General features: G+C 66.6%; 52 protein-coding genes (2 of these 52 only partly in view). 26 read left to right on the top strand and 26 right to left on the bottom strand.

Annotated features, from left to right (window positions below):
* The 4 genes from ACV17W_RS14855 to ACV17W_RS14840 all read left to right on the top strand — a co-directional run.
* On the top strand, positions 1–603 hold the 3' portion of the coding sequence (locus tag ACV17W_RS14855; protein WP_462593097.1) for a Bug family tripartite tricarboxylate transporter substrate binding protein. Its footprint begins 360 nt before the window's first position; the window shows 603 of its 963 coding nt (coding positions 361–963); its start codon lies beyond the left edge, outside the window; the stop codon is at positions 601–603.
* 147 nt (positions 604–750) lie between these two features.
* Positions 751–1,515: an HpcH/HpaI aldolase family protein gene (locus ACV17W_RS14850; RefSeq protein ID WP_462593096.1), complete on the top strand. Its 765-nt coding sequence runs from the start codon at positions 751–753 to the stop codon at positions 1,513–1,515.
* A 16-nt stretch (positions 1,516–1,531) separates the two neighbouring features.
* Entirely contained in the window at positions 1,532–2,425 is an 894-nt protein-coding gene (locus ACV17W_RS14845) for a LysR family transcriptional regulator (protein ID WP_462593095.1), read from the top strand.
* Positions 2,426–2,515: 90 nt separating this feature from the next.
* Positions 2,516–4,003, top strand: coding sequence for a M81 family metallopeptidase (locus ACV17W_RS14840; protein WP_462593094.1), 1,488 nt, complete (start codon positions 2,516–2,518; stop codon positions 4,001–4,003).
* Here ACV17W_RS14840 and ACV17W_RS14835 read toward each other — a convergent pair.
* Complete coding sequence (locus ACV17W_RS14835; protein WP_462593093.1) at positions 4,000–4,470, bottom strand: tRNA (cytidine(34)-2'-O)-methyltransferase; 471 nt, start codon at positions 4,468–4,470, stop codon at positions 4,000–4,002. The two genes, ACV17W_RS14840 and ACV17W_RS14835, sit on opposite strands and share 4 nt — an antisense overlap.
* 214 nt (positions 4,471–4,684) lie before the next feature.
* Between ACV17W_RS14835 and ACV17W_RS14830 the strand changes: the two genes are divergently transcribed.
* Positions 4,685–6,163: an aldehyde dehydrogenase gene (locus ACV17W_RS14830; protein ID WP_462593092.1), complete on the top strand. Its 1,479-nt coding sequence runs from the start codon at positions 4,685–4,687 to the stop codon at positions 6,161–6,163.
* Between the two features lie 7 nt (positions 6,164–6,170).
* Here the strand turns inward: ACV17W_RS14830 and ACV17W_RS14825 are convergent, their stop codons facing one another.
* Positions 6,171–6,938: a ComF family protein gene (locus tag ACV17W_RS14825; protein WP_462593091.1), complete on the bottom strand. Its 768-nt coding sequence runs from the start codon at positions 6,936–6,938 to the stop codon at positions 6,171–6,173.
* Between the two features lie 75 nt (positions 6,939–7,013).
* Here ACV17W_RS14825 and ACV17W_RS14820 point away from each other — a divergent pair, with 75 nt between their 5' ends.
* Complete coding sequence (locus ACV17W_RS14820; protein ID WP_462593090.1) at positions 7,014–7,946, top strand: methyltransferase domain-containing protein; 933 nt, start codon at positions 7,014–7,016, stop codon at positions 7,944–7,946.
* Positions 7,947–7,957: 11 nt separating this feature from the next.
* On the opposite strand, the gene ACV17W_RS14815 is transcribed toward ACV17W_RS14820, so the two are convergent.
* The gene (locus ACV17W_RS14815) at positions 7,958–9,202 is read right to left on the bottom strand and encodes a YbdK family carboxylate-amine ligase (RefSeq protein ID WP_462593089.1); all 1,245 of its coding nucleotides are present in this window, start codon (positions 9,200–9,202) and stop codon (positions 7,958–7,960) included.
* A gap of 401 nt (positions 9,203–9,603) precedes the next feature.
* The gene (locus tag ACV17W_RS14810) at positions 9,604–10,581 is read right to left on the bottom strand and encodes a LysR substrate-binding domain-containing protein (protein ID WP_462593088.1); all 978 of its coding nucleotides are present in this window, start codon (positions 10,579–10,581) and stop codon (positions 9,604–9,606) included.
* Between the two features lie 127 nt (positions 10,582–10,708).
* Here ACV17W_RS14810 and ACV17W_RS14805 point away from each other — a divergent pair, with 127 nt between their 5' ends.
* Both ACV17W_RS14805 and ACV17W_RS14800 read left to right on the top strand, forming a co-directional pair.
* Positions 10,709–11,707: a Bug family tripartite tricarboxylate transporter substrate binding protein gene (locus tag ACV17W_RS14805; RefSeq protein WP_462593087.1), complete on the top strand. Its 999-nt coding sequence runs from the start codon at positions 10,709–10,711 to the stop codon at positions 11,705–11,707.
* A gap of 9 nt (positions 11,708–11,716) precedes the next feature.
* Entirely contained in the window at positions 11,717–12,838 is a 1,122-nt protein-coding gene (locus ACV17W_RS14800) for a mandelate racemase/muconate lactonizing enzyme family protein (RefSeq protein ID WP_462593086.1), read from the top strand.
* Positions 12,839–12,860: 22 nt separating this feature from the next.
* Here ACV17W_RS14800 and ACV17W_RS14795 read toward each other — a convergent pair whose 3' ends face one another.
* The 6 genes from ACV17W_RS14795 to rsmB are packed head-to-tail and all read right to left on the bottom strand — an operon-like array spanning position 12,861 to position 20,789.
* The gene (locus ACV17W_RS14795) at positions 12,861–14,330 is read right to left on the bottom strand and encodes a TrkH family potassium uptake protein (RefSeq protein WP_462593085.1); all 1,470 of its coding nucleotides are present in this window, start codon (positions 14,328–14,330) and stop codon (positions 12,861–12,863) included.
* Positions 14,331–14,385: 55 nt separating this feature from the next.
* Positions 14,386–15,765: a Trk system potassium transporter TrkA gene (trkA, locus tag ACV17W_RS14790; RefSeq protein ID WP_462593084.1), complete on the bottom strand. Its 1,380-nt coding sequence runs from the start codon at positions 15,763–15,765 to the stop codon at positions 14,386–14,388.
* Positions 15,762–16,454 carry a response regulator gene (locus ACV17W_RS14785; protein WP_462593083.1) on the bottom strand — a complete coding sequence of 231 codons (693 nt, stop codon included), beginning with the start codon at positions 16,452–16,454 and terminating at the stop codon, positions 15,762–15,764. The genes trkA and ACV17W_RS14785 overlap by 4 nt, the downstream gene beginning before the upstream one ends.
* Positions 16,455–16,465: 11 nt before the next feature.
* Positions 16,466–18,784, bottom strand: a complete 2,319-nt coding sequence (locus ACV17W_RS14780; protein ID WP_462593082.1) for a sensor histidine kinase — start codon at positions 18,782–18,784, stop codon at positions 16,466–16,468.
* Positions 18,781–19,359 carry a DUF4390 domain-containing protein gene (locus tag ACV17W_RS14775; protein WP_462593081.1) on the bottom strand — a complete coding sequence of 193 codons (579 nt, stop codon included), beginning with the start codon at positions 19,357–19,359 and terminating at the stop codon, positions 18,781–18,783. The genes ACV17W_RS14780 and ACV17W_RS14775 overlap by 4 nt, the downstream gene beginning before the upstream one ends.
* Before the next feature lie 53 nt (positions 19,360–19,412).
* Positions 19,413–20,789, bottom strand: coding sequence for a 16S rRNA (cytosine(967)-C(5))-methyltransferase RsmB (gene rsmB, locus ACV17W_RS14770; RefSeq protein WP_462593080.1), 1,377 nt, complete (start codon positions 20,787–20,789; stop codon positions 19,413–19,415).
* Positions 20,790–20,905: 116 nt separating this feature from the next.
* On the opposite strand from rsmB, the gene ACV17W_RS14765 reads away from it, so the two are divergent.
* From ACV17W_RS14765 to ACV17W_RS14745, 5 genes are all read left to right on the top strand, one after another.
* Positions 20,906–21,529 (top strand): LysE family translocator, encoded by a 624-nt coding sequence (locus ACV17W_RS14765; protein ID WP_462593079.1) that lies wholly within the window; start codon positions 20,906–20,908, stop codon positions 21,527–21,529.
* A 570-nt stretch (positions 21,530–22,099) separates the two neighbouring features.
* The gene (rimO, locus tag ACV17W_RS14760) at positions 22,100–23,446 is read left to right on the top strand and encodes a 30S ribosomal protein S12 methylthiotransferase RimO (protein WP_462596564.1); all 1,347 of its coding nucleotides are present in this window, start codon (positions 22,100–22,102) and stop codon (positions 23,444–23,446) included.
* Positions 23,447–23,813: 367 nt separating this feature from the next.
* Positions 23,814–24,401 (top strand): LOG family protein, encoded by a 588-nt coding sequence (locus ACV17W_RS14755; protein WP_462596563.1) that lies wholly within the window; start codon positions 23,814–23,816, stop codon positions 24,399–24,401.
* Between the two features lie 27 nt (positions 24,402–24,428).
* Entirely contained in the window at positions 24,429–25,019 is a 591-nt protein-coding gene (locus tag ACV17W_RS14750; RefSeq protein ID WP_462593078.1) for a hypothetical protein, read from the top strand.
* Complete coding sequence (locus ACV17W_RS14745) at positions 25,016–25,645, top strand: HAD-IA family hydrolase (protein WP_462593077.1); 630 nt, start codon at positions 25,016–25,018, stop codon at positions 25,643–25,645. The genes ACV17W_RS14750 and ACV17W_RS14745 overlap by 4 nt, the downstream gene beginning before the upstream one ends.
* A 70-nt stretch (positions 25,646–25,715) precedes the next feature.
* On the opposite strand, the gene fmt is transcribed toward ACV17W_RS14745, so the two are convergent.
* Together fmt and def are read right to left on the bottom strand one after the other, a co-directional pair.
* Positions 25,716–26,660 (bottom strand): methionyl-tRNA formyltransferase, encoded by a 945-nt coding sequence (fmt, locus tag ACV17W_RS14740; RefSeq protein ID WP_462593076.1) that lies wholly within the window; start codon positions 26,658–26,660, stop codon positions 25,716–25,718.
* Positions 26,661–26,664: 4 nt separating this feature from the next.
* Complete coding sequence (gene def / locus ACV17W_RS14735; protein WP_462593075.1) at positions 26,665–27,177, bottom strand: peptide deformylase; 513 nt, start codon at positions 27,175–27,177, stop codon at positions 26,665–26,667.
* A 195-nt stretch (positions 27,178–27,372) separates the two neighbouring features.
* Here def and dprA point away from each other — a divergent pair, with 195 nt between their 5' ends.
* From dprA to ACV17W_RS14720, 3 genes are all read left to right on the top strand, one after another.
* On the top strand, positions 27,373–28,494 hold the full coding sequence (dprA, locus tag ACV17W_RS14730; protein ID WP_462593074.1) for a DNA-processing protein DprA: 1,122 nt from the start codon (positions 27,373–27,375) through the stop codon (positions 28,492–28,494).
* A gap of 73 nt (positions 28,495–28,567) precedes the next feature.
* Positions 28,568–29,476 (top strand): hydroxymethylglutaryl-CoA lyase, encoded by a 909-nt coding sequence (locus ACV17W_RS14725; protein WP_462593073.1) that lies wholly within the window; start codon positions 28,568–28,570, stop codon positions 29,474–29,476.
* Positions 29,477–29,690: 214 nt separating this feature from the next.
* Positions 29,691–30,167, top strand: coding sequence for a hypothetical protein (locus ACV17W_RS14720; protein ID WP_462596562.1), 477 nt, complete (start codon positions 29,691–29,693; stop codon positions 30,165–30,167).
* A gap of 61 nt (positions 30,168–30,228) precedes the next feature.
* On the opposite strand, the gene ACV17W_RS14715 is transcribed toward ACV17W_RS14720, so the two are convergent.
* The gene (locus ACV17W_RS14715) at positions 30,229–31,470 is read right to left on the bottom strand and encodes an aminotransferase-like domain-containing protein (RefSeq protein ID WP_462593072.1); all 1,242 of its coding nucleotides are present in this window, start codon (positions 31,468–31,470) and stop codon (positions 30,229–30,231) included.
* A 203-nt stretch (positions 31,471–31,673) separates the two neighbouring features.
* On the opposite strand from ACV17W_RS14715, the gene ACV17W_RS14710 reads away from it, so the two are divergent.
* Positions 31,674–32,393 (top strand): YggS family pyridoxal phosphate-dependent enzyme, encoded by a 720-nt coding sequence (locus ACV17W_RS14710; RefSeq protein WP_462593071.1) that lies wholly within the window; start codon positions 31,674–31,676, stop codon positions 32,391–32,393.
* 241 nt (positions 32,394–32,634) lie between these two features.
* Here ACV17W_RS14710 and ACV17W_RS14705 read toward each other — a convergent pair whose 3' ends face one another.
* Together ACV17W_RS14705 and ACV17W_RS14700 are read right to left on the bottom strand one after the other, a co-directional pair.
* The gene (locus ACV17W_RS14705; protein WP_462593070.1) at positions 32,635–33,120 is read right to left on the bottom strand and encodes a copper chaperone PCu(A)C; all 486 of its coding nucleotides are present in this window, start codon (positions 33,118–33,120) and stop codon (positions 32,635–32,637) included.
* A 43-nt stretch (positions 33,121–33,163) separates the two neighbouring features.
* Positions 33,164–34,063, bottom strand: coding sequence for a LysR family transcriptional regulator ArgP (locus tag ACV17W_RS14700; RefSeq protein ID WP_462593069.1), 900 nt, complete (start codon positions 34,061–34,063; stop codon positions 33,164–33,166).
* Positions 34,064–34,183: 120 nt separating this feature from the next.
* On the opposite strand from ACV17W_RS14700, the gene ACV17W_RS14695 reads away from it, so the two are divergent.
* Complete coding sequence (locus ACV17W_RS14695) at positions 34,184–34,819, top strand: LysE/ArgO family amino acid transporter (protein WP_462593068.1); 636 nt, start codon at positions 34,184–34,186, stop codon at positions 34,817–34,819.
* Positions 34,820–34,840: 21 nt separating this feature from the next.
* On the opposite strand, the gene ACV17W_RS14690 is transcribed toward ACV17W_RS14695, so the two are convergent.
* The 7 genes from ACV17W_RS14690 to ACV17W_RS14660 form a co-directional block, all read right to left on the bottom strand.
* A complete protein-coding gene (locus ACV17W_RS14690; RefSeq protein ID WP_462593067.1) occupies positions 34,841–36,106 on the bottom strand; it encodes a phenylacetate--CoA ligase family protein in 1,266 nt (421 codons plus the stop codon).
* Between the two features lie 46 nt (positions 36,107–36,152).
* Positions 36,153–36,983 (bottom strand): ABC transporter ATP-binding protein, encoded by an 831-nt coding sequence (locus ACV17W_RS14685; protein ID WP_462593066.1) that lies wholly within the window; start codon positions 36,981–36,983, stop codon positions 36,153–36,155.
* A gap of 55 nt (positions 36,984–37,038) precedes the next feature.
* A complete protein-coding gene (locus ACV17W_RS14680; protein WP_462593065.1) occupies positions 37,039–38,376 on the bottom strand; it encodes an ABC transporter substrate-binding protein in 1,338 nt (445 codons plus the stop codon).
* Positions 38,377–38,475: 99 nt separating this feature from the next.
* The gene (locus ACV17W_RS14675) at positions 38,476–39,540 is read right to left on the bottom strand and encodes a branched-chain amino acid ABC transporter permease (protein ID WP_462593064.1); all 1,065 of its coding nucleotides are present in this window, start codon (positions 39,538–39,540) and stop codon (positions 38,476–38,478) included.
* Positions 39,541–39,552: 12 nt separating this feature from the next.
* On the bottom strand, positions 39,553–40,482 hold the full coding sequence (locus ACV17W_RS14670) for a branched-chain amino acid ABC transporter permease (RefSeq protein ID WP_462593063.1): 930 nt from the start codon (positions 40,480–40,482) through the stop codon (positions 39,553–39,555).
* Positions 40,483–40,496: 14 nt separating this feature from the next.
* Positions 40,497–41,294 carry an ABC transporter ATP-binding protein gene (locus tag ACV17W_RS14665; protein ID WP_462593062.1) on the bottom strand — a complete coding sequence of 266 codons (798 nt, stop codon included), beginning with the start codon at positions 41,292–41,294 and terminating at the stop codon, positions 40,497–40,499.
* Between the two features lie 3 nt (positions 41,295–41,297).
* Positions 41,298–43,247, bottom strand: coding sequence for an AMP-dependent synthetase/ligase (locus ACV17W_RS14660; RefSeq protein WP_462596561.1), 1,950 nt, complete (start codon positions 43,245–43,247; stop codon positions 41,298–41,300).
* Between the two features lie 201 nt (positions 43,248–43,448).
* Between ACV17W_RS14660 and ACV17W_RS14655 the strand changes: the two genes are divergently transcribed.
* The 4 genes from ACV17W_RS14655 to ACV17W_RS14640 all read left to right on the top strand — a co-directional run bounded on the left by ACV17W_RS14655 (position 43,449) and on the right by ACV17W_RS14640 (position 46,622).
* Positions 43,449–44,138 carry a Crp/Fnr family transcriptional regulator gene (locus tag ACV17W_RS14655; RefSeq protein WP_462593061.1) on the top strand — a complete coding sequence of 230 codons (690 nt, stop codon included), beginning with the start codon at positions 43,449–43,451 and terminating at the stop codon, positions 44,136–44,138.
* Between the two features lie 80 nt (positions 44,139–44,218).
* Positions 44,219–45,688: a polyphosphate:AMP phosphotransferase gene (gene pap, locus ACV17W_RS14650; RefSeq protein WP_462593060.1), complete on the top strand. Its 1,470-nt coding sequence runs from the start codon at positions 44,219–44,221 to the stop codon at positions 45,686–45,688.
* Between the two features lie 11 nt (positions 45,689–45,699).
* Positions 45,700–46,161: a GNAT family N-acetyltransferase gene (locus tag ACV17W_RS14645; protein WP_462593059.1), complete on the top strand. Its 462-nt coding sequence runs from the start codon at positions 45,700–45,702 to the stop codon at positions 46,159–46,161.
* Positions 46,158–46,622 (top strand): HIT family protein, encoded by a 465-nt coding sequence (locus tag ACV17W_RS14640; protein WP_462593058.1) that lies wholly within the window; start codon positions 46,158–46,160, stop codon positions 46,620–46,622. The genes ACV17W_RS14645 and ACV17W_RS14640 overlap by 4 nt, the downstream gene beginning before the upstream one ends.
* A 115-nt stretch (positions 46,623–46,737) precedes the next feature.
* Here the strand turns inward: ACV17W_RS14640 and ACV17W_RS14635 are convergent, their stop codons facing one another.
* Positions 46,738–47,958, bottom strand: coding sequence for an NnrS family protein (locus ACV17W_RS14635; RefSeq protein ID WP_462593057.1), 1,221 nt, complete (start codon positions 47,956–47,958; stop codon positions 46,738–46,740).
* A gap of 252 nt (positions 47,959–48,210) precedes the next feature.
* Here ACV17W_RS14635 and ACV17W_RS14630 point away from each other — a divergent pair, with 252 nt between their 5' ends.
* A complete protein-coding gene (locus ACV17W_RS14630) occupies positions 48,211–49,227 on the top strand; it encodes an amino acid ABC transporter substrate-binding protein (protein ID WP_462593056.1) in 1,017 nt (338 codons plus the stop codon).
* A 167-nt stretch (positions 49,228–49,394) separates the two neighbouring features.
* Here ACV17W_RS14630 and ACV17W_RS14625 read toward each other — a convergent pair whose 3' ends face one another.
* Positions 49,395–49,943 carry a hypothetical protein gene (locus ACV17W_RS14625; protein WP_462593055.1) on the bottom strand — a complete coding sequence of 183 codons (549 nt, stop codon included), beginning with the start codon at positions 49,941–49,943 and terminating at the stop codon, positions 49,395–49,397.
* A gap of 179 nt (positions 49,944–50,122) precedes the next feature.
* Between ACV17W_RS14625 and ACV17W_RS14620 the strand changes: the two genes are divergently transcribed.
* The 3 genes from ACV17W_RS14620 (at position 50,123) to ACV17W_RS14610 (ending at position 54,232) form a co-directional block, all read left to right on the top strand.
* Complete coding sequence (locus ACV17W_RS14620; protein WP_462593054.1) at positions 50,123–50,884, top strand: uracil-DNA glycosylase; 762 nt, start codon at positions 50,123–50,125, stop codon at positions 50,882–50,884.
* 262 nt (positions 50,885–51,146) lie between these two features.
* Positions 51,147–52,997, top strand: a complete 1,851-nt coding sequence (locus ACV17W_RS14615) for a DEAD/DEAH box helicase (protein ID WP_462593053.1) — start codon at positions 51,147–51,149, stop codon at positions 52,995–52,997.
* A 38-nt stretch (positions 52,998–53,035) separates the two neighbouring features.
* The gene (locus tag ACV17W_RS14610; RefSeq protein WP_462593052.1) at positions 53,036–54,232 is read left to right on the top strand and encodes a class I SAM-dependent methyltransferase; all 1,197 of its coding nucleotides are present in this window, start codon (positions 53,036–53,038) and stop codon (positions 54,230–54,232) included.
* 21 nt (positions 54,233–54,253) lie between these two features.
* On the opposite strand, the gene ACV17W_RS14605 is transcribed toward ACV17W_RS14610, so the two are convergent.
* Together ACV17W_RS14605 and ACV17W_RS14600 are read right to left on the bottom strand one after the other, a co-directional pair.
* Complete coding sequence (locus tag ACV17W_RS14605) at positions 54,254–55,366, bottom strand: CCA tRNA nucleotidyltransferase (RefSeq protein ID WP_462593051.1); 1,113 nt, start codon at positions 55,364–55,366, stop codon at positions 54,254–54,256.
* Positions 55,363–56,187: the 3' end of a lytic transglycosylase domain-containing protein gene (locus tag ACV17W_RS14600; protein WP_462593050.1), read on the bottom strand. Its footprint extends 1,263 nt past the window's final position; 825 of the gene's 2,088 nt are visible here — the last part of the coding sequence; its start codon lies off the right edge, out of view — the gene reads right to left on this strand; it ends in the stop codon at positions 55,363–55,365. The genes ACV17W_RS14605 and ACV17W_RS14600 overlap by 4 nt, the downstream gene beginning before the upstream one ends.

Genomic DNA, 56,187 nt, shown 5'->3' with positions numbered 1-56,187 from the left:
GACTGGTTCATCGCGGTGAGAAGTGCCCTGCCGGTCAAGACATTCGCCGAGCTGGTCGAGTGGTCGCAAACGAACGACCTGAAAGTCGGAAGCGCCACGCCGGGCGTCGTACTCGGCTTGGCAATGCTGAACAATGTGCTGGTCAACAGCGGCAGCAAGCCTTTGAAGTACCGCATCATCCCCTACCGAACCGATCCGGCCGTGCTGGTCGATATGCTGGCGAATCAGATCGACCTGACTTTTGTATCGCCCTCTCCGCTCATCCCCTATCTGAAGGACGGCACCGTGCGCGCGCTGGCCACCAGCGGGAAGGTCCGGTCCGAGCTCATGGGCGACGTCCCGACGCTTTCTGAGATGGGCGCCGACTACACCATGATGTGGGATATCGGACTCTGGGCCCCCAAGGGCACGCCACAGGAGATCGTTGACAGACTCAACGCCGAAGTCCGGCAGATTTCAGTGACGCCGCAGTTCCAGGCGCGCTTGAAATCGCTGGGCGTCAAGGCAGAAAGCGGCACGCCGCAAGACCTGCTCGCGAACTACGAGAAGGCGCTGAAGTTCTGGAAGAAAGGCGCCGAGCTCGCCGACTTCGAACCCATTTGAAGGCTGTGCGCATTCGATGGGCTGCCCCGCGCGTCGGGTCGGCCGTCTCGCCATGTACTTCGGGCCGGCTCGCCGGCCTGCCTTTCCATCAAGGTTCCGACCAGGGGCAGAGCGATGCAAGACCAGGCACCCGTAAGCACTCCATTCATGCACCTTGCCGAGCGTCTGGCCAACGCCGGACAGGCAATCACTGCATGGGTCACCCAGGCCCCCGAGTTGGGACCCCTCCTGGCCAGGCTGCCGTTTGCCGCGGTGGCCTACGACCTGCAACATTCGCGTCTGGATATGGCCGATGTCATGCGCGCCATACCCGAGGTTGCCGCAGCGGGCAAGCCGGTGATCGTGCGCGTGCCCGTCGACTGTCTTGCATGGTCGTCGCGGCTGCTGGACGCTGGCGCGTCATGCATCATTGCGCCCATGATCGCCGACGCGCAGCAGGCGCGGCAGTTCGTCGGATACTGCAAGTACCCCCCGACGGGGGAACGAAGCTGGGGGCCTTTTCAGTCCGTGGCGCTGAGCGGGTTGACACGGCAGCAGTATCTCGAGGCAGCCAACCGCTACAGCCTGGCCATCGCCATGATAGAAACCCAGGATGCGCTGGATCGCATCGATGAAATCCTCGCGGTCGAAGGCCTGGACGGCGTCTTTCTTGGGCCCACAGACCTGGGCATCAGTCTTTCCGGTGGCCAGAGGGTGGATGACCTGTCCGCAGTGCAGGAAGCGATGCAGCGCGTTGTGGCAGCATGCCGGAAAGCAGGCAAAATCGCCGGCGTGTATTGTCTGACTGATTCCTTCGCACGCACGGCGTCCGAATGCGGTTTTACGCTGCTGGCGCTGGGAAGCGACAAGGATTTCATGATAAAGGGGGGGCTGGATGCGCTGAGGGGTGCGCAGGGCGATCCGGCCGGCTAGAGAGTCGAGGCAAAAATTGCGAGATACACATCTTCGGGATTTTCTTGCTGTGGTGCAGGCGGGCAGTGTCCGCGCGGGTGCAGCCGCCAGAGGCGTCACACCGGCGGCCATCAGCCGCAACCTGGTGGCGCTTGAACGAGACTGCAAATCGACCCTGCTCATCCGCGGTGCGCGAGGCATACAGCTAACCGATGCCGGCAGGCTGCTGCTGCGCCGGGCCCGGGTGGTCGTCTCTGAGTTGCGCAGGGCCGAAGAAGAGCTCGCCGCACTGACCCAGGCGCACACGCCGCGGGTGGAACTGGCCATTTCCAATGTGGCCGAGGCCATGCTGCTTCCTGCGGCGTTGCAACGCTACCTGCCCCGCTATCCGTCCGCCCAGGTCCAGATCATCGGCGCGCCCTTTATGGAAGCACTGTCGATGCTGCGCGAAGGGCAATGCGATTTTGCCGTCGGCACGGCAGAGCCCGATGACCTGCCGGACGACCTGTCGCTCGAACGATTGTTCAGCGTGGACCTCATCGTCATTTGCCGCAAGGGCCACCCGATGGCCAACGCCACCGATCTGCGCGACCTGGCAGAGTTCGGCTGGCTCGGCGCCGGAAGCGAGGCAGAACGCATTCTGGCAACCGCATTCGAAGAGGTGGGCGTGACGCCGTTTCCCTGCCGGATCAGACGCGGGTCGATCCTGGGCATGGTGTCACTGCTCATCAGCTCCGACTACCTCTCGGTGGCGACCCCGCAAACCGTCAAGGTGTTCCACGACGCCGGGCTCATCGACGTGATCCCGATCCCGCTGGCATTTCCACCCATCATCCAGTATCTGGCCTCGGTGTCCCACCGGCCGCTTACGGCTGCCGCGGAATCGCTGGCCACCGAGATCCGGCGCGTGGCGTGGAGCTACAGGCGCTGAACCGTCGGCGGCATATCTCCGGTAATATCGTTGTGCCTGTGCCGCCCGGCGGCCATCATGGCCGCGGGCACGCCTGCCGTGGAGCCGCCCATGAAGGTCCTGATCGCCCGCCTGAATCACGAAACCAACACGTTTTCGCCGGTACCCACGCCACTGTCCGCGTTCGGTGAGAACGGGCCGGACTACGATGGCGATGCCTACCGGGCCAATCAGGGCCAGCGCACGGCGATGGGCGCGTTCATCGACCTGGCCGAAGCGCGCGGCGCCGAACTGGCGACGCCGGTATCGGCGTGGGCCTACCCCAGCGGCCCGGTGTCGGCCGACGCATACGACGCCATGTGCGCGCGCATCATCGCTGCAGCGCCCGGATGCGACGCCATCCTGCTGGACCTGCATGGCGCCATGGTGGCCGAGCATTGCGATGACGGCGAAGGCGATCTGTTGCGGCGCCTGCGCGCCGCCGCTCCCGGCGTGCCCATCGGCGTAGCGCTCGATCTGCACGGCAACGTCACGCAGGCCATGATCGATAACGCCGACGTCATCGTGGGCTTCAAGACCTACCCCCACGTCGACATGTACGAAACCGGCGAACATGCGGGCCGCCTGCTTTTCGGCATGCTGGACGGCACGAGCCGGCCGGCCATGGCGTGGCGCCAGTTGCCATTGATGACGCACACACTGCGTTCGGCCACCGACCAGGGCGCCATGCAGGCGGCCGTCGAAGCGGCGCGCGAACTCGAAACACGCGGACTGCTGGCCGTGTCGGTACTGGCGGGGTTCAGCCTGGCCGATATCGAGCGCCCCTGCATCAGCGTCATCGCCGTGGCCGACGGCGACCTCGCCGCGGCCGAAGACGCCGCGTCCCGCGTGGCCGACCAGATCTGGCGCGAGCGCGACGGATTCGTTTATCGCAGCGAACCGCTCGATGCCTCGCTGGGCCGGGCGCGCAGGCTGGCGACCGGGCAAACCCGCCCCGTACTGCTGCTCGACCATGGCGACAACTGCAATTCCGGAGGCACCTGCGATACGACTGCGGTACTTGAGGCCGCGCTGGCGCAAGGGCTGGAAGGCATCGTGGCCGGCCCGCTGTGCGACCCCGAGGCGGTGGCGCAATTGACCGAAGCCGGCGAAGGGGCGCGCGTTACGGTGCAGGTGGGCAACAAACGCTCGCTGGCGCATCTGGGCATCCGGGCGCAACCACTGGCGCTGCAGGGTGTCGTACGCACGCTGACCAACGGCCAGTATCGGATCAGCGGCCCCACCTACACCGGCATGCTGTGCCATATGGGGCGCACGGCGGTGCTCGATACAGGCGCGCTGCGCCTGGTGCTGTGCGAGCGTCCGCACGAACCCTGGGATCTTGGCGTGTTCGAAAGCGTGGGAATCGATCCGCGCGATGCCCGATACCTGGTGCTGAAGTCGCGCATGTACTGCCGGCCGGTGTTCGTACCCATTTCGGCGGGGCTGGTCGAATGCGACAGCCCAGGCCCCACCACCTCGGACTACTCCCTCTTTCCCTATCGCAAGCGCGCCCGCCCGCTTTATCCGCAGGAACCCGCCGAATACACCGGCCGCTAGGCAGCGCCCTCGTATCCTTGCTGGCGCCATGCCTCGAACACGGTCACGGCCACCGCGTTCGAAAGGTTGAGGCTGCGTTGACCCGCCCGCATCGGTAGGCGCAGACATTGTTCGGGCGTGAACAGGGCCATGTGCTGGTCCGACAACCCGGCGGTTTCGCGGCCGAACACGAACACATCGCCGGGGCTGAACGCAGTGTCGGCCACGCTGCGTCGGGCCCGGGTGGTCAGGGCAAAGACGCGATCGGGCGCAGCGCCGGTGGCAGCCAGGGCCAGCGGCAGGGTGTCATGCACCTGTACGGGCTGCCATTCGTGATAGTCGAGCCCGGCGCGCCGCAGGCGCGCGTCGTCGAGCTCGAACCCCAGCGGACGCACCAGGTGCAGCTGGGCGCCGGTATTGGCACACAGACGGATGGCATTGCCCGTGTTGGGCGGAATTTCGGGACAGACCAGTACGACGTGAAACATGGGGTGCATCCTGCGCGCGGCCGGGCCGCGGTAAGTTGACCGCTATTGTGCCAGGGTGGCGGCCGGGCTTGCGCCGGCGCTAAGCGGCACTTTCACAAAAATGAAGCGCATTCGCCGGACACGACGTACTCACGGGGGCGCGCTTGCGCCACAATGAACGGTTCCATACAGCGCGGCCGCCGGGCCGGCCATCAAAAACATCACGGAGACAAACATGAAACGCTACCAGCTCTATATCGATGGCCAGTACGTCGACCCCGCCTCCGGCGAATGGTTCGAATCCGACAACCCCTGCGACGGCAAGGCCTGGGCCAGCATACCCAAGGGCAACGCCGACGATGTCGACCGCGCGGTACAGGCCGCCCATCGCGCTGGCCGTACAGGCCCGTGGGCCAGCTACACGCCGAGCCAGCGCGGGCAGTTGCTGCACCGCCTGGGCGACCTCATCGCCCGCGAGGCCGAGGCGCTGGCGCGTATCGAAGTGCGCGACAACGGCAAGCTGTATGCCGAAATGGCCGGCCAGCTCAAGTACGTACCGCAATGGTTCTATTACTACGGCGGCCTGGCCGACAAGATCGAAGGCACGGTGCCGCCCATCGACAAGCCCGGGCACTTTGGCTATACCCGTCGCGAGCCGCTGGGTGTGGTTGCTGCCATTACGCCGTGGAACTCGCCCCTGCTGCTGACGGCCTGGAAAATCGCCCCGGCGCTGGCCGCCGGCTGCACGGTGGTGCTCAAGCCTTCTGAATTCACGTCGGCGTCCACGCTGGAATTCGTCAAACTGTTCGAGGAAGCCGGCTTTCCGCCCGGTGTGGTCAATGCGGTTACCGGATTCGGCGCCGAAGTGGGCACGCCGCTGGTCACGCATCCGCAGGTCAGCAAGATTACATTCACGGGCTCTGATGCCACCGGGCGCCTCATCAATGAGCAGGCGGCTCGCCACTTCAAGCACGTCAGCCTCGAACTGGGCGGCAAGTCGCCCAACATCGTTTTCGACGACGCCAACCTGGACGATGCCGTGAACGGCGCGGTGTCCGGCATTTTCGCCGCCACGGGTCAGACCTGCATTGCGGGTTCGCGGCTGCTGCTTCAAGACACCATCTATGATGCCTTTGTCGAAAAGCTGCTGGCGCTGGCGCGCACCGCCCGCATGGGCGATCCGATGCAATCCGATACCCAGGTCGGCCCGATCACCACGCCGCCGCAATATCGCAAGGTGCTCGAGTACATCGACATCGCCCGCAACGAAGGCGCACGCCTGCTGCTGGGCGGCGAAGCGGTGCGCGAAGGCCCCTGGAAAGACGGCCGTTTCATCATGCCCACGATATTCGGCGACGTCGACAACCAGATGCGCATTGCCCAGGAAGAAGTCTTCGGCCCCGTGCTTTCCATCATTCGCTTCAAAGACGAAGAAGAAGCCGTACGCCTGGGCAACGATGTGCGTTTCGGCCTGGGCGCCGGCGTCTGGACGCGCGACATCGGCCGTGCCCTACGCATGGCCGAGCGCATCCAGTCGGGCACGGTGTGGGTGAACACGTATCGCCTGGTGAGCTACCTGATGCCATTCGGCGGCTATAAAGATTCGGGCCTGGGCCGCGAAAGCGGCATCGACGCCATGCGCGAATACCAACAGGTCAAGAGCGTGGTCATCAACGCGGGATCACCCGTCGGAAATCCGTTTGTGATGCGCTGAACGGCGTTCAGCGAACGCCGCCCACACGGCGCAGCGGCGTGCGGGCGGCCACGAGCACGAGCACTTCGGTGGCGCCGGCCTGCAGCAACGCGCGGCTGGCGGCATCCACGGTGCTGCCGGTGGTCATCACATCGTCGACCAGGCCTATGGCGTGGCCAGCCACCGGACGCGTGCAGTCGAAGAGCCCCGCCGCCCCCTGCCGGCGCGCCTGGAGGCTCCCGGCGGCTTGCCGCGGGCCTTCGCGCACGCGCCGCAACAGCCCGCGGCGCAGGGGCCTATGCAGAAGCAGGGCAAGCGCGGCGGCCAGTTCGGCAGCCGGATTGAAGCCGCGACGCCGCAATGAGGCCCGGCTCGACGGGATGGGAACCAGCACCAGGCTCTCGGGCAGGCCGGGCGCCTGGACTGCGACCTGCTCGGCAAGCAGGCGCGCCAATGCCGCCGCCAGCCCAAAGCGCCGTTCTGCCTTGTAGCGGCTGATCAAGGTATCGAACGGCGGCTCGTAATCGAAAGCCGCCACGACGCCCGCATAGGCCGGAGCGGCTGCGACGCAGGCCGGGCACGATGACGCCGAGGCGCTCAGGCGCAGGGCGCAGCGCGGACAGCGCGCCGGCGCCTCGCGCATGGTGAGCGAAATATCGACGCTGCAGCCCGCACACAGCAGCCCGCCCGCAGCGCGCGCTTCGCACAGCGGGCAATCGGAGGGCAGGCGCGATACCAGGCGGCGCACCAGCGTCATCGGCAGCAACAGGCCCGGATGAGCAATAATGGAAGGCATGACGGTCGGCGCAGAGACGATCGGCCGATATCACATCACGTTTCTCCAGTGCCGCCCCCCGGCTGCGCGCTCCTCATGTCACAGCCTGCCTCCGCATCCCCGCCTGCCCTGCCCCTGGTGCCCGCCCACGTCGTGCAGCAGTTCTCGCGCCGTGGCGACCTGTCCGAAGCACAGTTCCTGTACGGCGAAGTTGCGCGCCGCATGCTCGGCCGGTTGCAGTACATACGGTTGCAACCCGCCGCGCTGCTGGACGCCGGCTGCGGGGCCGGCGACAACCTGCCGCTGCTGCGCGAACGCTACCCCGACGCGAGCTACCTGGGCCTGGACGCCAGCGACGCAGTGCTTGCCCACGCACGCCAGCGCCATGAGATCGCCGGCGTGGCGCGGCTGCTGGGCAGGCTCAGGGGCAAGTCGGCCCAGGGCCCCCGCTTTGTGTGCGCGGACCTGGCTCACACCCATCTGGACGCTGAGTCGCTCGACATGGTGTGGTCGAACCTGGCGCTGCATTGGCACCCGACGCCGCATACGGTGCTGGCCGAATGGCGCCGCGTGCTCAAGGTGGGCGGCCTCGCCATGTTTTCGTGCCTGGGGCCGGGCACCCTGCGCGAACTGCGCCAGGCGCTGTCCGACGCGGGGCTGCGCACCGCGACCCCCTCGTTCGTGGATATGCACGACTTTGGCGATCTGCTGGTGGAAAACGGTTTTGCCGACCCGGTCATGGACCAGGAAACCCTGACACTGACCTATCGCTCGGCGCAGCGCCTGCTGCAGGACGTGCGCGCCCTCGGGGGCAACCCGGCCCGCCACCGGCGCGGCGGGCTGGTCGGACGCAGCTGGCGCGATCGCCTGTGCGCGGCGCTCGAGGCGCAGCGCAATGCGCAGGGGGTGATTCCGCTGACGATCGAGGTCGCCTACGGCCATGCCTGGCGTGCCGCGGCACGCCGCAGCGCGCCAGGCGAAACCCGGCTGTCGGTCAGCGCCATCAAGGGACGCCGCACCGACCTCTAGACCCCCTGCCCTCAGTGCAGGCGTTCGGGGTGCCAGCCAGGGTTCCGGCCGGCCTCGGGAGCCGCCAGCGCCTGTACTTCATGCACGGGCTCGGAATTGGCCCGGATGCGCCGGCGCGGGATTTCGGTGGCAGCCGTCGGCTCGCGCTCGCCGCGCCAGGCGCGCGTCATGGTTTCCACCACCAGCGGCAGGTCGCGTACGCGATGGAACTGGCCGCGCAGCCAGCGGGCGTCGTTGCCATTGCGTATGGATTCATCGCGCAGCGCGCTCAGCACGTCGCTGGTTCCCAATTCTTCGGCAATCGGCATCAGCCGCTGGAACAGGCTGCGCATGTGGTCGATCAGGCGCAGCCGCTCGCCGGCGGGCGTGACATAACTGCCTTGCAGACCGAAGCGGCACGCCTGGAAATGGTTGCTGCGATAGGCCAGCCAGGCGGCCGCAGGCGGCTCGGGCTCGCGGGTGACCAGCACCGCCAGCGCCTGGGCGAACGCCGCCAGCTGGCAGGCCCGCTCCACGGAGAGCGGGGTATCGCAGACACGGATTTCCACGGTCCCGAATTCGGGCTTGGGACGGATATCCCAGTACAGGTCTTTGATGCTTTCGGCCAGACCAGTGGCGCGCAACTGCGCAATATGGGCTTCGAAGCGATACCAGTCGGTGATGTCGGCGGGCAAATGGCCAGCCAGGGGGAAGCTGCTGACCGCGTTCAGGCGGCAGCACGAAAACAGCGTGTCCACCCCTTCGTAATAGGGCGACGAGGCCGACAGAGCGATGAAGTGCGGCACGTACGGCGACAGGCCGCGCACCAGTCGGATCGCGGCATCACCGGACGCCACACCCAGGTGGATATGCTGGCCGAACACGGTGAACTGCCGCGCCAGGTAGCCGTACATTTCGGCCAGGTACTGGAAACGCGGCGTATCTGAAATCGAGCAGTCCTGCCAGCGCATGAAGGGGTGGGCCCCGCCGCCCGCCACCGAGACGCCGACCGCGTCGGCAGCCAGGCACAGGGCATCGCGCATTTCGCGCATTTCGGCCAGCAGGCCGATGGGGTGTTCGTGCACCGAAGAATTCAGTTCGATCATGGACCGGGTGATCTCGGGTTTGACCCGGTCGGCGATCGGATGGTTGGCCATCTGGGCGAGCAGTTCGTCGGCCGCGGGGGCCAGGTCGAAGCTGCGCTGGTTGATCAGTTGCAGCTCGAGTTCGATGCCAAGCGTGTTGGGGGCGGACGAAATGAACGGAATCTGTTCCATCTCCGACTCCTTAAGATAGTTGGTGGGAGCGCGCCGTTCGGCCTTGAAGCCCGGCAGCTTCCCGGGGGGCACTAGACGGCGTCTTATGAGCGCATGATAGCCGCAACTTTATGTCGGGAAGCGTCGAAATCGTGACAATTGTGCGCAACTTAACGCTGCGGTACGTTTTCATCTGTGACGACCTTGTGAGTAAGCACTTACAGTCCAATATTGGCGCGGCCTGCAGCGGACAACCCCGCGCTCAGGGGCGAAAAAGCTGGTGTCTCGACCGGGGATGGGATAACCCTAATCCGGGAAATCCCGGGCATTTTGCGGCCCCGGGTTTAACGGCGCGTGACCGTTAGCAAACCGCATGCCTGGCCGGGGGCCGCCTCCAACCGGCGCACTGGCGCCGGCACGGGCTAGTCGGACTGGGGACCGCGCAAGGCCCGGAGCAGCCGCAACGCCGGTTCGAATCCGGCCGCGGCCTTCAAGGTGAAAAACGAAAGCTGGGCGCGGCCGGCGGCCAGGTCGCGCCCGCGCAGGACGCGCAGGTCGAGGCTGTCGCGATACTGCGCCACCAGGCGGTCGGGGCCGATGCCGAGCATGTCGCCGGCCGCGACGATGTGCACCCCGGTATGGATGGAAGTACACACCAGGCGGGGGCGCGGCGCGACCAGCCCGTGGTTGAGGAACAGACGCTGGTAGGCCGCATAAGTGCGCGACCCGGGCTGCGGCACCACCCACGCGGCGTCAGCCAGGTCGGCGATGCGCACCTGCCGGCGTACGGCCAGGGCGTGGCGCGCCGATGCGAACACCTGCATTCGGCCGGGCCAGAGAGGCGTTATCCGGAAGAGTTCCAGATTGACGGTGGCGGCGATGGTCTCGTCCAGCCAACTGACGACGCAGTCCAGTTCACCGCCGGCCAGCGCCTTGAGCAGCGTCAGCGCCTCGGCTTCTTCGATCTGCATGTATGGCAGCGCGTGGGATTCCTGCATTTTCACGAGCGCGGCAGGCATGGCGCTGAAACCCACCAGTGGGACGCAGCCCACGCGCAAGGTCGGCACCTGGGCCGGATGCCGCGCGGTACCTATGGCGGCTTGCACCGCCGCAAGCGCGATGACCAGCCGTTCGCGCGCCTGGCGCCCCGTCTGGGTCAGGCGCGCGCCACGGGCGTCGCGCTCGACCAGGCGCGCCTCGAAAACGTCTTCGAGTTCACGCAGCAGCAGCGTCACCGCCGGCTGGCTCAGACCCAACTCGCGAGCCGCGGCGCCCAGCGAACCTTCGCGATTGATGATGTCGAGCAGGCGCAGGTGACGCAGCCTCAGCCGGTCGAGCCGATAGGCGGCCGATGGCGACGGGGCAGTTGCGGGGGGCGGCTTCGAGCTCAGGCTGCTCATATGAATATTGTATGAGCTAATGAAAATTACATAATTGAAGCTGAATGCTGCCCTGCCGATAATCCGTGCCTGATGGAAGCCCGGCCAGACGAGACATCACAGCGGCGCACCCGCACCAGGAGACAACATGAGCAAACCCTACGCCCCCACCCGGCGGCAGTTCGTGCAAGGCACGCTGCTGGCCACCGCCGCGCTCGCCGCAGGCCGCGCGTCTGCGCAGCCCGCCTACCCCAGCCAACCCATCAGGCTTGTCGTGCCGTTCTCGCCTGGCGGGGCCGTGGACATTTATTCCCGCATCGTCGGGCCGGAGCTGAGCCAGGCATTGGGCCAGACCGTCATCGTCGAGAACCGGCCGGGCGCCAGCGGCAATATCGGCGCCGAGATGGTCAAGCGCGCGCCGGCCGACGGGCACACGCTGCTCGTGGGCAATATCGCGATCCTGGGCATCAATCCGGTCGTGTACAAGAACAATCCGATCGACCCGCTCGCCGACCTCACGCCGATCACCAAGACGGTCAACGTGAACTACGTGCTGGTCATCAATCCCAAGGTGCCCGCCCGCACCGCGCAGGAACTGATCGCCTACGCCAGGGCGAACCCGGGCAAGCTGACGTATGGGTCGTCGGGCACGGGCAGCATGCAGCAGATGGCGGCCGAGCTGTTCCAGACCCGCACCGGCACCAAATTGCTGCATGTGCCCTACAAGGGCACGGGCGCGCTGGTCGGCGACCTGGTGGCCGGCCACGTCGACCTCATCTTCGCCGACCAGGGGTCGATGATGCAGCAGGTCAAGGCAGGCAAACTGGTGGCGCTGGGCGTCTGCGGCCTGGCACGCCGCCCCGAATATCCCGAGCTGCCCACCATCGCCGAAGCCGCCAACCTGCCCGGCTTCGAGGCCGTTGCGTGGCAGGGCCTGGCGGGCCCCGCGGGCCTGCCCGCGCCGATCGTTGAACAGGTGAACCGGGCCATCAACAAGATCCAGGCCGACCCGGCCATCGCCGCCAGGCTGGCCGAAGCCGGCCTCACGCCGGACGCCGGCACGCCCCAGGCCTTTCGCCAGTACATCGGCGCGGAACTGGAGAAGTGGCGCAAGGTCGCAAACGACATCGGCATTTCGGTCGAATAACGGGCTGCCATGACCGTAACGAAAGTCGAATGCTGGGTATACCGCGCGCCCATCGAGCAACCGGTAGCCGCCGCCGTCGGCAGCATGACCAACCGGCCCGCCGTCTTCGTGCGCGTCAGCGCCAGCGACGGGGCGTGGGGCTGGGGCGAAGTGTTCTGCAATTTCCCTACGGTGGGTGCCGAGCACCGTGGCCGCATCGTGCGCGAAATCATCGCGCCGCTGGTGGAAGGCACGGCCAGCGACCAGCCCGCGATGACGTGGGCCGACCTGACGCGCCGCTTGCGACGCATGGCCCTGCAGGCCGGCGAGCCCGGCCCGATGGCGCAGGCCGTGGCCGCCATCGACCAGGCCTTATGGGATATGCAGGCGCGCCGGGCCGGCCTGCCGCTGTGGCGCCTGCTTGCCGCATCCGACCAGGCCACGGGCCGCGTGCGCCTGTATGCCAGCGGGCTGGGGCCCGCTCACGTAGCCGACACGGCCCTGGCCAAGCAGGCGCAGGGCTATACCGCCTTCAAGTTCAAGGTCGGCTTCGATGCCGAGAAGGACCTGGCCGACTTCGAGGCCATGCGGGCCGCCCTGGGACCCGATGCCCAGATCATGGTCGATGCCAATCAGGCCTGGGAACCGGCCACCGCCGCGCAGCGCATCGAGGCGCTGGCCCGATACGAGCCTTTCTGGATCGAAGAGCCCATTGCCGCCGACGAATCGCTGGACGCGTGGCGCAGCCTGGCGGAAACGTCGCCGGTTGCGCTGGCCGCGGGCGAGAATCTGCGAGGCCACGACGAATTCACCGCCGCCATCGGCAACGGGCATCTGCGGTTCCTGCAGCCCGACGTGGCCAAATGGGGGGGCATCACCGGCTGCCTGGCCGTGGGCCGGAAAGCCGAACAGGCCGGCCTGGTGTGCTGCCCGCACTGGCTGGGCGGCGGCATCGGCCTGGCCGCATCCCTGCACCTGCGCGCCGCGCTGGGCCCCGGCGGGCTGGTGGAAGTCGACGCCAACCCGAATCCATTGCGCGAAATGGTGTGTCCGCTCGGCACGCTGGAAGACGGCTGGCTCGGCCTGCCCGACGCGCCGGGACTGGGCGTTGAACCGGACCTGACGGCCCTGCGGCGGTATCAAGTGGGCTGAAGGCAGGCCAGCGCCGCTGCCTTCATTTGCGCCAGAACATCGGCGTGAACAGCACCACGACCGTCAACAGTTCCAGCCGCCCTATCAGCATGGCGAATGTGCATACCCAGGTCTGGAAGTCGGACAGGACGGCGTATGTGCCCATGGGCCCGACCGGGCCCAGGCCCGGCCCCGTGTTGTTGATGCTGGCGAAAACGGCGGAGAACGCGGTGATGGGATCGAGCCCCGAGACCAGCAACAGGCTCGTCAGCACGCCGATGGACAGGCCATACACGAGCATGAACGCCAGGACCGACGCCATGACGCGCTGGTCGACCAGGCGCCCCCCCATGCGGATGGGGCTGACCGCATTCGGATGCAGCATGGTGACGAGTTCATTGCGCGCCTGCTTTACCAAGAGCACCGCACGCACCATCTTGATGCCGCCGCCTGTGGATCCGGCCGACGTCACGAAGCCCGACAGCAACAGCATGGTAAGCGGCGCCACCAGCGGCCAGGCGGCGTAATCGACGTTGGCGAAGCCGGTCGTGGTAGCCACCGAAATGGTGTTGAACATGCCAAAGCGCAGCGCCTGCAGCGGGTCGGCATAGACCCCGCGAAAGTACAGGTAGCCCGATATCACCAGGCCTGCTCCCAGCATGATGGCCAGATAGGGAATCGTTTGCGGGCACACCAGGTAGGCGCGCAGGCGCCCCTGGCGCAGCGCGCTGAAATGCGTGGCGAAGTTGATGCCGGCCAGGGTCATGAAGACCATGGCCACCATTTCCACCGACACGGAATCGAAGTATGCGAAGCCTTCATCCCGGGTGGAAAAGCCTCCCAGGCCCATCGTGGTGGCGGTATGGCACCAGGCATCGAACCAGCTCATCCCCACCGCGCGATACGCGACCAGGCACAGCAGCGACAGCCCGAAATACACCGCGTAGAGCGCCTTGGCCGTGCTGGCGATGCGGGGCGTCAGCCGTTCATCTTTCATGGGGCCCGGAGTCTCGGCCCGCACCACCTGGTGGCCGCCGACCCCCAGCAGGGGCAGGATGGCCACCGCCAGGACCAGGATGCCCAGCCCGCCGATCCAGACCAGGGTGGCGCGCCACAGGTTGATCGACGCAGGCAGCTGGTCGAGATTCAGCAATACGGTGGCGCCGGTCGTGGTGAGCCCCGACATGGCTTCGAAATAAGCGTCGGTGAACGACAGTGGAATTCCGGCGCGATTGAAGTAGATGAGGAAAGGAATGGACGCCAGCAGCGGCAGGCTGACCCAGACCACCGACACCAGCAGGAAACCATCGCGCGCGTGCAGCTCGCTGCGACCCCGCCGTGTGGCCAGCCACGTGGCCCCTCCGGCGCCGAAGGCCAGCAGGAAACCGTCGAGGAATGCCGTGAACCCCCCGTCGTCGCCCAGGTAAGCGATGCCCAGGGGCAGCAGCAGGGTGAGCGAGAACACGACCATGGTCAGCCCCGCCACGTAGAAGGTAGCCAGCAGACGGTTCATGCGGATGGCAGGATGGAAGTAGCGGGCCCGGACATGGCGAGGTTGTTTTGGCGACTCAGAAGAACGACGCCGATACCTGGAACATCTTCTCAACGCGCGGCATCATTTGCCGAGACGGCACGAACACGATGACGTGGTCGTCGGTCTGGATGATGGTGTCGGCGTCCGGCATCAGGATTTCATCGCCGCGTGCCAGCGCGCCTATGCTGGCTCCGCGCGGCAGTCGGATGTCCCCGACCGCGCGCCCGACCACCTTGGACGTGTGGCGGTCGCCGTGCGCGACGGCCTCGATGGCTTCCGCCACGCCTTGCCGCAAACGATGCACGACCGCGATGTCGCCGCGACGCACATGGCGCAGCAGTTCGCTCATGGTGGCATGCGAGGGTGAGACGGCAATGTCGATATGGCTGCCCTGCATCAGTTCGCCATAGGCCTGCCGGTTGATCAGGGCGATGACGCGGCGCGCGCCCAGCCGCTTGGCAAGCAGGGACGACATGATGTTGTCTTCGTCGTCGCTGGTCAGGGCTAGCCACGTGTCCATGTCGCCGATGTTCTCGCGTTCGAGCAATTCTTCGTCGGTACCGCTGCCATGCAGCACGAGCACGTTGCTGGGCAGCGCCGCCGCCAGGTACTCGCATCGCTTCACATCGCGCTCGATGATGCGCACGCTGTAGTTCTCGTCGGCCAGTTTTCGCGCCAGGCGCAACCCGACGTTGCCCCCGCCTGCGATCATGACCCGATGCACCGATTTCTCGGCCTCGCGCAGCTGGCGCACGGCGCGACGCGCATGCCGGGAATCCACCACCAGCACGACCTCATCGCCCGGGGCGATGACGGTGCCGCGATCGGCCTGCAACGCACGGCCATCGCGCACCACGTCCACCACGCGCGCGGCCACGTCGGGCCATACGTCGCGCAGCTGCGCCACCGGGTGGTGCGCCATGGGGCTGCCATGCCCGACGCGCACGGTGACCACGCTGATGCGGCCATCGGCGAATTCCACGACCTGCAGCGCCTCGGGAAACTCGATCAGGCTGTGCAGATAAGTGGTGACGCTGCGCTCGGGGCTGATGAGCGCATCGATGCAGAAGCCTTCTTCGCCCATCAGTTCGGGATGTTCGGCGAAATCCGGCATGCGTATACGCGCGATGCGCCGCGGCACATTGAAGAGCTGCCGGGCAATCTTGCAGCCCACCATATTCGCGGCGTCGGAAGCCGAGCACGCGATGAACAGGTCGGCGTCGGCGGCGCCGGAGGATTCAAGAACAGATACCTGGGTACCGTCGCCATGGACGACACGCAGGTCGAATCGGTCCTGCAGATAACGCAGATGATCGATATTCGTATCGATGACGGTGATGTCGTTGTGCTCCGACACCAGATTTTCGGCCACGCTGGTACCCACGCGGCCGGCCCCCATGATGAGGATCTTCATGTGCCCCGCTTGCGCGCGGATTCGATACCCAACTGCTTGAGCTTGCGATACAGGTGCGTGCGTTCGAGGCCGGTGCGCTCGGAAACCCGCGTCATGCTGTGGTTTTCGCGAACCAGATGGTATTCGAAATAGATGCGCTCGAACTCGTCGCGGGCTTCGCGCAGGGGCTGGTCGAGGGCAATGGAGCCAAGCCGCCCGTTGGCCAACGGCGCTTCGGGGACGGCGGGCGTCGCCAGAGCGCCCGGGGGATCGAGTTCGTCTTCCAGCGCCACCAGCGGGGTGACGGCGGCCAGCGGCGCCGCGGCAGGCGCAGGATGCGGCGCGCGGCCGCGTGCCAGTCCGGCCGCGATGGTCTTCAGCAGGCGCTGCAGCGTGATGGGTTTTTCGAGGAAGTCCATGGCGCCGATGCGCGTGGCCTCGACGGCGGTGTCGATGGTGGCATGGCCGCTCATCATGATGACGGGCATGTCGAGCAGACCCTGCGAGCCCCATTCCTTGAGCAGGCTGACGCCGTCGGTATCGGGCATCCAGATATCGAGCAGCACCAGGTCGGGCCGCGTGCGCAGCCGCGCCGCCCGCGCTTCTGCCGCGTTTTCGGCCAGCTCGACCGTGTGTCCTTCGTCGTAAAGGATCTCGGACAACAGCTCGCGAATACCGACTTCGTCGTCAACCACCAGAATTCTGGCCATAAACCATCCACCTATTGCGTAGCCGCATTATCCTTTTCTTGCGCGGGCGCGTCCATAGCAACCCCGCGGGCTGCCAGCCGGGTCAGCAGAATCGAGACTCTCGCGCCCCCTTCCTTGCGGTTGGCGAGGTCTATCCTGCCACCATGCTCTTCGACGATTTTGCGCACAATAGCCAATCCTAACCCAGTACCGTGCGCCTTGGTGGTGACATACGGCTCGAAGGCGCGCTGCATGACCTTCTGCGTGAACCCCTGCCCGGTATCGGCGACGGTGAAGCGCACCGCAGGCTGCGCCACGTCTTCGCCGTCGAGTCCGCCCATCAGCTGGGTCGTGACGCGCACACGGCCTTCGCCCGCCTGATCGGCCACGGCGTCACGCGCGTTGGACAGCAGATTGTGAATGACCTGGCGCAGCTGAGTGGGGTCGCCCTCGATGAGCGGCAGGCCCGGCTCGAGTTCGACATCGAGGTTCAGCGCCGCGCCGTGCCGCAGGGCCGTCTTTTCGCCGGGTTCCCATCCGTAGAGGGCCAGCACATCCGCAACCAGTGCATTGAAGTCGATCGACTGCATCACGGCCGGCGGCGTGCGCGCGTACTCGCGGAAGTCATCGACCATCTGCTTCAGCGAACCCACCTGGTTGACGATGGTGTTGGTAGACCGTTCGAGCATCTGACGGTCGGCCGGCTGCAGGCGGTCGGCCAGCTTCATGGCAAGCCGCTCGGCAGACAATTGAATGGGCGTCAGCGGATTCTTGATCTCGTGCGCCAGACGGCGCGCCACTTCACCCCAGGCGACCGTGCGGTTCGCCGAAATCACCTCGGTGATATCGTCGAATACGACCAGATAACCGTTGCCCCGCCCATCCACGCGCAAATGCGTGCCGCGCGCCAGCAGCGTAATCGACTGCGGCGGCTCGTCGGACCCCGCGGCCGGGGCCAGGGTGACCTCGAACTGCTGCTGCCAGTGCAGTCGTTCGGAGCCCACCGCCGCGTGCTGCGAAAACGCCTTGCGCACGATCTGAATGAATTCGAGCATACCGTCGGCGGTTTCGAGCGGCCGGCCGATCACCGAACGCAGGTCTGCCTGCAGAATGGCCTGAGCGCCCTGGTTCACCGTGGTGACGCGAAATCCCTCGTCGAACACCAGCACGCCGGACGACAGGTTGGACAACACGCTTTCCAGGTACACGTTCGAACGCTCGAGCTGACGCCGATTGCTTTCCACCATGTGGCGGGCTTCGTCCAGCTGGCGCGTCATGGCGTTGAACGACCGGGTCAGCTGCCCGACTTCGTCGCGTTCGGGCGGCTCGGGCAGCGGCCGGTAATCGCCCACCGCCACGGCTTGCGTCCCGGCGGCCAGCCGCAGCAGCGGCCGTACCAGCCGCTTGGACAGGGACAGGGCCACCGCGATGGCCGCGAATACCGCCAGCAACAACGCCAGCGTGAGCGTGATGCCATACAGCTTGCGCAGGCCCAGCCGCGACAGCGCCAGTTCCTGGTAGTCGCGAAAGCCCTGCTGCACCTGGTTCGCGTTGTCGGCGATCTGGTCCGGCACCGGCTGCAACAGCTGCAACCAGCGCGGCTCGGTCTGCAAGGGCGTCAGGCTTTCATAGCGCGCTGGCGAGTTCAGCGGAATGACCACGCGTAACTGCAGCCCCCCCTTGCCCTTCGCGAAGTGCGAATCGTCTGCCTCGGCGGCGGAATAGCCGCGGCTCAGGCGCAACTGGTTCAGTACCGTCGCGGGCGGGATTTCGGGCAGCAGCTGGCCGTACTGGTCGGTGGAGAAAGCCACCAGTCGCCCGCTGCCTGTAAACACCATGACGTCCTGCACGCCACTGGATTCACGTAACCGCGTCAAGGTGAGGGGAATGTCGCGATCTGGCGTGGTGTTGAGTTCGGCCGCCATGGCCCGCGCCTTCGCATCCATGTCGGCCAACAGCGAATCGAGGGCGGCACGGCCCAGGTTCAGGCCGGATTCCAGGGCACTGTCGACGCGCACGTTGAACCACGATTCGATCGAGCGCGACATGAACTGCACCGATACGGTGTAGATCAGGGCCCCCGGCACCACGCCGATGAGCGCGAAGGCCAGCGCGAAACGTGCCGTGAGGCGCGCGCCGAACTGCCTGCGGCGGATCTGCCGCACCAGCCGGGTGGTGAGCGCCACCACCCACACGAACAGCGCCAGCGCGAACACACCATTGAGCACCAGCAGCGTATCGTAGTAACGCGCAAAGCGCGACGCGTTGCCCGTGGACCACGCCAACAGACCCAGCAAGGCCAGCCCGCTGATCGCACCGATGATCAGCGCAACGCGCAGCAGAATTCTCATGACGGATCCTGAGGTTCGGCCAGCGAAAACGAAAAATCGGCCCACGGCGTGGCCAATGACCACGAACTGCTGTTGAGCGCGTTCACCTGGAAGGGCCGCGCCAGTTGCGAGGTGTCGAGCCGCAACCGCATCTGGCCGCTGTAGGACACGCCGTAATCGAGCTCGGAAACCTCGGCCAGCCGCCAGCCCCGGATGTGACGCACCATGTCCATGGCCTCGTCCAGCGACGATACCGGCAGGCTGAGCTCGCCCGCTCCCGCCCGCCACTGGCGGGTCAGTGCGTTGTACACCACCCGCCAGGTCAGCGAGGTGTCGACCACGGTATCGTCGAACCACCACCAGCGCGTGCGGCTGATTACCAGGTCGGCGGTGAAATAGAGGGGGAGCCCGCGCTCGGCGGCGTCGCGCAACTGGCTGTTGAGCGTGATGTCGATGTCGGCGTCGATTTCCAGCGTGCCATCACGTATGACCGGATCGATGCGCACCACGCGCGGTTCGTCGGCGCGTGCCTGTGCGCCAGCCCCCATGGGAAGCAGAAATGCCAGCAGTAGCGCGCAACATAAGCGAAAGATCATCGACGTTGTCATCCGGCCACATAGACCGGCCCTGTCCAGCTATTCTTGGCGATTCACGACTGCTTGGCAAACAACGCGTAGAAAAAGCCGTCATGCTGCGCCTCGGGTGTTGCATCGACCGCAACTGGCAGCAATTGTCCGGGCGCATCCAGCCGCCGCGCATCGGCGTGTCGCCCGGCGAAGGCATCGGCCTGGCGAGCCCCTTCAGAGGGGAACACCGAGCAGGTCACGTACAGCAGCCGGCCGCCTGGCGCCACGGTGCGCCACAGGGCGTCGACCAGGCGGGCCTGCAGCCGAGCCGTCCGGGCAACGTCGGGAGCCCGACGCAGCCAGCGGATATCGGGGTGGCGCCGCACAATGCCCGATGCCGTGCAGGGCACGTCGGCCAGCACGGCATCGAACGGGCGACCGTCCCACCATGCATCCAGGTCGGCGGCATCCGCCGCTGCCACCGTCACCGAGCCGGATCGCAGCCCCAGGCGGTCCAGGTTCTGTTGCACCCGGTCCAGGCGCGCCGCATCGGCGTCGAGGGCAAGCAGTTCGAGATCGGCAAGCTCGAGCAGATGGGCAGTCTTGCCGCCGGGCGCGGCGCAGGCGTCCAGGACTCGCTCGCCATCGCGCGGCGCCAGCAGAGGGGCCGCCAGCTGCGCGGCGGCATCCTGCACCGACCACCAGCCTTCGGCGTAGCCCGGCAACTGCGTCACCGGACGGGGTTGTGTCACGACCAGGCCCGAAGCCCCGACCGGAACCGAGTCGATGCCGGCGTCGCCGAACGCCTGCCGGACATGCTCGCGTGAAGCCCGCCGGGTGTTCACGCGCAGGGTCAGGGGCGCCTGCACATTGGCCGCCGCCAGGATGGACTGCCAATCGCGGGGGTATGCCCGGGTCAGTTCGTCGACCCACCAGGCGGGATGATTCCAGCGTGCCTCGGGCAGCCTGGCCACCGTGGCCTCGAGGTCTGCGCGCTCGCGCAGGAAGCGGCGCAGGCAGGCATTGAGCAGCCCTTTATACGGGGCCAGCTGCCTCAGGCCTGCGGCGGCCGTGACGGATTGGTTGACGACGGTATGCGGGGCATACACCGGCGAGCCGGGGATGACGGCCGAGTCGACGGCCGCCGGCGTATCGTCCGGGGGCGACACGCGCAGCAGCGCCAGCGACACGCGCAGCATTGCGTCGAACAGCGGCCCGGGCGAGCGCTGCACCAGCCTGGCGCCCATGGCCGCGGCCCAACCCAGTTGCCGCATGGCATGGAACGACACCGCCTGGGCGGCCGGCCTCAAGGGGGCTGGCACCGCGGCCAGCGCCTCGGTGAGGGAACGTCCCTCGTCCACCGAGCGCACGGCGCCGGCAGCCGCCTGCAGAATGGCAGACAGCGCAGGCCGGGGGGGCGCAGCGGCGGGAGAATCGGGCACAGCAGAAGGCGAGACCATGGCGACACACAACATTGCAACCCCGCTATGGTAGCCGCTGACTGGACGAATCCGATCCGACGCATCAGACTGGTGCCTCGACCACGCCTGCCCGCGCCCCGCCGCGCCGCCTCGCCATGACGCTTGCCACCCTGCTGCTGTTCGCCCTGGCCTCGGGCATTACCATCGTCACGCCCGGCCCTACGGTGCTGCTGGCCATGAACAACGGCTCGCACCATGGCTTGCGGGCTGCCGGCTGGGGCATGGCCGGCGCCGTGCTGGCCGACATGATGCTCGTGGCCGTGGTGGCGTCGGGGCTGGGGGTGCTGCTCGCGGCATCGGAAACTGCGTTCCAGGCGCTGAAGTGGGCGGGCGCCGCGTACCTGGCTTATCTGGGATGGCGGCTGCTGCGCACCGACGCCGCGGCGCCGCCCGGCCTGGCCGGCGCCGCGACGCCCGACGCGCGCACCCTGTTCATGCGCAGCTTCATGGTGGCGGCCACCAACCCCAAGGCACTGCTTTTCATGTCGGCATTCCTGCCGCAGTTCATTCAGCCGGCCGCGCCTTTGCTGCCGCAATACCTGGCTCTGGCGGCGGTGCTGGCGATCCTGAACCTGGCCGCCATGCTCGCCTATGCCGTGCTGGGCGCGCGCATCATGCGGTCTTTGAAGCGCGGCGGACTGCGCTGGATGAACCGCCTGTGCGGCGGAGCCCTGGTCGGCATGGCCGCGGCGCTGGCGCTGTACCGCCGCGGAGGCTAGCCGCTGGAGGGGGCGCGGTGCCGTATAATTTTGCGCTACTCCGACGCCGTTATCCGACGCGGCGGCCCATCCCGCAGACCCGTTCGCGCTTCGCGCGCATCGGGATTTCAAGAACCGCGCGGCCCGGCCGGCGCAGCAACCCGGACGGCGCCGTATTGCCATGACCGTCCACGCACCGCGCAGGCCGCCGCAAGCGGTGTTTCACCTTGGCGGAAACCCGTTGCGGCGAACCCTGGGCCGGCGCAGTGCGCGGGAGCGGTCGGGCGCAATGACGCTGGCAAGGCTTCACGCCGGCGCATTGCAGAATGATGCCCGTCATCCGATGCGGGATGCCCAGGCGCGGTGTACAGCGTTCGTGGCACACGGTGAAATCGCAACGCAGGCCATTTCTTGAATACGCCGGGCGACCCGCCGCCGGCATTGAACGAACTACCGCCGCATCGCCCCGGGCAGTGCGCGAACCTACGGTGAACTAGATTGGAAACTCTGGAAAAATCCCGACCGGGCAAGTCCGCCGACCACGGCTCTGGCGCGGCTTCGCGCGGCAATGGTACTGACGGCCCCGGCCGGGTGGACACGGGTAAGGCCGGCGGAGACAGCGGCCGGGCGCCACGCGTCGGCTTCGTCAGCCTGGGCTGTCCCAAGGCCCTGGTCGATTCCGAACGCATCCTCACGCAGCTGCGCACCGAGGGCTACCAGGTCACGCCCGAATACAACGACGCCGACGTGGTCGTGGTCAACACCTGTGGCTTCATCGACAGCGCAAAGGCCGAATCGCTGGAAGCCATCGGCGAAGCGCTGGCCGAGAACGGCAAGGTCATCGTCACGGGCTGCATGGGCGTGGAAGAATCCGTGATCCGCGACGTGCACCCAAGCGTGCTGGCCGTGACCGGCCCGCAGCAGTATGAACAAGTCGTGCGGGCGGTGCACGACGCCGCCCCGCCCAGGCTCGATCACGATCCGTACGTCGACCTGGTGCCGCCGCAAGGTATCAAGCTCACGCCGCGCCACTACGCGTACCTGAAAATTTCCGAGGGCTGCAACCATCGCTGCAGCTTCTGCATCATTCCTTCGATGCGCGGCGACCTGGTCAGCCGTCCGGTGGGCGACGTGTTGAACGAAGCCGAACGCCTGGTCAAGGCAGGCGTCAAGGAACTGCTGGTCATATCGCAGGACACCAGCGCCTACGGCGTAGACCTGAAATACCGCAGCGGGTTCTGGAACGGCCGGCCCGTCAAGACGCGCATGACCGAACTGTGCGTGGCGTTGTCGGAACTGGGCGTGTGGACGCGCCTGCATTATGTCTACCCCTACCCGCACGTCGACGAGGTCATCCCGCTGATGGCGCAGGGCAAGATCCTGCCCTATCTCGATATTCCGTTCCAGCATGCCAGCCCGCGCGTGCTCAAGGCCATGAAACGTCCGGCCTTCGAAGACAAGACCCTGGCGCGCATCAAACGCTGGCGCGAACAATGCCCCGACCTGACCCTGCGCTCGACGTTCATCGTGGGTTTCCCGGGCGAGACCGAAGAAGATTTCCAGTACCTGCTCGACTGGATGAGCGAGGCCCAGCTCGATCGCGTGGGCTGTTTCCAGTATTCGCCCGTGGAAGGCGCGCCCGCCAATGCGCTGGGCGGCGCCGTCCCGGACGAAGTCAAGCAGGACCGCTGGGACCGCTTCATGGCGCATCAACAGGCCATTTCGGCGGCGCGCCTGCAGACGCGCATCGGACGTGAGATCGATGTGCTGATCGACGAAGTGTCCGACGAGGGCATCGTCGGGCGGTCCAGCGCCGACGCGCCGGAGATCGACGGCAATGTCTTTGTCGAATCCGATCGCAAGCTGCGCGCGGGCGACCTGATCCGCGTGCGCGTCACCGGTGCCGACGAATACGATCTGTACGGCGACGCTATCTGAGCCCGGCAAGCGCGGAATGATGCCGTCGATGGGTCCGTGAGCGTTGCCTAGGGGCTGAGCCAGCCTCCGGAGCTGCGCGGCATGACCGGCGTCGCCCCAAAGCTGGCTTGCGCGGCAGGATCGATCCGGTCGAAGCCACCCGGGCACGGCACGGCTGTGCCGCCAGGCTCACCCGCATGGCATGCGCGCGGCCGCTTGCCATCCCGGGCGATGGCGCCCGGTGCCCTGCCAGGCCGGCACATCGCCGCGCGCGGCCACGCCGGCTCGAACGTCCGCCCTGCGGGGATGCAACGCCAAGTTGCGTAAACTAGTTACTCATGCCGCCACGGCGGCGCGGTGATTTGTAACGGGTGCCTGTCGAACCATGATGAAGCTGAACAACGTTTGCGTGTACTGCGGTTCCAATCCCGGCCGGATTCCCGACTACGCGGACAGCGCGCGGGAACTGGCCCGCGAACTGGTGCGGCGGGACATCGGCCTGGTGTACGGCGGGGCCAGCGTGGGCATCATGGGCATCCTTGCCGACGCCGTCATGTCCGAGGGCGGCCGCGTCATTGGCGTGATACCCGAACCCCTCATGCGCAAAGAACTCGGCCATGCCGGCCTGACCGAACTGCACGTGGTGCAGTCCATGCACGAACGCAAAACCATGATGGCTGAACGTGCCGACGCCTTCGTGGCCCTGCCCGGCGGCGCCGGCACACTGGAAGAAATATTCGAGACCTGGACCTGGGCCCAGCTGGGCATGCACCAGAAGCCGTGCGGCCTGCTCAATGTGGCGGGCTACTACGACCACCTGGCCGGATTCCTGGATCACGCCGTCGATGAATCATTCATGCGCGCGGAACATCGCGCCATGCTTGTTGTTGAGAGCCAGCCGGCCGCACTGCTGGACCGTTTCGCCCGCTACCAGCCGCCAACCGTATCCAAATGGATAGATCGCGGCGAACACTGATACTGAACCCTGTCCTCCGCATACGCCATGCCCACCGCCACGGCCATACCCACTACCACGGCAGCCCTGATGCGCGACTACCTGCGCGCCAAGGACGAAAACCGCCCGCTCTACATGGCGCGGGCCTTTTCCAGTGACGCGGTGTTGAAGATGACGCTGCGCACCCCGGCTATTGCGTTTCCCCCCGAAGCCCGCGGCCGCGATGCCATTACCGAGGCGCTGGTCCGCACCTTCGGCCAGACCTACGAGAACGTGTTCACGTTTTACCTGGCGCACCCGGGCGAAGACGCGGTGCTGTCCCAATACACCTGTGACTGGTTTGTGGGCATGGCCGAAAAATCCACGGGCCGCGTGCGCGTCGGTTGCGGCAGCTACGAATGGGAATTCCAGCCCTCTCCGCACCAGGCGCGGCGGCTGACCATCACGATCGAGACCATGCTGAGCCTGCCCCCCGATACCGCGGGGCCCGTCTTCGCCTGGCTGACTGCCTTGCCCTATCCCTGGACCGATCCGCATCGCGTGGTCAACAGCGCGCCCCCCATCGAGGCCCTGGCGCCGGTCATGCACTGGATCCGCCGCGCCGACCGCGATGCTTATCCCAGGGACGGCACGGCTTGAAATACGATCTGGCGGCGTTCGATTTCGACGGCACGCTGGCCGACACCATGCCCTGGTTCGAATCCGTTCTGGACGGCGTCGCAGACCGTTACGGCTTTCGCAAAGTCGGCCCCGCCGAGCGTGAGCAGCTGCGCCACCGCGGGGCGCAGGACATCCTGAAGATCCTGGGCATTCCCATGTGGAAAATGCCGTCTATCATGGCGCACGTCCGTCATCTGATGCGCGAGGTCGATCCCCAGGTCCGGCTGTTCGACGGCATACCCGAGGCCCTGACGCAGCTGCGCGCCGCCGGACTGCGCCTGGTATTGCTCAGCTCGAATTCGGCCGCCAATGTGCAACGGGTGCTGGGGGTTCGCGGCACCGAATGGTTCGACGACTTCGAGTGCGGCACCGACATGTTCGGCAAGGCGGCCAAGCTGAAGCGGTTACTGGCCCGGCACCGCGTACCGCCGCAACGCTGCGTGCTGGTCGGCGACGAAATGCGCGACATCGATGCTGCGCGCAAGGCCGGCGTTCAGGTGGCCGCAGTGGCTTGGGGCTACAACCACGCGGATGCCCTGCGCGGCCATGCGCCCGACGCCCTGGTGGCGTCGGTAGCCGAGTTGCCGGGCGTGCTGCTGGGCTGACGCGCACAGCCGGCCGGGCCACGTCGCGTCACGCACGGCGCGGCGCGTCGATTGGGGCGCCGGCAGTTGCTCAAGCCGTGGGCTGCCAGCCTCGCACGAAAACATCGACGGGTTGGCGCTTGCCCCCGGCCTTTTGCAACTCGAGCAGCCGCAACACGCCCTCGCCGGTGGCAATGTCGATGCCGTCGGGGCCCGCGCGCAGCACCGAGCCGGGGGTTCCGGCCACAGCACCATCCAGCGGCTGGGCACGCCACACTTTGACAGGGTCGTCCAGCCCGGGCAGGCGCAGCGTGGCGCCGGGCACCGGATTGAAGGCGCGCACCCGGCGCGCCAGCACGGCGGCGGGTTGCGAACAATCGAGCGGCGCCTCGGACTTGTCGAGCTTGGCTGCGTATGTCACACCTTCGGCCGGCTGCGGCCGGGCCGTCAGCCCGCCCGCGGCCAGCGCCTCGAGCGCCTGCACAATGGCCTGCGCACCCGCCGCCGCCAGAGTGTCGTGCAGGTGCGCCGCGGTGTCATCGGGGCCAATGGCCACCGCGTGTTCGAGCAGCATGTCGCCGGTGTCCAGGCCTTGGTCCATCTGCATGATGGTCACGCCGGTCTGGGTGTCGCCCGCCTCGATGGCGCGCTGAATGGGCGCCGCGCCGCGCCACCGGGGCAACAGGCTGGCATGGATGTTCAGGCAGCCGCGCGGCGGCAGCGCCAGCGTCCAGTCGGGCAGGATCAGGCCATACGCCGCCACCACCATGACTTCGGGCGCGGCCTGCTGCAACTGCGCCCGCGCCTGCGCGGCGTCGTCGGGATATCGGCCGTCCAGCCGCAGGCTGCGCGGCTGCGCCACGGGGACGCCGGCGGCCAGCGCGGCCTGCTTGACCGGGCTGGGCGTGAGCTTGAGCCCGCGCCCGGCGGGCCGGTCGGGCTGAGTCAGCACCAGTGGAATATCGTGGCCCGCCGCAAGCAGCGCCTCGAAGGCAAGCCGTGCGAACTCGGGTGTTCCGGCAAAAACCAGGCGCATCGGATCAGGCCCGCAGCGCTTCGCGCTCGGCCTTCTTGAGCTTGGTCTTGATGCGGTTCTGCTTCAGGTTCGACAGGTATTCGACGAACACTTTGCCGTCGAGGTGATCGAGTTCATGCTGCACGCAGACCGCCAGCAGGCCATCGGCCTCGGCTTCGTACGGCTTGCCGTCGATATCGAGCGCGCGATAGCGGATGCGGGCCGCGCGCTCGACCTGATCGTAAATACCAGGTACCGAGAGGCAGCCTTCTTCGTAGGTCTGCCGCTCTTCGCTTTTCCAGGTGATTTCCGGATTGATCAGCACGCGCAGGTCGTTGCCGTCTTCGGACACGTCAATGACGACGACGCGTTCATGCACGTCGACCTGCGTGGCGGCCAGGCCCACCCCCGGTGCTTCGTACATGGTGTCGGCCATGTCGCGCACCAGCTGGCGGATGCGGTCGTCCACTACCGCGACCGGCTGGGCCTTTTTGTGCAGGCGCGGATCGGGATAATGAAGGATGGGGAGCAAAGCCATGGCGTACTTGGAAATTGGGGCTGGAGTTCAGCTAAGACTGTAATAATAATTCATTAGAGGCTTGATTTCTAATAGATTCCGGCTAACGCGGGCATTGGCGGCGCCATAAAGGGGACGGAAATGCCCACACCGGCGCCGCGCCCGGAAAGCCCCATGCGACACTAGCGCATCCCTTTGCCAGGCCCGATGTGAACCATGCCGCTTACCCATTCCGCAGACGAATTGTCCGCCTGGCTGCGCCTGACCCTGGAACCCGGGTTGGGCCCAGCCACGGCCTACCCGTTGCTGTCCGCGCTGGGCCTGCCCGAACACATCTATGCCCTGGGCGCAGCGGCACTTGCCCGCCACGTGCCGCAAGACCTGGCGCGCCAGCTGGCGGCGCCTGCGTCCGCGGGTATGCAAGCGCAAATCGAACACAGCCTGCAGTGGGCCGAGCAGCCCGGCCACCACGTGCTGACGCTGGCCGATCCGGCGTATCCGCAGAGCCTGCTGACCACGGCTGATCCGCCCATCGTGCTGTACGTCACGGGTGACCCGTCCCGGCTGAACCAGCCTGCCCTGGCCGTGGTGGGGGCTCGCAACGCCACGCCCGGCGGCTGCGAAAACGCGCGCGCGTTTGCCCGCCATCTGGCCGGCCATGGCTGGTGCGTCGTCAGCGGCCTGGCGCTCGGAATCGACGCAGCCGCCCACGAAGGCGCGCTGCTGGCCGGGCCTCAGGGCGCCGGCACGGTGGCCGTCATGGGCACCGGCATCGACCGCGTCTACCCGGCGCGCCACCGCGAACTGGCCCACCAGATCGCCGCGCACGGAGCGCTGGTGTCCGAACTGCCACTTGGCATGGGCGCCCTGCCCCATCATTTTCCGCGCCGCAACCGCCTGGTGGCCGGCCTTGCGCGAGGCGTGCTGGTGGTGGAAGCGGCACGCCAGAGCGGCTCGCTGATCACCGCGCGGCTGGCTGGGGAAAGCGGGCGCGAAGTCTTCGCCATACCCGGTTCGATTCATTCGCCGCTGTCGCGCGGCTGCCATGCCCTGATCCGCCAGGGAGCCAAACTGGTCGAAACCGCCCAGGACATTACCGACGAGCTCGGCGGCGCAGCCACCCCGGCGCGCGGCGCAACGGCCGGCGTGCGTGCCGAGACGCCCACGGCGCCCGAGCCGCCCGTGCTGCGCGCGCTGGGCCACGATCCGCTGCATCTCGATGCCCTGCAGGCGCGTTCGGGGCTGGACATCGCGGCGCTGAATGCGCAATTGCTGCAACTTGAACTCGACGGCCGCGTCGCGCGGCTGGAGGGCGGCCGGTTCCAGCGCCTGAAATAGCCCCCGCTGCGATTATGATTGACGCAGCACCGCGTCCGTCCGGGCGCGCGCTTCAGACCACACAGGAAGAGACATGCCGCTGCCCTCCCGCGTCAAGATCGTCGAGGTTTCGCCTCGCGACGGCCTGCAGAACGAAAAAGAACCCATCTCTACCGATGTCAAGGTGGAACTGGTCGATCGGCTCACCGCGGCCGGCTTTCCGAACATCGAAGCCACTTCGTTCGTGTCGCCCAAGTGGGTGCCGCAGATGGCGGATGCTGCCGACGTCATGGCACGCATCCAGCGCAAGCCCGGCGTCATCTATTCGGTGCTCACACCCAATATGAAAGGCCTCGAAGCCGCCATCGCTGCCAAGGCCGACGAGGTCGTGATTTTCGGCGCGGCCAGCGAAGCATTTTCGCAGCGGAACATCAATTGCTCCATCGCCGAATCGATAGCACGCTTCGAACCCGTTGCGCAGGCCGCCCGCGACGCCGGACTGCGCCTGCGCGGCAGCCTCAGCTGCGCACTGGGATGCCCCTATCAGGGCGAGGTGCCGGTTTCGGCCGTCGTTGACGTGGCCCGCCGCTACGTCGACCTGGGCTGTGACGAGATCGATGTCGCCGACACGATAGGCGTGGGCACCCCGCAGCGCGTGCGCGACGTGATGTCCGCGGTGTCGCAAGTGATCGACCCGCAGCGCGTGGCGGGCCATTTCCACGATACGTATGGCCAGGCTCTGGCCAACATCCTGGCGGCGCTCGAAGTCGGCATCGGGATCTTCCACACCTCGGTGGCGGGGCTGGGCGGATGCCCGTATGCCAAGGGCGCGACCGGCAACGTGGCGACCGAAGACGTGCTGTACATGCTGCGCGGGCTGGATATCGACACCGGCATCGATTTCGACGCGGTAGTCGACATTGGCCAGTGGATGTCCGGTCACCTGAACCGCAAGAGCGGCAGCCGGGCAGGCAACGCGGTGGCGGCCAAACGCGCCGCGTGAGCGCTTGGCCGGGGTGTGGCCCAAGACCGCTGCGCTCTCACATGTGAGCACGCCCTGCCGCGACTATGCTGCCGGCTGCCATGGCATCGCGTGGACCCCGCCCTGGACCGCGCCCGCGCCGGGGCGCAGCGGCGGCCGCAGCCAGCGTAGAATGCGCGTTGCACGGCCCGGCCCACACTGGCCGTCTGGCGCCGCGTTACTGGAACCGTTCGTGATGACATCTCTTTTCCCTGGCCCCACCCCCGACGAACGCGATGCGCTGCTGCGCGAGATCGGCCCGCTACCCCTCACCGGACAGGCGTGGCCCGACTGGGTGCGCATCCTGGCCTGGATCATCCTGGCCATCATCGGCGTGCAGATCATGGCATCGGCCATACGGCTGCCGCCCGGCCAGGTCAACAACGTCCTGGCCCTGACCGTGGTGTTGTGCTTCCTGGGGCTGGTTCTGGTGTCGTGGTATATGCAGAAGTCCGTCACCACCATAGACGAGACCGGCCTGCGCCAGACGTGGATCACCCGGCGCGAAGTGGCCTGGCACGAGATCCACTTCGCCAAGTTCGTGCCGCTGCTGTTTTCCAAGCGCCTGGTGGTGTTCACACAAAGGGGGCGCCCCGTGGTTTTCCAGGGCGGTACGCGCGAGCTGCAGGTGGCGTTCGCGAAAATCTCGCTGCTTTACCGGCGCAAGCGCTAGTCGCGCCCATGCGCCCCGCTTCGGCCCGCAAGCGCAGCGTCGCCGGCCGGCGCGGCGCCGTTCAGGCCGCCAGCGACACCGACACCGGCGCGTTGGCCTCACAGGCGTCCAGCGCGCGGGCCAGTCGTTCGATGCCCTGGGTGATCTGCTCTTCGTTCATGGTGGCAAACGACATGCGCATGGCGTGCAGATCGGCCTGCTCTGGATCGGCATAGAACGCCTTGCCCGGTACATAGACCACGCCTTGCTCGATGGCGTAAGGCAGCAGGCGCGTCGCGTCGACCTGCGCGTTCAGCCGGGCCCAGAAAAACATGCCGCCTTCGGGTGGGCTGAAGGTAATGCGGCCGTCCAGGTATCGGTGCAGCGCCTGGGCCAGGGCATCGCAGCGCGCGCCATAGGCAGCGCGGATGCGCGGAACGTGCTGCGCGTAGCGGCCGTTGGCCAGGTATTGCGCAACGATTTCCTGGATCCAGGCCGAAGACGCCATGTCATCGGATGCCTTGGCCGCGACGCAACGCCGGCGCACTTCTGCCGGCGCCACCAGCCAGCCGATGCGCAACGCGGGCGCCATGGTCTTGGACATGGTGGAGATATAAGCGGCCCAGTGCCGGGCCTCGCCCTGGGCCAGCGCCGCAATGGGCGGCACCCGCTCGCCGGAGAAGCGCAGTTCGCCGTACGGGTCGTCTTCGACGATCAGAAACTGGTGCTTGACCGCCAGTTCGAGCAGCCGCAGCCGCCGCTCGCGGCTGAGGGTTGCGCCGCACGGGTTGGAGAACGACGCCACCACGCAGACGATCTTGGGCTTGTGGCGCGCCGCCAAGGTATCGAGCGCGTCGATATCGATACCTTGCGGCCCTGAGGCCACGGGGTGGACCGTGGCGCCCGTATAGCGCAGCGCGTTGACGGAATTTGGAAATGCCGGGCTTTCGATGAAGGCGTGGTCGCCCGGCTGCAGCATGACGCGGCTGATGAGCGCCAGCGCCTGTTGCGATCCGCCGGTGACCGCGAGCTCGGTGTCCGGGTCGCACACCAGGCCGCGCTCGGCGGTCAGACGCGCCAGTTCGGCCCTCAGGCTGGCCTGCCCGTCGATGTTGGAATACTGCAGGCAGCCACCAAGTCGTGCCAGCACCTGGTTGGACGCCGTGGCCATGCCTTCGATATCAAACAGTTCCTGGGCCGGATACCCGCCGGCCAGGGATATGTTGCCGGGCTGTGTGGCGTAGGCCATCAACGAGCGGATGGGCGACGTGGCGGGAGTCTGGAAGGGTGCTGCGAAAGCGTAGCGAGGTGCTGCGGTGGACATGGTGTGGGCGGGGCCGGCAAGAGGGGGGATACATCGGCGCGGCGCCTGGCCGGGCACCGGCGAAGCAGCGGCAGCGATAAGCAAATGCCGATTGATTCTATGCCCGGCCCCCAGGACGGTCAACGCGGATGCCTCGTCGTGCGCAGGCCGCGCGCAAGCGGCCCGATTATGATGAGGTTTTTTGTCTGGATTCCCCAACAAGCATGCGATCTGAAGACACGATGGCAGCCCGCCTGGCCGGGCTGCGGCAGCGAATCGACGCCGCCTGCACGCGCGCAGGCCGCGCTCCCGGAAGCGTGGCGCTGTTGCCGGTGAGCAAGACATTCGGCCCGGCGTTGGTACGCGAGGCCGCCGCCCTGGGCCTGCGCCGGTTCGGCGAAAACAAGACGCAGGAGATTCGCCAGAAAGCCCCAGAATTGGCCGACCTGGGCATCGACTGGGTGATGATCGGCCATCTGCAGACCAACAAGGCCAAGGACGCGGCGCGCGACGCGGCCGAAGTCCAGTCGCTGGATCGTCTGGACCTCGCGCACGCGCTACAGCGCCGCCTGGACGCCGCCGGCCGGCAGCTGGACGTGCTGGTGCAGGTGAAGACTTCGCCCGAGCCCAGCAAGCACGGCCTGGACATGCAGGCCGTGCTTGACTTTCTGCGCACCCTGGCCCGGGAATGCCCTGCCCTGCGGGTCCAGGGGTTCATGACAATGGCGGTACAGTCCGAAGACACCGACGCCGTGCGTGCCTGCTTCCGCGCCTTGCGGCTGCTGCGCGACCAGATGCAGGAACAGGCAATACCCGGTATACGCCTCGACCGCCTGTCGATGGGAATGAGCGGCGATTTCGAGATCGCAATCGAAGAAGGGGCCACCGAGGTGCGCATCGGCAGCGCCCTGTTCGGTGCTCGCCACTACGCCGCGCAGGCCTGACCGCGGTTGCGTCTCCGGCCTCATGCCGCCGCGGCGGTTCGGGCCTCAGCCACGAAGCGACGCCATCGCAGCCGATCGATGAGGTGGATGAGTTCGCGGGAAGGGTTGCCGAACAGCAGCCCTGCCTCTGGCGGCACGCCGAAAGCCTGGCGCCGCCCGGCGCCGGCGGGTTGCCGGGATAGCCGACTTTTTGCCCGCCGTGGGCGCGCCGCGCATGCCTGCCCGGCACGCCAGCTCGGGCTTAATGCTTCATCGCGCCGTGCTGCATGCCGGCATGGTGCCCGATGGGCTTTACCTTGAACTTCACGGCCACTTCGCCGGCATGCTCGAACTTCAGCGTGGCCGGTACCTCGGCGCCTTCGGCGAATGGCTGCTTCAGGTTCAGGAACATCACGTGATAGCCGCCCGGCGCGAGCTTGACCTCGCCATCGGCCGGAACGGGAATGCCTTCGGGCAGGTGCCGCATGCGTGCCACCCCGTTCTCGGTTTCAACGGTGTGCAATTCGATGCGCTCGGCGGCGTCGGATGCCACGGACACCAGCCGGTCAGCCGTCTTGGCGTCGTTGTCGATTTCCATGTATCCGGCTCCATTCACCTGGCCTGGGGCGCTGGCGCGTATCCACAGATCATCGACCTCGATCTCGCCGACCTTGTAATCGTTGGCCCACGCCGCCGTGACGGAACACAGGCCAAGCGCCGCGGCCATCGCCCAATGACGGATTTTCATGAGAGACACCTCCGATGCTGCCGGCCCGCGTCGGGCCGACGGGTTAACGCCGCCGGACCAGGCTGCCGGCGGCTGCCAGGACCGACTGGGTCAAGGCTTCCATGGCCTGTGAGTTTACCCGCCAGTGTTGCCAGAAAAGCGGCACGTCTTCCGTTGCCCGGGCGCGCAGCGGCACGAGGCGGCCGGATTCCAGCTCGGTCTTGATCAACGGCAAGGGGTTCATGGTCCAGCCCAGGCCGTCCAGCGTCGCCTGCACAAAAGCGCGCGACGAGGGCAGCCACCATACGGGGGGCTGCCAGGGCCTGGCGCCCATGACTTTGCGCGCGAATCGCGCCTGCAGCGCATCTTTGCGATTGAACACCAGCACTGGCGCGCTGGCCAGCGTACGCGCATTGACGCCCTGCGAAAAATACCTGGCGTGAAACTCGGGGGTGCATGTGGCCACATAACGCATGCTTCCCAGTGCATGAATGCGGCAGCCCTGCACCGGATCGCCCAGCGCGGTCACCGCGCCCAGCACCGAACCATTGCGCAGCAGCGACGCGGTGTGGTCCTGGTCTTCTGACTGCAGATCCAGTGTGGCCCGGGTGCGGGCGGCGAACAGCCGGGCTGCGTCCATGAACCAGGTTTCCAGACTATCGTGGTTGACCGCCACGGCAATGCTGGCGTGCGCCACGGCCTCGCCCTGCAACCCCAGCCGGTCGAGCGCGTCATGCTCGAGCAGAGCCGTCTGTTCCGCCAGTTGCACGAGCACCTGCCCGTCGGCCGTTGGCACCACCGGCACCGAGCGTTGCACCAGCAGGCGTCCCATTCGCGCTTCAAGCGACTTGATGCGCTGGGAAACCGCCGAGGGAGTGACATGCAGTGCCGCGGCGGCGCGTTCGAAACTTCCTTCGCGCACCACTGCCGCCAACGCACGCAAGTTGCCGTGATCAAGATTCATGATTAAGCATTACTTAAGCTGGTTAAATGAAATTAGCTGTATTTAATCGCCGTGACAACCCAGAATATGGATCCAGCCGCGGCGGATCTGCCGCGGCCTTGTTATCTGGACCGCAACACCATGTTTACCGCCGTCTCGCTACCCGCCTTGTTGACCGCCTGGGCCAGCGGCACCGCCACCGGCCTGGGGCTGTTCGCCGTCGTGGGCGCACAAAGCGCATTCATCCTGCGTCAGGGGCTGATGCGCGCACACCTGCTCAGCGTGCTGGCGCTCTGCGCAGCACTGGATGCCGTATTCATTTTCGCCAGCGTATGGGGCCTGCAGGCCGTGACGGCCTGGTTTCCCGGCCTGACCCGGGGCATTCTGTGGTTCGGCGTGGCCTTCCTGGCGTGGTATGCCGTGCAGTCGGCACGCCGCGCACTACGGCCCCGAACCGGCCTCGTGGCTGCCCGCGAAGCCGTGCCTTCACGCCGGGCCGCCCTGCTCGGCGCGGCTGGCTTCACCCTGCTGAATCCGCACTTCTGGCTCGACATCATGGTGGTGGGCTCGCTGGCCCACGGGTTCGACCAGGCCCGACTGGCATTCGGCGCCGGCGCCCTCACCGCCAGCCTCGTATGGCTTGCCGCCCTGGGGCTGGGGTCGCGCCTGTTCGCGCCCTGGTTCGCCAATCCGCATGCATGGCGCGTGCTCGACGGCTTCATTGCCGCCGTCATGGGCGCGCTCGCGCTGAGACTGGCCTATAACGGGCTGGCGTGAGGCGCTCGCCCGCCGGCCCTGCTACTCGTAGGATCTGACGTCGTCGATGACCTTGCCGTCATTCGGCAAGGCGCCGTCGGGCACCCACTGCACGTCGGCCCGAAGTTTCGTGATGTCACGCACGGACTCGGCGATGCGCGCGGACAGCGCGTCGGACTGCGTGGCCGCTTCGACCTGCAGCACCATGCGGTCGGAGCCCGTCTGGCCGCTGACGACCAGGCGCGCCCGCTGGATTTCCGGATGCCGCGCCAACACTTCGGCCACTTGAGACGGGTGCACGAACATGCCGCGCACTTTGGTGGTCTGGTCGGCGCGCCCCATCCACCCCTTGATGCGGATGTTCGTACGGCCGCAGGGTGAGACGCCCGGCAGGATCGCCGACAAGTCGCCGGTGCCAAACCGCACCAGCGGGTAGTCGGGGTTCAATGTCGTGACCACCACTTCTCCGACCTCACCGTCGGGAACCGGAATGCCCGTGCCGGGCCGCACGATTTCGAGGATGATGTCTTCCCCGACCACGAGGCCTTCGCGCGCGTCGGTTTCAAATGCAATCATGCCCAGGTCGGCGCTGCCGTAGGCCTGATATCCGGCTATGCCGCGCGCGGCCAGCCAGTCGCGTAGGGACGGCGGAAACGCTTCACCCGACACCAGGGCGCGCCTCAACGAGGGCAGCGGCACGCCCAGTTCATCGGCCTTTTCCAGGATGATCTTCAGGAAACTGGGAGTGCCGGTGTAGCCCGACGGCGCCAGGTCGGCAATGGCGCGCACCTGCTGCTCGGTCTGGCCGGTGCCTCCCGGGAACACGGTGCAGCCTACGGCGTGCGCGGCAGTCTCCATCATCGACCCTGCCGGCGTGAAGTGGTACGAAAAACAGTTGTAGGCCAGTTCGCCGGGCCGGAAGCCCGCCGCATACAGGGCGCGCGCAAAGCGCCAGTAATCGGCGCGCCCGCTCTCGGGCTCGTAGATGGGGCCGGGCGATGCAAACACGCGCACGGCCTGGCCCCAACCGATGGTGGAGAAGCCTCCGAAGGCCTTGGCTGCCCCCGCCGGGCCGCTGCCGCCTCGGCTGCGCTGCTGGCGCTCGAGCAGTTCGTGCTTGCGCAGAACAGGCAGGCGGGCCAGCGCCTCGCGGCTATCGACCCCGCGCGGATCGATACCGTGCAATTGTTCGCCCACGGCCGGAGCGCCCGCCATGGCGCGCGCTATCGTGGCGGGCAGCGCGGCCATCAGGTCGCGTTCGCGCTGCTCGGGCGCGCGGGTTTCCAGTGCATCAAAAAACGCAGGCATGGGATCGCACTCTTCGGTGTGCCGTTGGGATTGGGCCAATGGCGAATCAAGCCAGCCAGCGCTTGCGCCGCCGGTAGAACTTGTTGTCGCGGAAGCTCTTGCGTTCGCCGCTGGATATTCCCAGGTAGAACTCTTTCACGTCTTCGTTGCGCGCCAGGTCGTGCGCAGCGCCGTCCATCATGACGCGCCCGTTTTCCAGGATGTAGCCGTAGTCGGCATAGCGCAACGCAATGTTGGTGTTCTGTTCAGCCAGCAGGAAACTCACGCGCTCGCGCTGGTTCAGATCGCGCACGATCTCGAAGATTTCTTCGACAATCTGCGGCGCCAGCCCCATCGAGGGCTCGTCGAGCAGAATCATGTTGGGGTTGGCCATCAAAGCCCGGCCGATGGCCGTCATCTGCTGTTCGCCGCCCGAGGTATAGCCGGCCTGGCTGGTGCGCCGCTGCTTCAGGCGCGGAAAATACTGATAAACGCGGTCGAGCGCGGCGGCCATGTCGCCGCGGTTCAGGTTGCGGGTGTAGGCCCCGGTAAGCAGGTTTTCTTCGATGGTCAGGTGGGCGAAGCAATGCCGCCCTTCCATGACCTGCACCACGCCGCGCCGCACCAGCTCTGCCGGCGACAGGCGTTCGATACGTTGGCCGCGAAATTCAATATAGCCCTTGGTGACGTCGCCGCGTTCGCCCTTCAGCAAGTTGGACACCGCGCGCAGCGTGGTGGTCTTGCCCGCGCCGTTGGCGCCCAGCAGCGCCACGATGTGCCCCTCGGGCACTTGCAGCGACACCCCTTTCAACACCAGGATGACGTGGTTGTAGATGACTTCGATGCCGTTGACGTCAAGCAGCATATTGACGGGATCGGGGGCGGATACAGCATTCATGGCAGTTCCTGCGCACAGGGTCGCCGCCGCGGGCGGCAGCGGCGACCGGTTCACATCAGCCTTCGCACTTGCGAGGGGTGAGGTTCTTCTCTTTGGCGTACTTCTCGGCGCCTTCCTTGACCAGCGGGCCGGTGAATTCCTTGTCGGACTGATACCAGTCGGACACCACCTTGAATTCCTTGCCGTCCCACTGGACGATGCGTGCCCAGTCATCACCCATGTGGTTGGCGCACGAGGTCTTCACCGGCCGCATGATTTCGCCGAAACCCAGTTCATCCAGGCGTTCCTGGGTCAGGTTCAGGTTTTCGAAGCCCCAGCGCACCTGCTCGGGCGTCATGCGTTTGCCCTTGCCGAATTTCTCTTGCGCAGCGCGTATGGCTTCGACCTGCAGCATCGAGATCATCATGCCGCGGGTGTGCGCGATGGTGCCCAGCGTGTTGGTGCCCGAAGCATCGCTGCCCTGCCCCTTGTCGTACACGAACTTCTTCAGGTCTTCGTAGACCTTGCCCTGGCCGGCGCTGTTGTGGATGGTGATGGCGTTGTAGCCCTTGGCCACCGCCCCCAGGTCTTTGACGTCGCCTTCCGAGCCCGCCCACCAGATCGCGTACATCTTGTCGCGCGGATAGCCGCTTGCCTGCGCCTCGCGGATGGCGGTGGGCGTCATGATGCCGGCGCTCCACAACAACACGTAGCTGGGCCGCGACTGGCGAATCTGCAGCCAGGTGGACTTCTGCTCGACGCCCGGCGCCGTCACCGGATACAGCAGCAGTTCGAACCCGTGCGCCGCGGCGCGCTTCTGCAGCAGCGGAATGGGTTCCTTGCCGTAGGGAGAGTCGTGGTAGACCAGGGCGATCTTCTTGCCCTTGAGCTTGTCAACGCCGCCTTCTTTCTTGGCGATGTCCTGGATCATCACGTCGGCGGCTGTCCAGTAGGTGCCCAGCAAAGGGAAGTTCCACTCGAACACGCTTCCATCCACCGACTGCGACAGGCCATAGCCCATGGTCTCGACGGATACCTTGTCGACCATGGCCTTGTCGGTCACGGCGAACGTAATGCCGGTGGACTGCGTATCGAAACCCGATGCGCCACCGCCCTTGCCCTTCAGGCGCTCATAGCATTCCACGCCACGGTCGGTCGCGTAGGCCGTTTCGCATTCTTCATAGGTGATCTTCACGCCATTCACGCCACCGTCGCGCGCGTTGACCAGCTTCAGGTAGTCGAGCTTGCCATCGGCCCAGGGAATGCCCAGGGGCGCGAATGACCCGGTGCGGTACACCAGGAGCGGAACGAACTGTTCTTCGGCCGCCAGCGCCGGCGCGGCGGCCGAGACCATTGCACCGGCGGCCGCCACAATGGCCGCTACCCACTTTACGTTGAGACGCTTCATCTCCATTACCTCCTGCTTGGTGTGCTTGACACCGGGTTTGGCCCGGTCTGAAGCCGGGTAGTCGAAAAGGCCGCCGCGCCGCTCGTGGTTGCGCTGCGGCCGGAATCAATGCGGGAAGGGCCAGATGCGCAACTTCTCTTTGCCGATACTCCAGAGGCGAGCCAGCCCGTGCGGCTCCGCGATCAGGAAGAACACGATCAGCGCGCCAAACACCATGTGCTCGATATGCGCGGCCGTATCCACCGACAGCGACAGCCCGAGCAAGTGGGGCACGTTGGTCAGCGCCACCGGCACCAGCACGATGAAGGCCGCGCCGAAGAAGCCGCCCATGATCGAGCCGAGTCCACCGATGATCACCATGAACAGCAACTGGAATGAGCGGCCCAGATCGAAGGCCAGGGGCTCCCACGACCCCAGGTGGATGTAGCCCCACAACGCGCCCGCCACGCCGACGATGAAGGAACTGACGGCGAAGGCGGTGAGCTTGGCGTACATGGGACGTATGCCGATCACCGCCGCCGCCACGTCCATGTCGCGTATGGCCATCCATTGCCTTCCGATGGCCCCGCGCACCAGGTTCTTGGCCAGCAGCGTGAACACCACCACGAACAGCAATACAAAGAGATAGCGCTGCAATGCCGTCTGCACCGGCAGCCCGAACGCCGTGAGCGCGGGCACCGACACGCTGCCGGATGAGGAATAGTTGGTGAAGAACGCGATACGCAGGAACGCCCAGTCGACGAAAAACTGCGCGGCAAGCGTCGCCACCGCCAGGTACAGGCCGCGGATGCGCAGGCTGGGAATGCCGAACAGCACGCCCACCAGTGTGGCGAAGCACCCGCCCAGCAGAATCTGCACGACCAGCGGCATGCCGGGAAAGCGCACGCCGAAGTTCCACGCCGCGTAGGCGCCCACCGCCATGAATGCACCGGTGCCCAGCGAGATCTGGCCGCAGTAGCCCACGAGGATGTTCAGCCCCACCGCGGCCAGCGACAGGATGAGGAACGGAATCAGGATGGCGCGCAGCAGGTAATCGCTGGCCAGCATAGGCACGGCTACGAAGGCGACGGCCAGCAGCAGGCCGATGAATATGCGGTCCTGGCGGATCGGGAAGATCTGCTGGTCGGCGCGATAGCCGGTCTTGAATTGGCCGTTTTCGCGATAGAACATCTTGTTTTTCCCCTACACCCGGTCGATGATTTTCTCGCCGAACAGCCCCTGCGGGCGGAACAGCAGGAATACGAGTGCCAGCACGTAGGCGAACCAGATTTCGATGCCGCCGCCCACCAGCGAGCCCAGATACACTTCCGACAGCTTCTCGCCCACGCCGATGATGAGCCCGCCCAGGATCGCGCCCGGCACCGATGTGAGGCCGCCCAGGATCACCACCGGCAGCGCGCGCAGCGCCGCCGTCGACAAGGTGAACTGCACGCCGAATTTCGACCCCCAGATAATGCCGGCCACCAGCGCCACCAGCCCTGCCACGCTCCAGACGATGACCCAGATGCGGTTCAGGGGAATACCGATGGACTGCGCCGCCTGATGGTCATCCGCCACCGCGCGCAGAGCGCGGCCGGTACTGGTGAACTGGAAGAACAGGGCGAGCGCCGCGACGAGCAAGGCCGCCACCAGGGCGGCAGTCAGGTCTTCCAGATTGATCAGGATGCCGCCTTCGAACACGGTGTCCAGGATGAAGGCCGGGTCTTTGGGCATGCCCACGTCGATGCTGTACACCGAGCTGCCGAACGCGATCTGGCCCAGTCCGTCCAGGAAGTAGCTGATGCCCAGCGTGGCCATCAGCAGCGTGGTGACTTCCTGGTTGACCAGGTGCCGCAGCACGTAGCGTTCGACGGCCACGGCAAGCAGGAACATCAGCACGGCGCTGATCACGAATGCCAGCACGTTGGCCAGCAGCAGGTTTTCGAACCCCAGCCAGGTGGGTATCCATTCAGAGAAGCGCGCCATCGACAGCGCCGCCACCAGCACCATGGCGCCCTGTGCGAAATTGAATACGCCCGATGCCTTGAAAATCAGCACGAACCCCAGGCCTATCAGGGCGTACAGCATGCCGCTCATCAGGCCGCCGAACAGCGTTTCGAGGAAGAATCCCATGTGTGTCTGCCTTGCTAATGCGAAACGCCCAGATAGGCCTGGATGACCGCCTCGTTGGCCCGTACATCGTCGGGCCGGCCGTCGCCGATTTTCTTGCCGTAGTCGAGCACCACCACGCGGTCCGAGATGTCCATGACGACGCCCATGTCATGCTCGATCAGCACGATGGTGGTGCCGAACTCGTCATTCACATCAAGAATGAAACGGCTCATGTCCTGCTTTTCTTCGATATTCATGCCCGCCATGGGCTCGTCCAGCAGCAGCAGGCGCGGCTCCATCGCCAGGGCACGGCCCAGGTCCACGCGCTTTTGCAGGCCATACGGCAAGCGCCCGACCGGAGTTTTCCGGTAGGCCTGGATTTCCAGAAAGTCGATGATGTTCTCGACGAATTCGCGATGGCGGATTTCTTCGCGCTCGGCCGGCCCCCACCGCAGCGCCTGCGCAAACAGGCCGCATTTCATGCGCAGGTTGCGGCCCGTCATGATGTTGTCGAGCACGCTCATGCCCTTGAACAGGGCCAGGTTCTGGAACGTGCGCGCGATGCCCATTTCGGCGGCGCGCCGCGGGCTCATGCGCGTGTAGCGCTGGCCGTCGAACGCTATGGCGCCTTGCTGCGGCGTGTACACGCCATTAATGACGTTCAGCATCGAGCTCTTGCCGGCGCCATTGGGCCCGATGATGGCGCGGATTTCGTGTTCGCGCACATTGAACGAGATGTCGGTCAGGGCCTTTACGCCCCCGAACGACAAAGAAATGTTCTGCAGGTCGAGCAAGACCTCGCCGATGCGCTGCTCGCGGTCTGGTTGAGTCATCTTCTACGCGGCCCGGGCAGTGATGGGAGGAAACGTCTTGACCGGACGGATCTTCAGATCGGCGGCAATCTTGCCCACCCTGCCGTCCTCGAACTTCACTTCGGTCTCGATGTATTGCGACGCCTTGCCCGTGAACAGCGCGTCGATCAGTACCTCGTATTTCTGCGCAATGAAGGTGCGCCGCACCTTGCGTGTACGGGTCAGCTCGTCGTCGTCGGGGTCAAGTTCTTTGTGCAGGATGAGGAACCGCGCTATCTGCGAGGCGGCCAGCTTGGGGTCTCCGGCCAGGTCGGCGTTGATCTGTTCGATGCACTCGCCCACCAGTTGATAGACCTCGTCCTTGGACGCCAGGTCGGTATAGCCCGCGTAGGGCAGGCCGCGCCGCTCGGCCCAGTTGCCCACCGCTTCGAGATCGATGTTGATGAACGCGCAGACATGCTCGCGGCCATTGCCGAAGGCCACGGCTTCTTTAATGTGCGGAAAGAACTTCAGCTTGTTCTCGAGATACTTGGGCGCGAACAGGCTGCCATCGGCCAGCTTGCCCACGTCTTTGGCGCGGTCGATGATTTTCAGCTGCCCGTCGGCGTCCAGGTAGCCAGCGTCGCCGGTATGAAACCAGCCCTCCGCGTCCCGCGCTTCCTGGGTCGCCTGCGGATTGCGGTAATACTCCTTGAACAGGCCCGGGCTCTTGACCAGAATCTCGCCGTTGTCGGCCACGCGGATTTCGACCCCGCTGACGGGCGGACCGACGGTGTCGTCGCGTACCTGGCCGTCGGGCTGCACGCACACGAACACCGACGTTTCGGTGGAGCCGTACAACTGCTTCAGGTTGATGCCGATCGAGCGGTAGAACACGAAGAGGTCCGGGCCAATGGCTTCGCCTGCCGTGTAGGCCACTCGAACGCGGCTCATGCCCAACGCGTTTCGCAGCGGCCCATACACCAGCACATTGCCCAGCGCGTAACGCAGGCGGTCCCAGGCGCCGACCCGCTCGCCATCGAGAATGCGCACGCCGACCCTGCGCGCCAGGTTCATGCAGCTGCGGAACATGGCCCGCTTGAGGCGGCTGGCGTCTTCCATGCGGATCATCACATGGGTAAGCAGCCCTTCCAGCACGCGCGGCGGCGCGAAATAGTAAGTGGGTCCGATGTCGCGCATGTCGATCGACACCGTATCGGGCGATTCGGGGTGATTCACCGTGAACCCGCTGACCAGCAGCTGCGTATACGAGAACATGTTCTGGCCGATCCAGGCGGGAGGAAGGTAGGCCAGCACGTCTTCCCGGTCGGTCAGGTTTTCCATCTCGGCGACCGCGCGCGCACGGTCGATCAGGGCGTGGTGGGTCAGCACCACGCCCTTGGGCTTGCCGGTGGTGCCCGAGGTGTAGAACATCGCGGCGGCGTCGTCGGGCTGCACCGCGGCCGCTGCCTGCTCGTAGAAGCCGGGGTGTGCGTGGGCATACTCGCTGCCCAGCGCCTCGAGCTCCTCGCACGAGCGCAGCATGGGGTCGGCATAATGACGCAGGCCCCGCGGGTCGTCGTAGACGATATGGGCCAGGTCGGGACACTGCTCGCGCACTTCGAGCATCTTGTCGACCTGTTCCTGGTCTTCGACCACCGCCACGGTGATGCCCGCGTCCTGCAGCACATAGACCATTTCCTGCGCGATGGCGTCCTGATACAGCGGTACCGGAATGGCGCCCAGCGCCTGGGTGGCCATCATGGCGATATACAGGCGCGGGCGGTTCTCGCCGATGACGGCGACGTGCATGCCCGGAGCAATGCCCAACGCGGCGAGACCATGCGCGACCAGCCTGACGTGATGGGCGACATCGCTCCAGGTCAGGGTTTGCCAGATGCCCAGATCTTTCTCGCGTATGGCGGGCCGCGACCCGCGTACGCTGGCATGCTGCAGGAGCAAGCCGGGAAAGGTGCCGGGCGCGGCCGGCGTCATGCCGGTTGCAGGCTGTGCGAGCGCCACGTTGTCTCCTCCGGTTTGGGGGCCACCCCTGGGTGGTGTTCATGCTGGCGGCATGGACACCGGGGCGGCACTTGACCAGTTCATGTTCGATATACGGCAGCAGTTAAGGTATAAGGTTGGGTTGCGACCGACTGTCACGATTGCGACATTCCAGGACCATTTAGGGTATTCCCCATGCAGCTAGCCGATTCCCTGCACCTTGCCGCGGCATGGTTCCGCGTCTTGACCGACGAGCAGCAATCGCGCGTCGAGCGGGACATCACGGTGCAGCCCGCGCAGGCTGGAACGATCATAGAACGCAAGGGCGAACCCGCACAGGTCTGGATCGGCGTGCTGGCCGGGCTGGTCAAGGTCTCGGTGGGCAATGCCGAAGGCAAGATCGCATCGCTGACCGGCGTGCCCGCGGGCGGCTGGATAGGCGAGGGCTCGCTGCTCAAGCGTGAAGTCCGCAAATACGATGTGGTCGCGCTGCGCGATTCGGTGGTGGCGCGCATGCCCGCCGCGACGTTCGACTGGCTGCTCGACACCAGCATTCCGTTCAACCGCTACCTGCTGCACCAGTTGAATGAACGGGTGGCGCAGTTCATCGGCAAGGCCGAGTACGACCGCCTGCTCGATCCCGACGCGCGCGTGGCGCGCTGCCTTGCCGAATTGTTCAACCCGCTGCTGTACCCGGGCATGGGCATGCGACTCGCCATCACCCAGGAAGAAGTCGGCTACCTGGCGCGCGTGTCGCGGCAACGCGCCAACCAGGCCCTGGGCAAACTCGAAGAGGCGGGGCTCCTGCGGGTCGAATATGGCGCAGTGCGCGTGCTCGACATCGACGGACTCAAGGGATACGGCGCGGACAGCGTGGCCGAATAGCGCCCCCGGGGTCGGCTTGCGCCGCGACCGAATATCCCGCACCATCACCGCATCCGCTTTTCAGCCCCGCGTCCTGCCTTATGTTCGACGAAGCGCAGTCCGACCCGTTCCTGTCCAAAGACGCTTATGAAGCCCACGAGGCGCGTTTGCGAGTAGCGCTGCTGAAAGCGCAATACCGGCTGCTGGAACGCGCCGACCGCGCGCTGCTGCTGGTCGTGGCCGGCATCGACGGGGCTGGCAAGGGCGCCACCGTCAATCTGCTGAACGAGTGGATGGACCCGCGCCATATCAAGACACTCGCCTTCGGCCCGCCCCAAGCCGACGAGCTCGAACGCCCGCCCCTATGGCGTTACTGGAACGAACTGCCCGCCAAGGGGCGCGCCGGCGTTGTGTTCGGGTCCTGGTACGTGCCATTGTTGCGCGAGGCCGCTCGCAAAAGACCCCGGGCGAACCGCATCGAATCCCATGCCGACGCCATACGCCGCTTCGAAGCGGTGCTGGCCGCCGACGGCGTGCAGATCGTCAAGCTGTGGTATCACCTGTCGGCGCAGGCACAGGCCGAGCGCATGCAGCAATTGCTGGCCAACCCCGAAACCGCATGGCAGGTCACGGCCGCCGACCACAAGGTGCGCAAGAAGTATCCCCGCCTGTGCCACGCAGGTGAGCAGGCCATCGCGCTCACGGACGCCGCGCATGCGCCCTGGACCGTCATCCCCAGCGCCGATGATCGCCTGCGCGCCGTGCGCACCAGCGAAACCGTACTGGACGCCCTGCAACAACGCCGCGCGCCTCGCGTGGCCACCGGCGTCGCTTCGCCCCCGGTCAAGCCGGTGCCCAACGCGAGAGCGCTGGCCCGCATCGATTACGACGCCCGCCTCGACAAGGCCGAGTACGAGGCCGCGCTGCCCCGACTGCAGGGCCGGCTGGCGCAGGCCGTGCGCTCGCGTGCATTCCGCCGACGCAGCCTGGTGCTGGTTTTCGAAGGGCAGGACGCCGCTGGCAAGGGCGGCACCATCCGCAGGGTGACCCGCGCGCTCGATGCGCGACAGTTCGATCTCGCCCCGATCAGCGCACCGGCGCCCCACGAGCAGGCCCGCCCTTATCTGTGGCGTTTCTGGCGTCGTCTGCCCCGACATGGGCGCATCGCCATCTTCGACCGCTCATGGTACGGGCGCGTGCTGGTCGAGCGCGTCGAACGGCTGGCCAAGCCGGCCGACTGGCGCCGCGCGTACGGCGAGATCAACGACTTTGAACAGCAGCTTGCCGAACACGGCACCATCGTGCTGAAGTTCTGGCTGGCCATCACGCCCGACGTGCAGTTGCAGCGCTTTCACGACCGCCAGCAATCGCCTTTCAAGCACTTCAAGATCACAGCCGACGACTGGCGCAACCGCGAAAAATGGCAGGCCTACGCGCAGGCGGCCGACGCCATGCTGGCGCGCACCGATACACCGTGGGCGCCGTGGCAGGTTGTGCCGTCCAACGACAAACGCCACGCCCGCATACAAGTTCTGCAGCACATAGTCGATACTCTTGAAACCTCACTCTGACCGCGCACGCCATGCAAAAAACCGACCGCTCCTCGCCTGACATCCGCCGTATCACGGCTTCGAACTTCGAGGCCTGGCTGCCTCTCTGGAAGGGATACCAGGCGTTCTACAACGTAGACATCGACGACGCAGTCACGCGCAGCACCTGGGAACGCTTCCTGGACCCCGCCGAGCCCATGTACGCCGCACTGGCCTACCACAACGGACGCGCCATCGGCATGGTGCACTGGATATTGCACCGCTCATGCTGGACGGCGGGCGACTACTGCTATCTGCAGGACCTCTTCGTGGCGCCTGACGTGCGCGGCGGCGGCCACGGGCGGGCGCTGATCGAACACGTGTATGCCGAAGCCCGAGCCGTGAATGCGGCGCGCGTCTATTGGCTCACACACGAGACCAACCATACGGCCATGCAGTTGTACGACCGCATCGCCGACCGCCCCGGCTTCATCCAGTATCGCAAAAGCCTATGAGCGCACGCGACCCCCACTGCCCGCTGTGCCAGGATGACCAGGGCGCCGCGTTATGGCGCGGGCCGCATCTGCGCGTGGTCGAGGTTGAAGACGCCGACTACCCGGGATACACGCGGGTGATCTGGAATGGCCACCTGGCGGAAATGACCAGCCTTTCCCACCACGGGCGCGATCTGCTGATGCGCGCGGTATACGCAGTCGAGCAGGTACAGCGCGATGTGCTGGCGCCCGACAAGATCAACCTGGCGTCGTTGGGCAACATGGTGCCGCACCTGCATTGGCACGTGATTCCCCGCTGGCGCGGCGACCGGCACTTTCCGGACGCCATCTGGGCGCCGGCGCGAGTGGCGGCCGGCGCCGAACCGCCCGAATGGCACGAGCGGCAGGAACGCACCCGCCAGCTGCTGCCCCGCTATCGCAACCGGCTGGTCGAGGCGATGAACGCGCTGCTCTGGCATTGATCCGCCGCGAACCGCCCGGCCGCGGGGCGGGCGCCGGCAGCTCGCCACACGGCCTGGCGTTTTTCCACCCGGCATCGTGTCACCGCAGGGCCTGGCCGCCGATGACCCTGGCGGCTCAGCCGGGCTTGCCGTCGACACGTGGACGCATCAGCCTCGGCGCGTAGGCCAGCGCATACAGCAGGAAGCCCGCCACCCAGCACGCCGCCGCGCCGTACACCCAGTGCAGATAAGCAGCCGGCCACAGCAGCGGGCCGAAGACGCGCAGCGCCGCCGCCGCTGCGATGAGCCAATACGCCGTGACTTCGGCGCGCCCTGCCACCAGTCGCCTGCCTGTATGGCCCAGCGCGGTACGAGTGATCATGGCGATGATCGCCGTGCCCACCACGCCCACGGCCAATGCATGTTCGGCGATGCCAGGCGCAACCCAGCCCAGCGCACTGGCGGCGAGCAGCAGAAACGCGACGGGCAGCCACGCGTAAGCCAGGTGCAGGATCCATAAAATGGGCCGATTGCCTACCGCATGACCACGCCATCCCGCCACGCGCACGGCGAGCAATACGCCAGCCAATGCGGACAGGGCCGCCGCGAGCCAGCCCGGTGCCGGCAGCACCCACGCCAGCAAGGCCGCCACCGTCGCGCCCGCGACAGGCGCGGCCAGGCGAGGATACGTGTGCAGCCGAAACCCCGGCACGGCATTCGTGGTGAACATGGGCAACACCCGGGCACCGATGACGGTGACGTACAGCACCGGCAAGGCCAGGCCCGCCACGCAGGCGCGCAGCGCCAGCGCGGCGTCTCCTTGCACCGCAAACAGGTGATACGCGAGGTTGACCCCCGCATACACCCACAAGGCCAGGGCGAGCGGGTAATTGCGGCGGTTGCCTGCGCGCACCAGCACGCGCGTGAATGCCAGCGCGGCCAACGGCAGGAACAGCCCATCGACCAGGGCGGCGACGGCTGGCGGGGCGAGCCACATGGCGCCCCGCCCGGCCAGCCACAGCGCCGTCAGAGCAGCCAGGGCGCCGCCCGCCGGCGTTTCCACGCCCGTCCAGGCGCGCCCGGCGGTATACAGGAAGCCCACCACAATGGCGGCTGCGAAGCCGAACACCATTTCGTGCGCATGCCACAACAGCGCCAGGCCCATCGCGCCCGCCGGCGGGGGCATCAGACCTGCAAGCTGGGCAGCCCAGAAGGCCATGCCCAGCGCGGCGAACAGTGCACCCGCCAGGTAGAACGGGCGAAACCCCAGCGCAAACAGCGCGCAACCCGATGGCGGCGGCTGCCGCGGTTCAGATGGCCGGAGCAGATTGGACGGGGAAATCGGGATTTGAACCATGGCGTCTGGACGGGAAGTGGCGCTGCGCGAAGCAGATTGGCGACCGAGTCTACAGTCGCCGCGCAATCGCAGAGAATGACGGCGGGCAATCTGCAGCTTATTGCATTCGCCTTTGCGTTTCCGCAATAACCACTGTCGCGTATAACTTACCTACCGCAGATTATTTGGCGGCTCCGGCCAAGCTGGCTACCCTGTAGGGCTCGTTCGATACGGCGGCATCGTCGCCGCCCCTGAAGCCAACGGAAGCATCTCATGAAAATCGCATCACACCTGATCGGCGCGGCCCTGTTGCTGGGCGCCGCCACCGGCGCGCAGGCCGCCACGCTCGACGTGGTCAAGCAACGCGGCGAAGTTCGCTGCGGCACCACCACCGGCTTCGCGGGTTTTTCCGCCCCGGACGCCAAAGGCGTCTGGCGTGGCCTGGATGTGGATGTTTGCCGGGCCATCGCGGCGGCCGTGTTCGGCGACGCCAGCAAGATCAAGGTCGTGCCGCTGAACTCGCAGCAGCGCTTCACGGCCCTGCAGTCGGGCGAGATCGACGTACTGACGCGCAACACCACCGTGACGCAGCAGCGGGATACGGCCCTGGGCATTATTCATGCGGGCATCAACTTCTATGATGGCCAGGGGTTCCTGGTGCCGAAATCGCTGGGCGTCAAGAGCGCCACCGAATTGAGCGGCGCAACGATCTGCCTGCAGACCGGCACCTCCAACGAGAACACGCTGGCCGACTGGGCCCGCGCAAACCAGGTCGACTACCGGCCGGTGGTCATCGAGACGTTCGATGAAGTCGTCAACGCTTTCGCCGCCGGGCGTTGCGACGTATTCAGCACCGACGCATCGGGGCTGGCGTCGATCCGCATCTCGAAACTGCAGAACCCGGACGACTATGTGGTGCTGCCCGAGATCATTTCCAAAGAGCCGCTGGGCCCGTTCGTGCGTCAGGGCGACGATGCATGGTTGAACATCGTGCGCTGGTCGCTGTCAGCCATGATCGAAGCCGAGGAATACGGCATTACCTCGGCCAATGTCGATGAGCTGGCCGGCGTCGCCAACCCGAACATCCGGCGCATCCTGGGAGTCACGCCGGGCGCGGGGGCCAATATGGGCCTGGATGACAAATGGGCTTACAACATCATCAAGCAGGTGGGCAATTACGGCGAGAGCTTCGACCGCAATGTGGGCGCCGGCAGCCCGCTGCAGATCTCGCGCGGCCTCAATGCCCAGTGGACACAGGGCGGCCTGATGTACGCCCTGCCCATCCGTTGACGCACGTCGGCCGCGACCAGACTGTGCGCGCCCGCCGCCGACACGCTGGCGCCACCGGGCGCGGCCTCGACCCGACGCGCGCGCTGCCCGGTATCCGTGAAGCCTGTCGGGGCGATGAGCTCGGCGCAAGAACACCGCTGCGGCCGGCTGCCGCGGCGGGGCCCGCGCTAGTTGATGCTGTATCCCCGGCCCTTGAAACAGGCGCCCATTGCGCGGCTGTACGACTCGGTAGCCACCGCGGTGGTGTATTCGCTGACGTAGTCAGGGTCGAAGCCACTCTGGTTGATGGCCCAGCGGCGGCATTCCTGGCGGTCGAGCGCCTGCTGTGCTTCGCTTTGCCCCTTGGCGGGATAGGCGATCACATTCAGGTTGGCCGAAGCCACGCGTGGCGCTGAATAAGCCACGGGCGGAGCCGTATATACCGTGCCGGGCGCCGTATACACCGGCGCCGGGTAGACCGGTGCCGCATACACGGGAGCCGCGTAGCCGACCGGCGGGTAGTACACGGACGGCGATACATACGTGACGCCGCTATAGCCATAGCGGGGGCCGGTGCTCAGCGCCAGCGCCACGCCGGTGCCCAGCAGGGCGGCCCCGCCTATCCACCATCCGCTGCGGTAATAGCCCCCGTGATAGCGGCCGTGGGCCATGGCCTGGCTGGTGAGCGCCGCCAGCGCAAGCGCGGCCAGCGCGGCGCGGCAATATCGGGACTTCATGTCGGTGTTCCTGTAAAACCGCCGCGCGCCGCCTGCGGACAGGCAGGCGCGGCTATGTCTACTTTACTCCGGACCTGCCCGGCTGTGCGCCGGCGGCGCCTCGACGAGGCGACTGAATCGCTTCATGGTGTATCCGCGCCCACCGCTGCGCCGGCCCGCGTGCTGTGCAAAAATCACGCATGCCTGATGACAACCGCCTGCAGCAGAACTCCCTTTCCACCCAGCTTGCGAAGGTGCCGGGCGCCTGGCAGGCCGCATGGAAGGACCCGGCGGTGGCTGGCGCCGTGGCCGGGGTCTGCGCCTATATCGAACAGCGGCTGGCCGCGGGCTTGGTGGTATACCCCGCCACCCCCTTCCGCGCGCTTGAAGGCCTCGCGCCAGCCGACGTGCGAGTCGTGATACTGGGCCAAGACCCCTACCATGGCCCGGGGCAGGCGCAGGGGCTGGCATTTTCGGTGCCCGACGATTGCAGGCGTCCGCCCAGCCTGCGCAACATCTTCAACGAGATTGCCCGGAATTTTCCGGGCACGCCGCTGCCTCGCGGCAACGATCTGTCGCGCTGGGCCCGGCAGGGGGTGCTGCTGCTGAACACCTGCCTCACGGTCGAAGACGGTCAGCCGGCCTCGCATGCCCGGCGCGGCTGGGAAACCGTTACGGACGCTCTGATCCGCCTCGTGGCGCAGGACCGGTCGCCCAAGGCCTTCCTGCTCTGGGGCGCACATGCGCAGGCCAAACAAGTGTTGCTGCCGCACGACAGCGGCCACCTGGTCCTGACGGCCAACCACCCCTCGCCCCTGTCGGCGCGCCGCCCCCCGGTGCCCTTCCTGGGCTGCCGCCACTTCTCACGGGTCAATGCCTGGTTGGCGGACCAAGGCAAAACCCCTATTGACTGGACTACGGAAGATCCTGGCTATATACGTCAGGCAGATTTCGGGTTATGATCACCGCACTGCACAAAATTTTGTCCGGCATTTACCGCGCCGTTGCGCGCATACCACGCAGTTCGTCGGTTCTTCATTCCGACCCCATGCCGGGCACCATCGATTCCTGACCTCCTTTCCTTTCGCCTCGCGTCCATCCCCTTGACGCGCCGCGCGCGGTTGATCCGGTCGGCCCGATGCTCCATCAACCGTCGCCCGGATCCTGCCGCTTATCCTTCGGCTAGCCCGGCACATGCGCCGCCACGAGCGGCAAGGACAAGTAATGTCTTTTGAATCCCTGGGTCTTGCTCCCACCCTTCTGTCTGCCCTGCAACAAACCGGTTTCGACACCCCCACGCCCGTCCAGGCCGCCGCCATTCCGCAGGCACTGGCCGGCCACGATCTGATGGTGTCGTCGCAGACCGGCAGCGGCAAGACCGCCGCCTTCATGCTGCCGGCCTTGCATCGTATTGCGGGCCAACCCGGCAACAAGGGCGTAGGCGTGCAGGTGCTGGTGCTGACCCCCACCCGTGAACTCGCCCTGCAGGTGACCGAGGCCACGGGTTCGTATGGCCGCAACCTGACCGGCCTGCGCACGGCCACCGTAGTGGGCGGCATGCCCTACGGCGCCCAGCTGAAGGCGCTGTCGCGCCGCGTGGACGTGCTGGTCGCGACCCCCGGGCGCCTGATCGACCACCTGAAGGCTGGCCGCGTCAAGCTGAATACCGTGCACACGCTGGTGCTTGACGAAGCCGACCGCATGCTCGACATGGGCTTCATCGAAGATATCGAAACCATCATCGAGCGCCTGCCCCAGGAACGCCAGACCCTGCTGTTCTCGGCCACGCTGGACGGCACGGTGGCCAAGCTGGCCGCGCGCATGATGCGCGAGCCGCAACGCATCGAAATGGCGGGCCAGAAAGAAAAGCACACCAACATTACGCAAAGCCTGCTCTACGCCGACGATGCCAGCCACAAGATGCGTCTGCTCGACCATGTGCTGCGCGACGCCAAGCTGGACCAGGCCATCGTGTTCACGGCCACCAAGCGCGGTGCCGACGATCTGGCCGGCCGACTGGCCGACCAGGGCTTTGCGGCCGCCGCCCTGCACGGTGACATGAACCAGCGTCAGCGCACCCGCACGCTGAGCCAACTGCAGCGCGGCCAGCTGCGCATTCTTGTGGCAACCGACGTCGCGGCGCGCGGCATCGACGTGCAAGGCATCAGCCACGCCGTCAATTTCGACCTGCCGATGCAGGCCGAAGACTACGTGCACCGCATCGGCCGTACCGGCCGTGCCGGACGCGATGGACAGGCCTACACGCTGGCCACCCATGCCGAGCGCCACAAAGTGCGCCGCATTGAACATTTCATCGGCCAGCCGATCACGCCCGAAACCATCGCAGGCCTGGAACCGCAGCGCTCGCCGCGCCCCTATAGCGGCGCTCCGGGCCGGGGCGGCAAGCCCTTCGGCAAGCGTCCGGGTGGCTATGCTGGTGACCGCCCTGCGTTTCGCGAAGGACGCGGCTTTCGCGCCGACGCCCCGCGGGAAGGCGCCTGGCGCAGCCGTGACGACCGCCCTGCACGCCCGGTAGGCGACCGCGATTTCCGACCCGCCCGCCCGGCAGGCGACCGTCCCGCGCATGGCGACTGGCGTGCCGAACGCGATGCGCGTCCCGCAGCCGGTTTTGAAGGGCGTCCGGCGCGTGGCGAATTCCAGCCTCGTGGCGACTTCAAGCCCCGCGGCGAATTCCAGCCGCGTGGTGAATTCAAGCCGCGTGGCGAGTTCGCGGCGCGTGGTGAATCCAAGCCTCGCGGCGAGTTCAAGCCCCGCGGTGAATTCCAGGCTCGCGGCGAATCCAAGCCTCGTGGCGAGTTCCAGCCCCGCGGTGAATTCAAGCCTCGTGGTGATTTCCAGCCCCGCGGCGAGTTCAAGCCCCGCGGTGATTTCCAACCGCGCGGTGAATACCAGCCCCGTGGCGAATTCCAGCCTCGCGCGGCGCGTGCCGACGGCGATCTTCGTGGCGCCGAGCGCCGTCCCAGCGGTTTCCGTCCGTCGACCAAGCCTTTCGCGCAACGCGCCGGCGGCCCGGCCAAGCACTACGGCAAGCCCAGCGGTCCCCGCCGCGGTTAAGCCGGCAAATGGCGGGGCGGCATGGGACAATATCGCCCATGCATCGCCCCACCGCCAATCTCCCTTCGCTTGACCCCGACAGCGCGCGCCACAGTGCGCGCGTTGCGGCGCATCTGCGCCAGGCCATCGCCGACCATCACGGCTGGCTGCCCTTCGATCAATGGATGGCATCGGCCCTGTACGCGCCGGGCCTGGGCTATTACGCCGCCGGCCATGTCAAGCTGGCGTCGCCGGCATCTGTATCGCCGCAGGGCGTACCCATTGCGGCCGGCGATTTTGTCACCGCCCCCGAACTCACCCCCTTGTTTGGCCACACACTCGCGCTGCAAGTCGCAGAAGTGCTGAATGACACCGGCACCCACACGGTGCTCGAGTTCGGCGCCGGCACGGGCGCGTTGGCGCACAGCGTGCTGGCCGGGCTCGACGAGCAGGGCATATCGGCGCAATACCGGATCATCGAAGTGTCCGCAGACCTGCGGGCGCGCCAGCAGGCGCGTCTGGCCGGCTACGGCACGCGTGTGCAATGGCTGGATGAGCTGCCCGCGGCCTTCTCGGGTTGCGTGCTGGCCAACGAAGTGCTCGACGCCATGCCTGTGTCGTTGTTCTGCTATGCCGCCGACGGCACCGTGCATGAACGGGGCGTGGCGCTCGACGCGGCCGGCGAGTTCGTCTGGGAAGACCGACCGGCCGCCGAGCCCCTGGCCCGCAAGGTGGCTGCGCGCCTGCCGGCGCTGCCCGGCTATGTGTCGGAAATCAATTTGCAGGCCGAGGCCTGGATACGCGCCATGGGGGGCTGGCTGGCCAACGGCGCGGCGCTGCTGTTCGACTACGGCTTTCCCCGCCATGAGTACTATCACCCGCAACGCGCAAGCGGCACCCTGATGTGTCACCTGCGTCATCATGCCCATGCCGACCCGCTGGTGGCGCCAGGCGCCCAGGACATCACGGCCCACGTCGACTTCACCGCCATGGCTGATGCCGCGCTCGAGTCCGGGCTGCAGGTGCTGGGCTATACCTCGCAGGCGCGCTTCCTGATGAACGCGGGCCTGCCCGAGCTGCTGGCGCGCTACGACCCTGCCGACGTACGCGCCTACGCGCGGGCGGTCGCGCCGGTGCAGAAGTTGCTCAGCGAAGCCGAAATGGGCGAACTGTTCAAAGTGTTGGCCGTGGGGCGCGGCATCCGCACCCCCCTGCGCGGCTTCATGCGCGGCGACCGGCTGGCTTCGCTGGGCTGAGCCGGCCCACAGCAGTACGCATCAAAGGGTCTGCAGGTCTGACAGCGCCTGCAGGCGCGCCTGCTGCAGCGCGGGCTTGATGCGCGCCGGGTCGCCGGCGCACTGGCGGGCGATCGCACCGGCGTCGACCCTGCGCACCGCATCGACGCGCCGCCGCCATGCCTCGGGGTCGACGGGCGTCACCACGGCCGCCGCCTGCATCAATGCCGCGTATCGGTCGGGCTTGCGCAGCGCGTCGCACGATTCGATCAACGCCAGCTGCTCGCGCGGATCCTCGGCATGCGCACCTTCCAGCACGCGCGGCAGCAGTCGCGCCTGGTCACCGCATTCTGCGGGCACGCGCAACCGCTTTCCCAGCTCGTCGCGCTGGGGCGACAGGCGGCACAGCAAGGCATAGCGCCCGGGCAAGGGCAAGCCGCCCTCGGCAGCGCGATCCAGGTCGGCGGCGACGGTGTCAACGGCCTGCAACTGCGGCATGACGCGCGACAATGCGCCCGATTGTTCAAGCACATCGAGCATGCGCGACGGCGCCGACGCCATCAGCCCGCGCGACACTTCCTTCCAGACCCGTTCAGGCACCAGCGCATCGGCCTCGCCGGCCAACACCATGGCCCGGCATAGCGCCAGCGTTTCAGGCGCGACGGTAAAATCACCAAAGCGGGCGGCGAAACGCGCCAGGCGCAGAATGCGCACCGGATCCTCGCCGAACGCCTCGCCCACGTGGCGCAGGACCCGCGCCTGGACATCGGCGGAACCGTTCAACGGATCGAGCAGCCGGCCGTCGGGCGAGCGGGCAATCGCATTGACGGTGAGGTCGCGACGCTGCAAGTCCTGCTCGAGCGTGACGTCGACACCGGTATGGAAAGTGAAACCCCTGTAGCCCCGGCCCGACTTGCGCTCGGTGCGCGCCAGCGCGTATTCCTCTTTGGTGCGGGGGTGCAGGAATACCGGGAAGTCGCCCCCTACTGGAATGAACCCGCGGCGCGCCATTTCTTCGGGCGTGGCGCCCACGACGACCCAGTCGAGGTCGCCGGGAGGCAGTCCCAGCAGGTCATCGCGCACGGCGCCGCCCACGACATAGACCTGCAGGCCGGCGCAATCGGGATCGCCCTCCGGGCCCACGGCCGCGCTCACGGCAGTTCGGCCTTGCGCACGGCCGGCGGATCGATCTGTCCCAGCCTGGCCTTGAGCGACTGCGGCTGCCCCGTGAACAGCGCGGCGTAGTAAGTGGCGTTGGACATGACGTGCTTCACGTACAGCCGGGTTTCGGTGAACGGTATGGTCTCGGCGAATATTGCGCCTTCTACCGGATGCGCCAGGGTGGCGCGCCAGTTGCGTGGCCGGCCCGGCCCCGCGTTATAGCCGGCGCTGGCCAGCACCTGCGAGCCATCCAGACCTTCGAGCACGATGTTCAGATAGTTTGTGCCCAGAATGGTGTTGGTGTCGAAATCATTGACCGTGGCGGGCGAAAAATCGGCCATGCCGATCTTGCGCGCGACCCATTTGGCGGTGGCAGGCATCAGCTGCATCAGCCCGGACGCGCCCACATGCGAGCGCGCGTTGCTGACGAATCGCGATTCCTGGCGTATCAGGCCGTACACCCACGCGGGGTCGAGCGCGATGGAATTGGCCTGCGCCGTCACGCGCCCTTCGAAGGGCGCGATGTAGCGCTGGGTGAAGTCCACTTCTTTCTCGGTGCGCTCCGAGGTGTTGACGACGCGGTCGTAGATGTCTTCGGCCCGGGCCAGTTCGGCGGCCGCGAGCAATTGACGGTCGGACATGCCGCGCAAGGCGTGATTCCATTCGCCCACCGCTTCGGAACGCCAACCCAGGCGGAACAGGTGCACGGCGCGCTGCAGGCCCGCGTTGGCGCGGGCTTCGCGCATTTCGGCATCGGTGATGGGTGCCGGGCGAGGCGGCACGGTGATGACGCGACCCAGTTCTTCAGCGGCCAG

The organism is Bordetella sp. MIP270_01_BMS (assembly GCF_054958705.1).
The sequence above is the reverse complement of the archived record's forward strand: the minus strand, read 5'-3'. Positions and strand labels throughout refer to the sequence as shown.

What these genes read in the sequence shown, in the direction of transcription:
- ACV17W_RS14850 (WP_462593096.1), top strand. Translation starts at nt 751, where the DNA reads ATGCACCTTGCCGAGCGTCTGGCCAACGCCGGACAGGCAATCACTGCA.
- ACV17W_RS14840 (WP_462593094.1), top strand. Translation starts at nt 2,516, where the DNA reads ATGAAGGTCCTGATCGCCCGCCTGAATCACGAAACCAACACGTTTTCG.
- ACV17W_RS14835 (WP_462593093.1), bottom strand. Translation starts at nt 4,470, where the DNA reads ATGTTTCACGTCGTACTGGTCTGTCCCGAAATTCCGCCCAACACGGGC.
- ACV17W_RS14830 (WP_462593092.1), top strand. Translation starts at nt 4,685, where the DNA reads ATGAAACGCTACCAGCTCTATATCGATGGCCAGTACGTCGACCCCGCC.
- ACV17W_RS14825 (WP_462593091.1), bottom strand. Translation starts at nt 6,938, where the DNA reads ATGCCTTCCATTATTGCTCATCCGGGCCTGTTGCTGCCGATGACGCTG.
- ACV17W_RS14820 (WP_462593090.1), top strand. Translation starts at nt 7,014, where the DNA reads ATGTCACAGCCTGCCTCCGCATCCCCGCCTGCCCTGCCCCTGGTGCCC.
- ACV17W_RS14815 (WP_462593089.1), bottom strand. Translation starts at nt 9,202, where the DNA reads ATGGAACAGATTCCGTTCATTTCGTCCGCCCCCAACACGCTTGGCATC.
- ACV17W_RS14810 (WP_462593088.1), bottom strand. Translation starts at nt 10,581, where the DNA reads ATGAGCAGCCTGAGCTCGAAGCCGCCCCCCGCAACTGCCCCGTCGCCA.
- ACV17W_RS14805 (WP_462593087.1), top strand. Translation starts at nt 10,709, where the DNA reads ATGAGCAAACCCTACGCCCCCACCCGGCGGCAGTTCGTGCAAGGCACG.
- ACV17W_RS14800 (WP_462593086.1), top strand. Translation starts at nt 11,717, where the DNA reads ATGACCGTAACGAAAGTCGAATGCTGGGTATACCGCGCGCCCATCGAG.
- ACV17W_RS14795 (WP_462593085.1), bottom strand. Translation starts at nt 14,330, where the DNA reads ATGAACCGTCTGCTGGCTACCTTCTACGTGGCGGGGCTGACCATGGTC.
- trkA (WP_462593084.1), bottom strand. Translation starts at nt 15,765, where the DNA reads ATGAAGATCCTCATCATGGGGGCCGGCCGCGTGGGTACCAGCGTGGCC.
- ACV17W_RS14785 (WP_462593083.1), bottom strand. Translation starts at nt 16,454, where the DNA reads ATGGCCAGAATTCTGGTGGTTGACGACGAAGTCGGTATTCGCGAGCTG.
- ACV17W_RS14780 (WP_462593082.1), bottom strand. Translation starts at nt 18,784, where the DNA reads ATGAGAATTCTGCTGCGCGTTGCGCTGATCATCGGTGCGATCAGCGGG.
- ACV17W_RS14775 (WP_462593081.1), bottom strand. Translation starts at nt 19,359, where the DNA reads ATGATCTTTCGCTTATGTTGCGCGCTACTGCTGGCATTTCTGCTTCCC.
- rsmB (WP_462593080.1), bottom strand. Translation starts at nt 20,789, where the DNA reads ATGGTCTCGCCTTCTGCTGTGCCCGATTCTCCCGCCGCTGCGCCCCCC.
- ACV17W_RS14765 (WP_462593079.1), top strand. Translation starts at nt 20,906, where the DNA reads ATGACGCTTGCCACCCTGCTGCTGTTCGCCCTGGCCTCGGGCATTACC.
- ACV17W_RS14755 (WP_462596563.1), top strand. Translation starts at nt 23,814, where the DNA reads ATGAAGCTGAACAACGTTTGCGTGTACTGCGGTTCCAATCCCGGCCGG.
- ACV17W_RS14750 (WP_462593078.1), top strand. Translation starts at nt 24,429, where the DNA reads ATGCCCACCGCCACGGCCATACCCACTACCACGGCAGCCCTGATGCGC.
- fmt (WP_462593076.1), bottom strand. Translation starts at nt 26,660, where the DNA reads ATGCGCCTGGTTTTTGCCGGAACACCCGAGTTCGCACGGCTTGCCTTC.
- def (WP_462593075.1), bottom strand. Translation starts at nt 27,177, where the DNA reads ATGGCTTTGCTCCCCATCCTTCATTATCCCGATCCGCGCCTGCACAAA.
- dprA (WP_462593074.1), top strand. Translation starts at nt 27,373, where the DNA reads ATGCCGCTTACCCATTCCGCAGACGAATTGTCCGCCTGGCTGCGCCTG.
- ACV17W_RS14725 (WP_462593073.1), top strand. Translation starts at nt 28,568, where the DNA reads ATGCCGCTGCCCTCCCGCGTCAAGATCGTCGAGGTTTCGCCTCGCGAC.
- ACV17W_RS14720 (WP_462596562.1), top strand. Translation starts at nt 29,691, where the DNA reads ATGACATCTCTTTTCCCTGGCCCCACCCCCGACGAACGCGATGCGCTG.
- ACV17W_RS14715 (WP_462593072.1), bottom strand. Translation starts at nt 31,470, where the DNA reads ATGTCCACCGCAGCACCTCGCTACGCTTTCGCAGCACCCTTCCAGACT.
- ACV17W_RS14710 (WP_462593071.1), top strand. Translation starts at nt 31,674, where the DNA reads ATGCGATCTGAAGACACGATGGCAGCCCGCCTGGCCGGGCTGCGGCAG.
- ACV17W_RS14705 (WP_462593070.1), bottom strand. Translation starts at nt 33,120, where the DNA reads ATGAAAATCCGTCATTGGGCGATGGCCGCGGCGCTTGGCCTGTGTTCC.
- ACV17W_RS14700 (WP_462593069.1), bottom strand. Translation starts at nt 34,063, where the DNA reads ATGAATCTTGATCACGGCAACTTGCGTGCGTTGGCGGCAGTGGTGCGC.
- ACV17W_RS14695 (WP_462593068.1), top strand. Translation starts at nt 34,184, where the DNA reads ATGTTTACCGCCGTCTCGCTACCCGCCTTGTTGACCGCCTGGGCCAGC.
- ACV17W_RS14690 (WP_462593067.1), bottom strand. Translation starts at nt 36,106, where the DNA reads ATGCCTGCGTTTTTTGATGCACTGGAAACCCGCGCGCCCGAGCAGCGC.
- ACV17W_RS14685 (WP_462593066.1), bottom strand. Translation starts at nt 36,983, where the DNA reads ATGAATGCTGTATCCGCCCCCGATCCCGTCAATATGCTGCTTGACGTC.
- ACV17W_RS14680 (WP_462593065.1), bottom strand. Translation starts at nt 38,376, where the DNA reads ATGGAGATGAAGCGTCTCAACGTAAAGTGGGTAGCGGCCATTGTGGCG.
- ACV17W_RS14675 (WP_462593064.1), bottom strand. Translation starts at nt 39,540, where the DNA reads ATGTTCTATCGCGAAAACGGCCAATTCAAGACCGGCTATCGCGCCGAC.
- ACV17W_RS14670 (WP_462593063.1), bottom strand. Translation starts at nt 40,482, where the DNA reads ATGGGATTCTTCCTCGAAACGCTGTTCGGCGGCCTGATGAGCGGCATG.
- ACV17W_RS14665 (WP_462593062.1), bottom strand. Translation starts at nt 41,294, where the DNA reads ATGACTCAACCAGACCGCGAGCAGCGCATCGGCGAGGTCTTGCTCGAC.
- ACV17W_RS14660 (WP_462596561.1), bottom strand. Translation starts at nt 43,247, where the DNA reads ATGACGCCGGCCGCGCCCGGCACCTTTCCCGGCTTGCTCCTGCAGCAT.
- ACV17W_RS14655 (WP_462593061.1), top strand. Translation starts at nt 43,449, where the DNA reads ATGCAGCTAGCCGATTCCCTGCACCTTGCCGCGGCATGGTTCCGCGTC.
- pap (WP_462593060.1), top strand. Translation starts at nt 44,219, where the DNA reads ATGTTCGACGAAGCGCAGTCCGACCCGTTCCTGTCCAAAGACGCTTAT.
- ACV17W_RS14645 (WP_462593059.1), top strand. Translation starts at nt 45,700, where the DNA reads ATGCAAAAAACCGACCGCTCCTCGCCTGACATCCGCCGTATCACGGCT.
- ACV17W_RS14640 (WP_462593058.1), top strand. Translation starts at nt 46,158, where the DNA reads ATGAGCGCACGCGACCCCCACTGCCCGCTGTGCCAGGATGACCAGGGC.
- ACV17W_RS14635 (WP_462593057.1), bottom strand. Translation starts at nt 47,958, where the DNA reads ATGGTTCAAATCCCGATTTCCCCGTCCAATCTGCTCCGGCCATCTGAA.
- ACV17W_RS14630 (WP_462593056.1), top strand. Translation starts at nt 48,211, where the DNA reads ATGAAAATCGCATCACACCTGATCGGCGCGGCCCTGTTGCTGGGCGCC.
- ACV17W_RS14625 (WP_462593055.1), bottom strand. Translation starts at nt 49,943, where the DNA reads ATGAAGTCCCGATATTGCCGCGCCGCGCTGGCCGCGCTTGCGCTGGCG.
- ACV17W_RS14620 (WP_462593054.1), top strand. Translation starts at nt 50,123, where the DNA reads ATGCCTGATGACAACCGCCTGCAGCAGAACTCCCTTTCCACCCAGCTT.
- ACV17W_RS14615 (WP_462593053.1), top strand. Translation starts at nt 51,147, where the DNA reads ATGTCTTTTGAATCCCTGGGTCTTGCTCCCACCCTTCTGTCTGCCCTG.
- ACV17W_RS14610 (WP_462593052.1), top strand. Translation starts at nt 53,036, where the DNA reads ATGCATCGCCCCACCGCCAATCTCCCTTCGCTTGACCCCGACAGCGCG.